Genomic DNA, 56,172 nt, shown 5'->3' with positions numbered 1-56,172 from the left:
GGCCCGGCGACGAACCGGGCCGTCGGATCGGCGAGCACGTCCAGCTCGAGTACGACGAGCTCGTTGCGGTCGGGGCGCAGCAGCGGGCCCGGCACGAACAGGGTGTGCTGCGGGCCGCGCTGCCAGTAGCGCCCCAGGCAGAAGCCGTTGACCCAGGCGATGCCCTTGCCCCAGGCGGAGGTGTCGAGGAAGAGGTCGACATCCGGCTCGGCCGAGAAGAACGCACGCCACGCGGTGGGCCCGGCCCCGGAGCCACGGCCGTCTGGTGGGCCGGTCTCCCACAGGCGCGGCACCCGGTCGAGGTCGATCGCCAGGACCTCCCAGCCCGTGAGCGGCACGCCGTCGAGCAGAGCCGGCCCGACCAAGCCCTTGTGCTCACCGATGCGGGCGCCGTAGTTGACTCGGCCCTGGTCCTCGACGACCAGCTCCAGGCCGCGCCCGCGCGGCAGCGCGATCGCCCGCTCGCTGTGCTCCCGCTCGAGGATGCCGACCGGAGCGCCGTCGAGGAAGACGGCGGCCCGGTCACGGACCTCGCCGAGGGTGAGGACGCCCGGGCGGTCGCCCGGCAGCTCGGTCCGGTAGACGGCCAGACGAGTCTCTGTCTCCATCTCGTCCAGCATCGGCAGCGACTCCCAGCTGCTCCAGGAGCCCCAGCGCGCCGGGTCGCCGAGCAGCCGGACCGGCTCGCCCAGCGCCACCGTCAGCTCGGGGGCGAGACCGGCGGCCTCGGGGGTCTCGGTCGGCGCCGGCGCGTAGCGAGCGATGACGTCGCGGAACGCGAAGTACTTCGCGGTCGGGTTCCCGGCCTCGTCCAGGGGAGCGTCGTAGTCGTACGAGGTCACCGTCGGCCGGTAGATCCCCTTGTCGTTGGCCCCGCTGGTCAGGCCGAAGTTCGTGCCGCCGTGGAACATGTACACGTTGACCGAGGCTCCTGCGGCGAGGAGGGCATCGAGCTCCTCGGCGGCCTGCTCGACGGGGGTGGTGTGGTGCCGGCCTCCCCAGTGGTCGAACCAGCCGTCCCAGAACTCCATGCACATCAGCGGCCCGGTCGGCTGGTGGTCACGGAGGGTGCGCAACCGGTTCACGCTGTCCGAGCCGAAGGAGCTGGTACGCAGCACCCCCTCGACTCCGCCGGCGGCGAGCATGGCATCGACGGGCTGGTCCACGGTGACCAGCGGTACGCCGATGCCGGCTCCACGGGTCATCTCCACGAGGGCCTGCAGGTAGCTCCGGTCGTCACCGTAGGCGCCATACTCGTTCTCCACCTGGACCAGCAGCACGGGTCCGCCCAGGGCGACCTGGTGCGGGCGCACGAGCGCGAGCACCTGGTGGAGGTACTTCTCGACCTCGTCGAGGAAGCGCGGCTCGTGGCGGCGGATCCCGACGCCCGGCTCCCGGAACAGCCACGGCGGCAGCCCGCCGTTGTCCCACTCCGCACAGATGAACGGCCCCGGACGCACGATCGCGTACAGGCCGGCCTCCCCCACCAGGCGCAGGAACCGCTGCAGGTCGAGGATGCCGTCGGTGTCGAAGACGCCCGGGCGGGGGCTGTGGGCGTTCCACGGCACGTACGTCTCGATGGTGTTGAGGCCCATCAGCCTGGCCTTCTCGATCCGGTCCGCCCAGTGGTCGGGGTGGACCCGGAAGTAGTGCAGCGCGCCGGAGAGGATCCGGAACGGCTCACCGTCGAGGAGGAAGTCGGTCTCGCCGATCGTGAACTCGGGCATGCCTACCTCTCGTGGGAGAACGGACGGCCGCCGCTGCGCGAGGTGCGGCGGCCGTCGGTCCCGTCAGTCGTGGGTCAGTTGACGCTGAAGCCCTGCTCGTTGCCGTACTTCACGAGCGCTTCCTGCCAGGCTCCCAGGCCGTCCTCGAGGGCGGAGTGGGTCTGGTAGGACTTGCCGACGGTGTCGCCGTAGATCGTGTCGGCGTACAGCTGGTACGGCAGGTACTGCCAGCCCTCGGCCACCTGCGTGGCTGCTTCGGTGAGCACCTGGTTGACCTGCTGGCCACCGAAGTAGTCGAGCTTCTTGTCGACGAACGCCGGGTCCTGCAGGTCCGCGACCGTGGCCGGGAAGCCACCGCTCTCCAGGAACGGCTCGACGCCCTCCTCGTGGTTGAGCCAGCGCACGAACGCCGCCGCCAGCGCGGGGTTCTTGCTCTGCTCCAGCACCGACTGGGTGCTGCCGCCGTTCTCGGCGGTCACCGGCTGCCCGTCGTACGTCGGCATCGGTGCGGCCCGCCACTTGCCCGCACCGTCGGGCACGGACTGCTCGAACACGCCGGGTGCCCAGGCACCGAGACCGATGGACGCGATGGTCCCGTCACCCAGCGCCTTGTACCACTCCTCGGTCCAGCCGGGGATGGTGCAGACCAGCTCGTCCTCGATGAGCTGGTTCCACACGCCCGTCCACTTCTGCGTGCCCTCGTCCTGCAGATCGATCGTGACGCTCTCGCCGTCGGACTGGAACGGCGTGCCACCGGCCTGCCAGATCATGCTGGTGGTGAAGCCGGCGTCACCGCTGTCGTTGGTGATGCACTGCGACGGGTTCTCCTTCTTGATGGTCCGGGCGGCCTCGACGTACTCGTCCCAGGTGGTCGGCACCTCGAGCTTGTGCTCGTCGAAGACCTGCTGGTTGTAGAAGAGCGCCATCGGACCGGAGTCCTGCGGCAGCCCGTAGAGGCCCTCGCCGGCCTGCACCGAGGCCCAGGTCGACGGCGTGTAGTCCGACTCGAACTCGTCGAAGCCGTACTGGCCCAGGTCGACCAGGTCGCCGGGCAGCGCGAACTGCGGCAGGGCCTTGTACTCGACCTGCGCCACGTCGGGGCCGCCGGAGCCGGCCTTGATCGCATTCTGCAGCTTCGTGTAGTGGTCGTTGCCGGTGCCGGCGTTGACCAGCTTCACGTCGACATTCGGGTACTGGTCCTCGAACGCCGCAACCTGGGCCTCGGCGGACGGGGTCCACGTCCAGTAGGTGATGGTGCCACCTTCCTCGAGGGCGGCGTCGAGGTCTGCGGCCGTACCTTCGCCTCCGCCTCCGCCGCCGTCGCCCGAGCCGCAGCCGGCGAGCACGGAGGCGGCTGTGAGGGCTGCCGCGACGAGGGCGATCCGGCGGGATCTGCGCCCATTGGTGATCAACATGGCGTTCCTTTCATTTCACTGTTTGACGCTTCCCGCGCTCAAGCCGGACTGCCAGAACCGCTGGAGGAGGAGGAAGGCGATGACGAGCGGGGCGATGGTCAGCAGGGAGCCGGTGACCACCAGGTTGTAGACGGGCTGCGCGTTCGCGCCCGTCGCCTGAGCGCTCCACTGGGTGAGGCCCACGGTGAGCGGATAGAGCTTCGGCTCGCTCAGCATGATCAGTGGCAGGAAGTAGTTGTTCCACGTCGAGACGACGGCGAACAGCAGCACCGTGACGATGCCGGGAGCGAGCAGGCGCAAAGAGACCGTGAAGAAGATCCGGATCTCGCCGGCGCCGTCGATGCGCGCCGCCTCGAGCAGCTCGTCCGGTACGGCGTCCGCGGCGTAGACCCACATCAGGTACAGGCCGAACGGGCTGATCAGCGAGGGGATGATGATCGCCCAGACCGTGTTGGTGAGCCCCATGTTCGAGAACATCAGGAACGTCGGCACCGCCAGCGCGGTGCCGGGCACGGCCACCGCGCCGATGATGACGGCGAAGACCGCCCGCCGTCCGGGGAAGCGGTACTTGGCCAGGCCGTAGCCGGCCGCGGTGGCCAGGAGGGTCGCGCCGCCGGCACCCACCACGACATAGAGAAGGGTGTTCGCCAGCCAGCGCAGGAAGATGCCGTCGCGGTAGGTCAGCGTGTCCCGGACGTTGCTGAAGAACGCGAACTCGTCGCCGACCCACAGCCCCGGGCTCGAGAACAGATCCGCCTGTGTCTTGGTGGCGCTCAGGATCAGCCACGCCAGCGGCACCAGCGTGTAGACGAGGAACAGCGCCATCAGCACGGTCAGCAGCGGCGACCGTCGCGGCGCCAGCGGCGACGTGCTCACCCGGCTCGTCATTTCATCGCCTCTCGTGAGCCGCGGAGCTGGACGGCGTACGCGATCACCGCGGTCAGCAGGCCCATCACGATCGCGACCGTCGCCGAGTAGTTGTACTGCTGCCCGCCGAAGGACAGGTTGTAGGCATAGAGGTTCGGCGTGTAGTAGGTCGTGATGATGTTGGGTTCCAGCGTGCGCAGGATGTTCGGCTCGTTGAAGAGCTGGAAGGTCCCGATGATCGAGAAGATCGTGGCGATCAGGATGGCCCCGCGCAGTGCCGGGATCTTGATCGAGAGCACGGTGCGCAGCTCCCCGGCGCCGTCGAGCGCGGCGGCCTCGTAGATCTCGCCGGGCACGGTGCGCAACGCGGAGTAGAAGATCAGCATGTTGTAGCCCACGAACTCCCAGGTCACGATGTTGGCGATCGAGGCGAGCATCCAGTTGCTGCTCAGCGGCGCGATCGAGGTGCCGAACAGCTCGTTGAAGTCGGCGGCCAGCCCGAAGTTGGTGCCGTACATGAAGCCCCACATCAGGACTGCCACGACGCCGGGAACGGCGTAGGGCAGGAAGATGAAGAGCCGGAAGAAGCTCGTGCCGTAGAGCCGGGCGCTGTCGATGGCCAGTGCGGCCACCAGGGCCAGACCGAGCATGATCGGCACCTGTACGACGAGGAACAGCAGGACTCGCAACGAGCCGTCCCAGAACTTGTCGTCGGTGAACACGTCGACGTAGTTGTCCAGACCGACGAACTCCGTGGTGCCGAAGAACGCCTGCGCACGGAAGAGGCTGAGGTAGGCGGCGTAGGCGATCGGCGACAGGAAGGTCAGCGCGAAGACCGCCAGGAACGGGCCGACGAAGATCCACCCCTTCCTGTCGCTGCGTGACCACCGGCGACCGGGCACGGGCGGTCGCCCACCACCGCTGGTCTCCCGGCTTCTCTCCAGCTGGGTCACGGTCCCACCTCCCTTCACCGCCATTCCCTGGCGGCCTGTTAACGTCAACAGGTACAGTGACGTACGACACATGTTGACGTCAACAGGTTGGCGGAAGGATTATTCGGTCCATGGCGACAGACAGCACGGCCGGGGCACCAGTTCCACGGCGGGGAGCCTCACAGGCCGACGTTGCCCGGATCGCCGGGGTCTCGGGACAGACGGTCTCGCGGGTCGCGAACGGCGCCCGCTACGTTGACGCGGCCACTCGGGAGCGGGTCCTGTCCGCGATGCGCGAGGTCGGCTACCGGCCCAACCGGGCGGCCCGGGCGCTGCGCAGCGGACGGTTCCAGAGCATCGGCGTGATCGCGTTCGAGCTCTCCAGCGTCGGCACCACCCACACGCTCGACGCGATCGCGGCCGCCGCCACCCAGACCGGGTACGCCATCAACCTGCTGCCGGTGCTCGACGCCACCCAGGACGCCGTTCGAGCGGCATTCGACCAGCTCGGCGAGCAGGCGGTGGACGGCATCATCATCCTGGTCGAGACGCACCGGCTCGACGGCGTCGCGGTGCCGGAGGGACTGCCGGTGGTCGTGGTCGACTCCAGCGCGGAGTACGACTACCCGATCGTCGACAACGACCAGGCCCTCGGAGCACGGTTGGCCACCGAGCACCTGCTCGACCTCGGTCACGAGACCGTCTGGCACGTCGCCGGGCCCGAGCTGTCCTATTCCGCGCGGCGTCGCCGGACGTCGTGGCAGGAGACGCTCGAGGCCCACGGCCGAACGGTGCCGCCAGTGCTGCCGGGCGACTGGTCGACCGGAGCCGGCTACGAGGCCGGCCTCCGGCTGGCCGACAACGAGGAGGTGACCGCGGTGTTCACCGCGAACGACCAGATGGCCCTGGGCCTCCTGAGGGCCCTGCACGAGCGCGGTCGCCGGGTCCCCGACGACGTCAGTGTCGTCGGCTTCGACGACATGGAGGAGGCGGCGTACTTCTGGCCGCCACTGACCACCGTCCACCAGTCGTTCGACGAGGTCGGCCGGGGCGCAGTCGATGCCCTGATCCGGGAGATCCAGTCCGGCGAGCACGAGCACCAGGAGGCCCTGGTGCGGCCCCGGCTGGTGGTCCGGGCCAGCACCGCCCCGCCCCGCGGGACGACCGCATGAGCCGGCGACCGCACCGCTGGGTGCGATGGCCCGAGTCGCTCGCGATCGAGAACGCTCGCGGACCGCTCGGCTTCGGAGCCGACTACAACCCCGACCAGTGGAGCCGGGAGGTGTGGGACGAGGACGTCCGGCTGATGCATCAGGCCGGGGTGAACATCGTCTCCCTCGGGATCTTCTCCTGGGCCCGCCTGCAGCCGGCCGCGGACACCTGGGACTTCGCATGGCTCGACGAGGTGATGGACCTGCTGCACACCCACGGCATCGCCGTCGACCTCGCCACCGCGACCGCCTCGCCGCCGCCCTGGTTGAGCGCCCGGCACCCGGAGATCCTTCCTGTCACGCGCACCGGCGAGACCATGTGGCCGGGCTCCCGGCAGCACTGGCGGCCGACGTCACCAGTCTTCCGACAGCACGCCCTGGCGGTCGTCGAGATGATGGCGAGCCGGTACGCCCACCACCCGGCGCTCGCCGCCTGGCACGTCTCCAACGAGCTCGGTTGCCACAACCTCTACGACTACTCCGACGACGCCGCGACGGCGTTCCGCGCCTGGCTGTCGCAGAGGTACGGCGACCTCGACGGCCTCAACCACGCCTGGGGCACCGCGTTCTGGTCGCAGCGCTACAGCGACTGGAGCGAGGTGCTGCCGCCGCGGCTGACGCCCACCATTCCCAACCCGACACACCAGCTCGACTTCAAGAGATTCTCCTCCGACGCCCTCAAGGTCTACCTGCGCGCCGAGCGGGAGATCCTCGACCGGCTGACCCCCGACGTACCGGTGACCACGAACTTCATGGTGATGGACCACTTCGACGGCATCGACTACGCCGACTGGGCGGCCGAGGTCGACTTCGTCTCCAACGACCACTACACGCTCGTCGACGACCGCGCCCGCGACGAGCTGTCGTTCTCGGCCAACCTGACCAGTGGCATCGCCGGCGGTGAGCCGTGGTTCCTGATGGAGCACTCGACCAGCGCGGTCAACTGGCGCGCGATCAACCCGCCCAAGGCGGACGGCGCGCTGGTGCGGGACTCGCTCACCCACGTGGCGCACGGTGCGGACGCCGTCTGCTTCTTCCAGTGGCGGCAGTCCGTGTCCGGCGCGGAGAAATACCACTCGGCGATGGTGCCCCATGCCGGCGAGGACAGCGAGGGCTATCGGACGGTGGTCCGGCTGGGCGGGCACCTCGAGCGGCTCGCCTCCGTCGTCGGGTCGCGGCGACAGCAGGCCCGGGCCGCGATCCTCTTCGACATCGAGTCGTCGTGGACCCTCGGCCTGGAGGCCAACCCGAGCTCCTCGGTGAGCCATCGGGCGGAGGCGCTCGACTGGTACGTCGCGTTCCTCGCGCTCGGCGTCCGAGTTGACGTTCTGCCCGTCGGCGCGCCGCTCGACGGGTACGACGTGGTGGTGGCGCCGGTGCTGCACGTGATGCCGGCCGCGACGGCCGACCTGCTGGCGGAGTTCGTCGACCGCGGTGGCCACCTGGTCACGACGTACTTCTCCGGCGTCGTGGACGAGAACAACCACGTGTGGCCGGGTGGTTACCCGGGTGCGCTGCGCGACCTGCTCGGCATCCGCATCGAGGAGTTCGGGCCGCTCCTGGACGGGTGCGAGGTCGTTCTCGACGACGGCAGTACCGGGACGCGGTGGACCGACCGGATCACCGCGACGACTCCCGACACACAGGTCCTCGCGTCGTACAAGACCGGTCTGCAGGAGGGCCGCCCCGCAGTGACCCGACGGGCCCTGGCTCACGGCTCGGCCACCTACGTCTCCACCCGTTTGGGTGCGGATGGTCTCGAGCCGCTGCTGGCCCGACTGCTCGAGGCCGCCGGGGTGGACAGCGAGCTGCCCGCGGGGCTTCGCGGCCGGGTGGAGCTCGCGATCCGCGCAGACGGCGAGAGGGAGCACTGGTTCCTGGTCAACCGGACCGACCATGTGGTCGACCTCGGCGAGCTGGGCGACCTCGGCGAGCCGATGTTCTCCTCGGGTGCCGATCTCGGCGTCGCCGAGCTGGCGGGCTCCGAGGTGGCCGTGTTCACCCGCACCGCCCGATGACCAGCGAGACCCGCCCAGCCCGCGGCGTGCACCTCCGGCGAGGCGACACCAGCCTGGTGGTCCGGCTCGACTCCACCGAGCTCCCGTGCATCCTCCACTGGGGACCGGATCTCGGCGAGACCGCGGCCGAGCACCTTCCCGACCTTCTCCGCTCGCTGGAGATGCCGAGCCTCGACGGGGCGATCTACCAGCACTCGTGGGCATCCGTGCTGCCGCAGCAGACCAGTGGCTGGGTGGGTCGTCCAGGTCTGCTGGGCAGCCGCGCCGGCCAGGCCTGGGCGCTCACCTTCGACTCGGTGGAGCACACGGTCACCGAGTCGACCGACTGCACCCGGCTCACCAGCGTCGCGCTGGACGGGCCGGCCGGTGTGGAGGTGACCACCGAGATCGAGCTGTTCGGGAACGGTCTGCTGCGCCTGCGTGCCTGCGTGCGGAACCTGGCGGCGACGCCGTACGAGGTGACGCTGCTCGAGCCGGCTCTGCCGGTGCCGGCCGAGGCCGACGAGCTCCTCGACATGGCAGGGCGGCACGCCCACGAGCGCACCCCGCAGCGCCACGCGTACACCCAGGGACAGCACGTCCGCGAGGCCTGGGGCGGTCGTCCCGGCCACGACTCGGCCACCGTGCTGTGTGCCGGCCGGTCCGGGTTCGGCTTCCGTGCCGGTCGGGTCTGGGGTGTTCACCTCGGCTGGAGCGGCAACCAGGTGCTCTGCGCCGAGAACTCCTTCACCGGCTGGAAGCTGCTGCGCGGCGGCGAGCTGCTCATGCCCGGCGAGATGGTGCTGGGCCAGGACGAGACCTATGCCTCGCCTTGGCTGTACGCCTCCTGGGGCGAGGGGCTCGATGCCTTCTCCGGCCGCTTCCACGAGCACCTGAGGGCGCGGGACGTGCACCCACGGCGCGCGCGACCCGTACTCCTCAACACCTGGGAGGCGGTCTACTTCGACATGGACCTGCAGAAGCTCGTCGAGCTCGCCGAGCGTGCAGCCGAGCTGGGCGTCGAGCGGTACGTCCTCGATGACGGCTGGTTCAAGGGGCGGCGCGACGCCACGAGGTCCCTGGGTGACTGGGTCGTGGACGCGGACGTGTTCCCGGACGGCCTCACTCCACTGGTGAAGACCGTGCAGGGCCTGGGCATGGAGTTCGGGCTGTGGTTCGAGCCCGAGATGGTCAGCCTCGACTCCGACGTGGCCCGGGAGCATCCCGAGTGGATCCTCGGCACCCACGCCGGTCCCGGCATCAGTTCGCGAAACCAGCACGTCCTCGACCTCTCCAACCCGAACGCCTGGGACCACGTGCTCGGCCAGATCTCGGCGCTGGTGGAGCGCTACGACATCGCCTACATCAAGTGGGACCACAACCGTGCGCTGACCGGCGCGGGCCGCGGGCGAGACCACAGGCCCGCGGTCCACCTGCAGACGCTCGCGGCCTATCGCCTGATGGACGCACTCCGTGCCCAGCATCCCGCGCTCGAGATCGAGTCTTGCTGCGGGGGCGGCGGGCGCCTCGACCTGGGAGTCCTCGAGCGGACCGACCGGGCCTGGGTCTCCGACTGCATCGACGCGCACGAAGGGCACCGTCTGGTCCGGTGGACCGGGCTGACCCTCCCGCCCGAGCTGATGGGCACCCACGTGGGATCGAGCACCGACCACACCACCGGACGCCAGCACACCCTGCGCTTCCGCGCCGGCACCGCCGTGTGGGGACACCTCGGCATCGAGTGGGACCTCACCACCATGGCGGACGAGGAGCGCGAGGAGCTCCGGGCCTGGATCGCGCTGCACAAGCGGTTCCGTGGCCTGCTCCACGCCGGCCGCGTCGTGCGGGCGGACACAGTGCACGACGGCCTGCAGCTGGACGGCGTGGTCGCCCCGGACGGGCGCGAGGCGCTGTTCCGTCTGTCGGCGCTCGACCACACCCTGGGCCAGCCGGCCGGCCGCATCCGGTTCCCCGGCCTGACCCCGGAGACGGCGTACCGGGTGACGCCGGTGCCGCTTGCGGTGTCACCCAAGGACCGCCCACGACCCGCGTGGTACGACGGCGGCGCGGTGATGAGCGGCCGACTCCTCGACGAGGTCGGCGTGGTCGCGCCTCTGCTGGAGGCCGACGACCTGGTCATCGTGCACCTGGTCGCGGAGGTGGCGTCGTGACCGTCACCGTCGGGGCCGGGCGCGACACCCAGGATTCGTGGCTCGTTCGTGCCTTGTTGGTCTGGCCACGTTCCACCTGACGTACGGATCCTGTTGCCTGGCTCACGCCTTGCCGCTCGGGCTCGCATGCCAGCCATCGCCAGCAACAGGACCCCCACATGAACCAGATCAAGTTGGTCGTCGCCGGCGCAGTGGCCCTTCTGGGTGCGATCGCCTTCAGCGGACACTTCTCGGACCCCGCACCATCCGCCAGCGGAGAGGCGAGCGCCGCGGTCGAGAGCAGCAACACCCTTCGGATCGGTGTCGACAGCACCGAACCCGTCTACTACGAGAGCGGCGGCGCGACGAAGGGCTTCGACTACGAGATGGCGCACAGCGTCGCCGAAGGCATGGGCGTCGAGCCTGAGTTCGTGGCGATGGACTTCAACGAGCTCTTCCCGGCCCTGCGAGCGGGAAAGATCGACATGATCGGGGCCCAGGTCACGAGCACCTCAGAGCTCGAGCGGGAGTTCGACTTCAGCGCGCCGTACTTCTCGACGTACGTCGCCTTCCTCACCCCCGAGGGATCGGCCATTCACACGCGCCGTGACGTCAACGGGAAGAAGATCGCGGTCGTCGACGGCGCCGTCCAAGGGTCCTACCTCGAAGAGAAGTACCAGGACGTCCAGATCGTCAGGGCCATCAACGTGGGCGCTGCCATCGAGCTGATCGAGCGAGGCGAAGCGGACGCGTTGTTCCACGGAGCTCCGTACGCTCAGTCGATCATCAAGGACGCACCCATAGCCCTGGAAGAGCCGATCGTCTACCCGGTCAAGGACGCCCCGATCGGATTCGTGATGCGCTCCGGCGACCAGCGCAAAGAGCAGATCGACGAGGTCCTGAAGGACATGGTCCTCGACGGTGAGTGGCTGAGGATCAAGACCGCCTACTTCGAGGCAGACCCGCTCTCCGACGTGTTCCGCGACAAGGGATCCTGAACCGTTTCCGCCACATATCCCCACCGGTCCGTGATACACGGGAGTGACACCCGAAGAACATCCTGGTAGGCCGGGAGGTCCGTCACATGGAAACCTCGGCGCTCGTAGCGGTCCTCGCGACGATCGTCGCGTGGTGCGTCCTCGCAGGCCGCCTCCAACAGCTGGGGCTCACCGCCCCCATCGTGTTCGTGGCAGGCGGCTGGGTGTTCGCGGACGTACTCGGTCTTCTCGAGCTCGGGGCCGAACCCGAGCTGGTCAAGGTCATCGCCGAGGTCACCCTCGTCTGGGTCCTCTTCGCGGATGCATCGCGGGTCCGGCTCGGGCAGTTCCAACGCGATCTGGGCACCTACGTTCGGCTGCTCGGCGTCGGTCTGCCGCTGACGATCGCCATCGGCACCGGAGCCGCGATGATCGTGCTCGGCTTCGACCCGTGGGCAGCGCTTCTGGTCGGCGCCGCGCTCGCGCCGACGGATGCCGCCCTCGGTGCACCCGTCATGTCGAACCCGCACGTGCCCGCGAAGGTGCGAAGCGTTTTGAACGTGGAGAGCGGGCTCAACGATGGCATCGCCACCCCGATCGTGCTGGTGGCCATCGCCGGTGTCGCGGTCGAGGAGGGGGTGCACGGTGTCGAGAGCCCCGGCGGCGCGGTCGTCTCCCTGCTGGTCGGCCTCCTCGCGGGCATCGTCGTCGGCAGCGTGGGCGGCCTGGTCACCAGGCGCGCACGCGAGCGCGGCTGGCTGTCCGAGGAGCTCGGCGGCCCGGCCGTTCTCGCACTCGCCCTGCTGGCGTACACCGCGGCACTGTTCACGGACGGGAACGGGTTCGTCGCCGCCTTCGTGGGCGGTCTGGTCTTCGGGAACGTTGCCGGGCGAAGCGGCGAGAAGGAGGTCTACTTCGTCGACCAGTCCAGTGACATGGCCTCGATGATCAGCTGGCTGATCTTCGGCGCGCTGGCGATTCCGGTCATCCAGGGGTCGTGGAGCTGGGCGATGCTGGGCTACGCCGTGCTCAGCCTGACCGTCGTTCGCATGCTGCCGGTCGTCCTGGCACTGCTCGGTGCGGGGCTCGATCGCTACAGCGTGGTGTTCGTCGGCTGGTTCGGCCCGCGCGGCCTGGCCTCGGTCATCTTCGCGTTGATCGCGCTGGAGGATCTCCACGCCGCGGGTGCGGACGTGGTCGCAGTCATCTCGCTCACGGTTCTGCTCAGCGTGATGGCGCACGGCTTCAGCGCCGTACCGGCGGCGAACCGGTTCGCCGCGAAAGGACCCCGTGCAGATGAGCCTGGCTAGGAGCCGAGGAGCCCGATCGAGATCACCTGCCGGACCGCATCGCTCCGCGAGGTGACGCCCAGCTTCCGGTAGATCGAGGCGACCTGCGAGCTGACGGTGTTGCGGGAGACGAACAGTCGCTCGCCGATCTCCCCGATCGTGAGGTGGGTCTGGAGGTAGGGCAGCAGGCGCAGCTCGGCCGGGCTCAGGGGCGGCCTGCCAGCGGTGACGCGTTCTGAGGAGTTGATCCTGGCGCGCAGCCTCGCGACCTGGTCGACCAGCACCCCGAGGTCCGGTCGGCGCTGCAGCACGTCGTCGATCTCGCGCAGCAGGTGCCGGGCGGACGTCTGGTCGCCGCGTGCCCAGAACACCCTGGCCAGCTGGAGGCGACTACGCACGGCCAGGTGCGGCAGTACGTACGTGCAGGACGGACGCGCACGCATAGCCCGCGTCAGCTGCCGGTCCACCTCACCGAGATTCCCGTCGTGCAGCCCGAGCCGGGCAGCGGCCGCGAACGCGAGGACGCTCATCGCGTAGTCGTACATCCGGTGCTTCTCGACGACGGCGAGGGCGAGAGCCACCCGCTCCGCCGCCTCGTCCCATCGTCCGCGTTCCATCGCCAACAGCGCGAGCTCGGCCTGAGCGTCGACGATGCTGTCGGTGTTGCCGAGCTCGGCTCCGGCGGTGGAGCTCTCGGCGAACAGGGCAGCGGCCCGCTCGACGTCCCCGATGAGCAGATGCGCCTCGGCCGCGCCGGCCAGGGCGGTGTCGCGCCAGGGGCTCCACGGCGGTTCCTGTGCCATGGCGAGGTCGGCATCACGCATCATCGCCGCGGGTCCCGCCGGGCACATGGCGGCCCGCAACATGGCGCGCGCTGACTCGAACGATGCAGTGCCGTCCATCGGCACCCAGTCGTACTCCGCAGCCTCTGCCACGGCAGCCCAGCGCTGCGCCCCGAGGGGGTCGCCACCCAGGACGTCCATCCAGGCGGCCAGTACGGCCAACGGAGGGTGTTCCTCGATGGCCGAGTCACCGAGCGCGGACAGCCACCGCCCCACGGTCGACATCTGCCCGGCGCTGTAGGTCGGCAGCACCAGCTGCGTCGTGATCTGGACGCACCGATCACGCTCTGGCGTGTTCAGCAGGTGCTCGAGGGCCATCGCCGAGGACTCGTTGGCCTCGAACCAGTCGGCGGCCCGCAGGTGCAGCTTCGCGACGACATCGGGTTCGACCCGGCGCAGCTCTCCGAGCAGAAACTCTCGATACAGCGGGTGATAGCGGTACCACTCCCGCCGCCGGTCGAGCGGGAGCAGGAACGAGTTGGATCCCTCGAGCGCGAGAAGGCGATCCTGACCGTCGGTATCCCCCGAGAGCGCATCGCACAGGGAGCCACAGAGGCGGTCGAGCACAGCGGTACGCCGCAGGAACCGTTGCGTCGCCTCGTCCTGCTGGCTCAGGGACTCCCGGTACAGATAGTCGGCCACGTACCGGTCGTCGCCGGAGATGGTCGACACGTCCTGTCTCGTGTCCCGGGCGATCATCGCCGCCAGGTGCAGGCCGGCCGCCCAGCCCTCCGTCCGTTCGGTCACCCTCAGCGCCTGTTCGCGCGTGAGCGGCACCTGTGCCGCGGTGAAGATCTGCTCGGCACCCGTCACATCCAGCGCCAGGTCGGGCCCCAGCACCTCGAGGACCGTGCTGGAGGCGCGCAGCCGAGCCAGGTGCGGCTGCTCGACCCGGCTCGCCGACACCAGCTGGGAGCCGACCGGAACACCGGAGATGACCACGCTCAGCACATCGTGGCAGGCCGAGGAGTGCAGCTCGTGCAGGTCATCCACCATCAGCACGAAAGGTTCCGGGCTTCGGCTGAGGGCTGCGGCGAGGCGAGGTGCGGCGCGACCCAGCGGCGAGACGCCCAGACCGCTCACGTCGGCGACCACGCCCTGTTGATCCGGCACGGCCCGCGCGTACGCCGAGGCGAGCAGCACGAGGAGGGCGCTGGAGTCGTCGTCCAGGCGGTCGAGCGACACCCAGCCGACCGGGCGGTCCTCGGCCTGTGCCCACTGCGCCAGGAGGGTGGACTTGCCGTAGCCGGCGGGCGCGGTGATTCCGACCGACGGCGCGCCGCTGCTCCGGGCCGCCTCGATCAGAGGGGCCCTGCTCACCAGTCTGAGCGGCAGCTCGGGAACCGAAAGCTTGACGTCCAGCAGAACGTCGTCGAGCCCGGCAGCCGTTCGCGCGGCTTCGCCAGCGTCTTCCACTCTTTGCACGCTAGAGATCCGGGCAGCCCGACGTCTCATCCCTGACGGATGACTTGTGGGTTGACCCGGCGGAGTCTCGGCCACCTTCTCAGTCCTGGCGGCCTCACGTTTCACACAATGAGGATGATTCGCCAACGGGTCCCGGCGACCAGATTGAGATCGTCCGTTCACTTCACGACCCGACACCGAGTCCGTCGTGGTCGGCGGCAATCCAAGGAGCGTCCCGTCATGACCGAACAGACCCCATTGAACGAAGAGACCACCTGGCGGGCGCAGGAGCCGCCGCCCAGTGGCTTGGCGACCGGCTTCATCATGTTCGCCGGCGTGATGATGATCATGGCCGGCAGCTTCCAGGCCTTCTCCGGCCTGGTCGCCATCTTCGAGAACGAGTTCTACGTCACGACCCCCAACTACCTGCTCCAGCTCGACGCCACCAGCTGGGGCTGGATCCACCTGCTGCTGGGACTGCTCGTCGTGTTCGCGGGCTTCGCTGTGCTCAACGGCATGGTCTGGGGTCGCATCATCGGAGTCGTCCTGGCCGTACTGAGTGCCTTCGCCAACTTCGCGTTCCTCCCGTACTCGCCGTTCTGGTCGATGCTGATCATCGCTGTCGACATCTTCGTCATCTGGGCGCTGACTGTGCACGGGCGCGACATCACCCGCTGACCTGGCCGGTTCGTCCACTTCGGGTGATGTCGCGGGCGGACCCTCCAGACAGCCTGAGGAGTGGCCTCGTTCGAGGCCAGTCCCACGACCACCGAAGGGTTGCCATGTCAGACATGACCGCATCCGACACCCCCGTCCTCGACCTGCTCGCCACCATGACGGCCGAGTCCGTGCAGGTATCGAGCCTCGACGTACAGTCCATCGCTCTCGTCCGACTCGCTGCCCTCGTCGCGAGCGACGCTCCGGCCGTCTCCTACGCGTTGAACCTCGCGATCGCCGACGAGGTCGGCCTCGACGTCGAGGCCGTCCGCGGTGTGCTCGCGGCGATCGCACCCATCGTCGGGACGTCGCGGGTCGCAGCGGCGACCAGCCGCATCGTCCTGGCGATCGGAGTCGGCATCGAGCAGGCATCCGCGCAGATGGCCGACGACGAACCGAACTGACGCGCCATGTCGAACGACTCGCCCATCACACGCGAACTCCGAGAACCCACCGACGACCCCGTCGTCACCACCGCAGACCGACCCTCACGAGGCCGCTCGATCGCGGCGGTGATCTGTTTGGTGCTGGCCGGGTTGTTGACCACGCCTGCTGCGGTGGCCTACTGGGGGCAGCGCACTTTGAACGACGCCGAGCGATACGTCGAGACCGTCGGCCCTCTGATCGAATCTCCCGAGGTGCAGGACGTGATCGCGACCCGGGTCACCGGGGCGATCCAACAACAGGTCGACGTCGAGGCGATCCTCAACACCGCGTTCGCCGGCGTGATCGACGACAGACCGCGCCTGGAGCAGCTCGTGGCGCCACTCGCCGCGGCCATCAACGGTCTGGTGGAGCGCGAGGTCCGCGCGTTCATCGCCTCCGACGAGTTCGCCGACATCTGGGTCCTGGCCAACACCAGAGCCCAGCAGACCCTCCAGCGAATCCTGAACGGCGACGACTCCGGTGCCGTGTCGCTCCAGGGCGAAGAGGTCGTGCTCGACGTCGACGAGGTCATCGAACGAGTCAAGGAGCGACTTGTCGCCCGGGGTCTGACCATCGTCGAGAACGTGCCCATCCCCGAGACCGACCGTCAGATCGTACTGATGGAAGCACCCCAGCTCAGGCAGGTGCGCACGATCTACGCCTTCTCGAACCCGGTCGCCCAGTGGCTCCTTCCCGTGGTCGGGGTCCTGTTCCTGGCCGCCTTGGTGCTGGCCCGCCGCCGCCCACGGATGGCGGTGTGGATCGGGGCGGTCGTGGCTGCCAACGCCCTGCTGCTGGCGTGGGTGCTGTCCATCGGGCAGCAGATGTTCATCAACGCGCTCTCCGGCACCGACTTCGGCCCGGCGAGCAGGGTCTTCTTCGACACCCTGCTCGCCTACCTGGAACGCGGCCAGCAGGTGGTCCTGTGGCTCGGTCTGGTGATCGTGGTCGCCGGCTGGTTCGCCGGTTCCAACAGGTCCGGCACCACCGCACGTACAACCATCGGCGGGGGTCTCGAGAACCTCGGCGCTCGCTTGGGAGACGGCCCCGTCGGCGGAGCGGGCCGCTGGGTCGCCGCCAACGTGGCCTGGCTGCGAGTCGCCGTGGTGGCGTTGGGCGGCGTGGTCCTGCTCTGGGGCAACAACGTCACGATGGACCGACTCTGGTGGTCCCTGGCTCTGGTCCTCGGTCTGCTGGTCGTTCTCCAGGTTCTGGTCGGAGCCGGCCGGCCCAGGGAGCCAACCGCCTCCCTGGGCTCCAGCCCGGCGACCTAGAGCATGTGGTGACCTCGATCGGTCACCCGTCGCCCAACGCCCGCTCGATGACCTCGACCACCTTGGGCCGCAGGTCGCTGGCTGCGATCACCTCGTCCACCGAGCCGACCTCCACGGCACGGTGGATGTCGTGCACGTCGTCGAACTCGGCCGCGACCTCGGCGATCTTGTCCGCCCGCAGCTGAGCGCGGAGCTCGGCCAGCTCGACGACGAGCTCGCCGCGCTCCCCGTCCTCGGCGTGGTCGATGCGCTCCTCGAGCGCGGCGACCCGTGGGTCCGCCGCCGCCCGCTTGGAGACCTCCGCAGCGAACACGACGGCCGCCGCAGGAGCGCCACCGAGGACCGAGGCGTACGAACCCTCGATGGCGAGCACCGTCATCGACGGGTTCAGGTGCTTGGAGAACACCACGAACGCACCGCCGTGGTAGCGGGAGATGACGCAGAAGACGATCGGGCCCTCGAAGTTGACGACCGCGCGGCCGATCTCGGCGCCGTACTCGAGCTGCAGGTTGCGCATCGACTCCGGGGAGCCGTCGAAGCCGGACAGGTTGGCGAGCACCACCAGCGGCCGGTTGCCCGATGCCGCGTTGATCGCGCGCGCGACCTTCTTCGACGACCGCGGGAACAGGGTGCCCGCGGTGTAGGTGTCCGGACCGTCGGTGGGAGGGAAGCCGGCGCGCGGCACCGGCTTGGACTCGATGCCGACCAGGCTGACCGGGTAGCCGCCGATCCGGGTGTCGACGACCACGGCGGTGTCGGCATCGGCCATGCCGGCCCACCGCTCGAGCATCTCGTGGTCGGCGTCGGCCAGCGCCCGCATCACCGTGCGGATGTCGAAGGGTCGCTTGCGGTCGGGGTTGTGCTCGGCCGAGAAGATCTCGCCGACGCATGCGAAGTCACCCTCGTGCGGGAAGGACGACACGTCGCGGTCGATCGGGTCTGAAGTCGGCGCGCGGCGCGGCCCGGTCTCGCCGGGGACCACGTAGCTGTGCTCGTAGTGCGCCATGAGCACCCGGAAGGCACCGGCCAGGTCGGGCACCCAGTACTGCGCCTGACCGTTCGGGCCCATCACCCGGTCGTAGCCGCCGATGCCGTGGTTGTCCTCGGCGGACACACCGCCGGAGAAGTCGAGCGACTGCTTGCCGGTCAGCACCATCGCGCTGTCCGGGGTCATCACCAGGATGCCCTTGGTGTGCATCAGCATCGTCGCTTCTGCGTTCCAGTAGGGCTGGGCGCCGACGTTGATCCCGGCGACGACGATGTTGATCTCGCCGCCGTCCTGGGTGAAGTGGACGATCCGGCGCAGCGCGGCGGCGACCCAGTCCATATTCTCGGTGCCGCTCTCCATCGAGATCCGGGCACCGGCCGACACCGCGAACCACTCGACCGGGATCTGCATCCGCTCGGCGAGGTCGATGGCCGCGATCACCCGGGCGCACTCGGGCTCCGAGAGCGCGCCGAGCGACTTGAGCGGGTCACCGCAGAGCACGACTCGGCTGATGCCGTCGGGGTAGAGAGAGCTCGGCGTGGTCACGACGGCGACGATGATGCCGGCGCTGTTGAGTCCGGGAGCACGATCGACGGGTACGAGTACGCCGTCGGCGTCGAGGTCGTGCTCGACGACCGTGCCGCTGCCGGCCAGGGCGCGCTGGAGCTCGTAGGGGTAGACGAGGCCGCGGCGTCGGGCGCGCAGCACCTTGGCGGCGTACTCGTCCATCGGGGCGAGCGGCTCGGTGGGCGGCTCGATGACGTCGGCCACGACACCCGCGCCTGGCTTGGCGTGGAAGCGGATGGCCAGCGGGGTCGGGGCGTCGCCGTCCTGCCCGGCCACGCGGCCCTGCGCGAGCACCTCCTCGATCCCGGCGCCCTCGCTGAGCGGGGTGATCTTGCTCTGCAGCGCGGTGATCTGGTCGAGATCCGCCTCGACGACCGGCCACACCGTCACCCACACGTGGTTGATGTCGAGCTTGGTGCCCTCGCGGCCCCGGGCGGAGCGTACGCGGCGGATCGCCTCGAGGCAGTTCTCCACGGCCCGCTCGACGTGCGGCAGCGCGATCACGCGGCCCTCGTCGTCGCGGACCACGGCGAGCTGTCGGGCCTGGGCCGCCGCGACGAGGCGGCGGTCGGCCGGGTTGGCCCGGGCGACGCACTCGTAGAGCAGGACGTCGTCGGGCGCGGCGAGCCTGGTGACGTCGAACTCGCTGAGCCGCCACAGGTTGAGCCTGCGACCGACCATCGGGTGCATGCCCCGGACCAGGCTGTCCTCGACCAGCTCGGCGGTCGGGGTGTGAGGGGCGCCGTCTGCGTGGTGGCGGTAGGTGAAGTAGTCGATGGGCTGCGGCGCGGCATGGCAGACCGCGATCGAGACACGGCGGGCGCGGCGGGCGAACTCGTGGCCGGCGAGCATCTTGGCGAGCTCGGACGAGGCGAGGTCCGGATCGGCGGGCGCGTCGGTCCAGCGCAGGTAGATCTCGACGACGTCGTCGTGGTCGGAGCTCAACGCCGAGGTGATGGCAGCACCGAGTGGGCCGTCGGGACGGGCGAGCTCCGTCACGTCGCCGATGGTGGACACGACTCGGGTCGCACCCTTCTCGTCAGTGGCGTACTCGGCGTGCGCGAGCGGGCGTCCGCCGTCGTCTATGCCGGTGACGGTCAGGTCGTGCAGGTGGTAGTCGCGGTAATGGCGCCGGATCAGCACCTCCAGCAGCGGCTCGCGCTCGGGAATACCCTCGACCAGCCGGTCCCGGAGGAATCCGACCAATGGCTCGGGGACAGCCGCTAGTGCATCGATGCGGGCGGCCCGGTCAGGGGCGTCTGGGTCGGTGAGGGCGGCGACCTCGGCCGACACTCCCTCCAGCACCGCGCGGCGCTCGTCATCGACCAGCGCCTGGTCGAACCAGCCGAACCGGACCGAGCGAGCCAGGTCGCCGACCACGGCGAACCGGCGCTGCGTGGCGCGCACCATCCGCTCCAGCAGCGCGCGGACCGCAGCGGCGTCCTCCGACGCCGGCGGCGGGTCGCCGAGCCAGCGCTGCAGCACCCCGATGGCGACGTCGACGTCGGAGGGATGCTGCTGGGCGAGGAAGATGCGGAACACCGCACGCTCGAGCTCCGGCGTACGTTCGAGGTCGGAGACCCCGTAGTGCGCGAGGACCCGCAGCAACTTGTCGCGGAAGTGGTCCGGGAGCGCGCCTCGGTCGGGGTCGAGACTGCGCAGGTAGGTGTGGAAGTACTCCCGCGAGCTGTGCACGCGCAGCTCGGTGGACGGCTCGTCACCGGCCGGACGGTTGCGGCTGAGCTCGGCGAAGTCGGTGAACAGGGCCAGCAGGTCCATCTCGGTGCGGAGGGTGTCCGCGGGCGCACCGGTGGAGCGAGAGGCCAGATGAGCGGCGAGCAACGCCGGACGCTGATCCTCCTCGACGTCGTAGCCGAGCAGCAGGCTGCTCAGGTCGTCCAGCGCCCCGTTGCTGCGGCCCCGCTCGGTGGTCGGCTCGGGCAGATCGAGGTCGGCCAGGGTGGCAGTGGTCGCCTCGCCCTCGGCCTCGCCGGTCGGCTCGAGGCGCAGCAGCGGCGCCGCGGTCTCGACCTGGCTCCCGACCCGGACCAGGAGCTCCTTGACCCGGCCGGTGAACGGCGCGGTCAGTGCGGTCTCCATCTTCATCGACTCGAGCACCAGCACGGGGTGCCCGGCTGCCACCTCGTCGCCGACGGCGAGCGGAGTGGAGACGACGAGCGCCGGCGCGGGGGCGCGGACCATGCCGCCCTCGTCGCGGCTGACCCGGTGCATCACGTTGTCGACCTCGACCAGATGGACGGGGCCGTGGGTGGCGGTCACCAGCCGGTAGCGGTGGCCGTCGACGGTGAGCCGGCCGTGCACCTCGTCGATCCGTTCGAGGGTGGCGGTGAGGGTGCGCCGCTCGCCGCCGGCCGTGATGGTGACCTGGTAGCGGGCGGGTCCGGACTGCCGCACGGTCAGGGCGTACGTCGCCCCGCGCAGCTTGAGCTCGATGGTGCGGGCAGGGTCGTGCTGGATCTGGGGCCGGCCCCCCTGGGCGGTCTGGAGCATGCGGGCGATCTCGCCGCGCTCGGCCTCGTCGTACCCCTCGATCGCGGCGGCGACGAGCGCGACGCCGGCGTGCCGGGCCGCCTGGAGCCGTCCCTCGCCGCGCACCCGGTCGATCCACCCGGTGTCGGCCCAGGCCGGGCTGCCGGTGGTGACCTCGGGCTGGTCGAGGAGGTCGAGGATGAAGCTCTTGTTGGTCGCGCCACCGTCGATGATGACAGTGGTCTCCCCCATCGCCCGGCGCAGCCGCGCCAGCGCCTGCTCGCGGTCGGCGCCCCAGGCGATCACCTTGGCGATCATCGAGTCGAAGTCGGCCGGGATGGTGTCGCCCTCGGCCACGCCGGTGTCGACCCGGATGCCGGGGCCGGCGGGGAACTCGAGGCGGCTGATCCGGCCCGGAGCGGGCGCGAAGTCGCGGTCCGGGTCCTCGGCGTTGAGCCGGGCCTCGACCGCGTGGCCGCGCTCGACCGGACGGTCGCCGGTGAGCGGTACGCCGGAAGCGACCTGGATCTGCAGCGCGACCAGGTCGGTGCCGGTCACGGCCTCGGTGATGGGGTGCTCGACCTGGAGGCGGGTGTTGACCTCGAGGAAGGCGAACGTCTTCTCGCCCGGGTGGTAGAGGAACTCGACGGTGCCGGCTCCGGCGTAGCCCACCGCTGTGGCGAGCCGCTCGGCAGACGCCTTGAGCTCGGCGGCCTGCTCCTCGGACAGCAGCGGGGAGGACGACTCCTCGATGACCTTCTGGTTGCGCCGCTGCACGGAGCAGTCGCGTACGCCGATCGCCCAGGCGGTGCCCTGACCGTCGGCGATCACCTGGACCTCGACATGGCGGGCGTCGGTGACCAGCTTCTCGAGGAATACGACGCCGCTGCCGAACGCCCGCTCCGCCTCGTCCCGGGTTCGCTGGTACGCCTCGGCGAGCTCGGCACCGGAGGTGACCTTCCGGATGCCGCGACCACCGCCACCGGCGGTGGCCTTGAGCATGAGCGGGTAGCCGATCTCCTCGGCGCTGGCGAGTGCCGACTCGAGGTCGTCCACGCCGCCGCGGCTCCAGGGAGCCACCGGGACGCCGACCTCCTCGGCGATCAGCTTCGAGCCGATCTTGTCGCCCAGCTTCCGCATGGCCTCGGCGCTGGGACCGATGAAGGTGACACCCAGCCGGTCGCACAGCTCGGCGAAAGCTGGGTCTTCGGCGACGAAGCCCCAGCCGACCCAAGCGGCGTCGGCCCCGGAGGCGACCAGCGCCTGCTCGAGGACGGCGAGATCGAGGTAGGGGCGATCCGCGGCCGCGCCGAGCAAGTAGGCCTCGTCGGCCTCGCGTACGAACGCCGACCCGGCGTCGACGTCGGTGTGCAGCGCGATGGTGCGGATCATCCCAACGGATGTATCCCGCGCGCTGAGGTCGCGGACGGCATGGATCAGACGCATCGCGGCTTCACCGCGGTTGACGATGGCAATTCGAGAGACCTGTGGCACGGTGCAGACCCTTTCATCAGGCGCCGCCCCTGTGACCGCTTAACTCCGACAGGCTTCTGATGGATTCCTTGTCGATTTCCTAGTGGACATCGTCCGGCGACGCCCCAGGATCGCGCCGGTGTGATGCGTCCAGGATGGCCGTTTCCTACAACGTCCGGCGGGCTCCGTTGACCTTCTGCCGGAGCCAGTCCGGGACCCGGTCGTCGGCACGAGGGAACGTCTCGAGGTCGAGCGCGTACAGCCCCGGGTGGGCCGGCCAGCGCCAGACCGGTTCGTCGTCGTAGTTGAAGACGACGTTCGTCGAGTGCTTCTCCCCCTCGCCCTCCCCGCTCGCGATGGTCCAGCGCGCGGAGAACCAGGCGCCGCGGCCGGGCTCGTACATCACCCGCCTGAGCTCGTCGGTCAGCGCGAGGATCGTGTCGGGCGGCCGGGCGTGGGCGAGGCTGCCGTCCGAGCGGTGCACATCGACGCGCCCGGTGAAGAACATCGACAGGTTGCGGTGGTTGAAGACCAACGTGGACCAGTCGCCCTCTACCTCGTCAGCGAGGTGGAGGGCGATCTCATCGATGAGCTGTTCCTGTCTGACCACAGGAGGAACGGTCATGGCCATCAACCTACTACCGCTGTCGACAGCATTTCGAAACTCCGTTTCGCGGAGCAGGAACGGATGTGTTGTTTCCGACATACGACGGCTCCGTGAGTTCCTCGTGACGCGGTGAACGCGGAGCGCCGTCGACGGCTAGGTTGAGCAGGTGACTCGGAACCCGCGACAGTCCCTGGATCGCTCGGTGCTGCGGCTCGGCGCCCGCGTGCGGGAACTGCGCAAGGCGCGGGGGCTGACGCTGGTGCAGCTCGCCGAGGCGACCGACCTGTCGCACCCGTTCCTCAGCCAGATCGAGCGTGGGATGGCGCGTCCCTCGATGTCCTCGCTGTTCCGGATCGCCCAGACGCTGGGCACGACCCAGCAGGCGCTGCTCGCCGACAGCGTCGAGAGCGCCTCCGCCGGCCCCGTTTCGGTCGTACGCCGCTCCGACCCCGGCACCGCGGAGGCGGCCAACGGCGCCGTGCAGGCTCTGGTCGCCGGGGCCGATCACGCCTTCATCCCGATGGAGTTCACCGGGGACAGGTCAGCCTGGGACCACTACTGGCAGCACGAGGAGGACGAGTTCGTCTACGTGGTCGGCGGGACCCTTCGGATCGACCTCGACGGCGAGGAGCAGGTCATGGAGACCGCCGACTCGGTCTACATCCCCGGCGGCGTACGGCACCGATGGGCCAGCGCCGACGGCGAGCTCTTCCGGCTGCTGGTGGTCAAGGAGCAGCGCAGGCGCTGAGCCGCTTCAGATCTGCAACGATCTCGCGCTCGTCGGCGGTGGTCAGCACGCCGTCGCGTACGACGACCCGGCCGGCCACGACCACGTGCCGCGGACGCCGCCCGGGCGAGGCCCACAGCAGCCCGGCGACCGGGTCGTGGACGCCGGCGTCGGCGACCCCGGAGACGTCCCAGACACACAGATCCGTCCCCGAACCCAGCCCCGGTCGGCCGAGGCCGGCCGCTGAGCCGGTGGTCGCCATCGCGAGCACGTCGTCGGCCGCCAGCGGAGGACCGACCAGCGGCGCCACCTGCATGGCGAGACGGGCATCGGCGAGCAGGTTGCCGGCGTCGTTGCTGCCGCCGCCGCTGGTGCCGAGCCCGACCGCGACCCCGGCCTCACGGAGCGCGGCGACCGGCGCGATCCCCCATCCCATCGGCAGGTCGCAGCCGGGCGCATGGGTGGCACTCACCCCGGCCGCGCTCAGCCTCCGGATCTCGTCCGGCGTCACGTCGCACAGATGGGCCAGGGTCACGTCGGGTGTGAGCCAGCCCCACTCCTCCAGCAGGTCGATCGGACGGCGGCCGTAGCGCTCGGCCGCGATCGCGACGTCGACCTGCTCGTTGGCCTGGGTACGCCGCCGCAGCCCGCGCCGGGCAGCCACCTCCCCCATCAGCCGGAAGGTCGGCTCCGGATCGGAGTGCACCCCGGCCGGCCCGACCGCGACCTGCAGCATGCCGTCGGCGCTCACCCCGCCGGGCGCATCCCCCACCAGCGCCTCCGCGATCAGGTCGGCGCTGTGTGCCGCGGTCTCGGGGTCGTCCCGGGCGGCACCGCGTACGAAGACCAGGCGGGCGCCCAGCTCGGCCGCCGCTCGCGCGGTCTCCTGCGCCAACGGCACCGTCTCCTCCGGTGTCAGGGAGCCCGGCCAGGTCAGGTGATGGTCGGCTACCGTCGTCACCCCACAGAGCAGCGACTCGGCGAGCCCCGCCCGTGCGGCGGCGTAGGTGAGCTCGGCGTCGACCCCGACGCGGTCGTAGGCCGCCGCCATCGTGGGCAGCCAGGTCGCCATCGGGACGCCGCGCGTCCCGGGCAGGGTGCGGAACGCGGTCTGCAGCAGGTGATGGTGGGCGTTGACCAGACCCGGCGTGACCAGGCAGCCCGAGGCGTCGAGGGTGTCCTCGGGCCCCTCGATCGAGAGGTCGCCCGAGGCTGCCCCGGTGATCCGCAGTGTCACGCCGACGGCGTGAAGCGGGAGGCCTCCACGATGACCTCGGCCAGCGTGGCGACCCCGGCCTCGAAGCGGGCCTTGCCGTCCTCGGCGGTGGCGGTGGTCGGGTCCCCGAGGTAGCCGTCGGTGCCGAAGTCGTCGGAGAGCCAGCCGAACGAGACCGGCTTGCCGAAGCCGATGTGCCGGTAGCCGGCCAGTTGCTCGGGCACCTTCCGCTCCCCTCGCTCCTGGTGCACCAGCTCGGGACGCAGGTGGAGCATCATCGAGGTCTCGCCGTGGCCGCCGTGGATGCCGAGGCCGAGCTCGTCCTCCCGCGAGGACCGTCCTCCTTGGTCGGGTGGCACCGAGAGATGCGCGAAGAACGTCGCCAGCCCGAACTGCTTGCGCAGCTCGCGGCTGGCGACCTGCCCGAGCGCGGAGTTCCCACCGTGCCCGTTGACGAAGAGCAGCCGGGTGATCCCGGAGGTGCTCAGCGAGCGGCCGATGTCGACGAGGACCCGCATCAGGGTGTCCCAGGAGAGCCAGATCGTGCCGGGCGACCAGGAGTGCTCGTCGGACTTCGTGTAAGCCAGCGGCTCGAGCAGCACCACGGACGCGCTGCCTGCCGCGGCGACCGTCGCCACCGCGGCCTCTGCGGCCTCGGCGGCGATGACGTAGTCCGTCGAGACGGGCAGGTGGGGACCGTGCTGCTCGATCGCGCCGAGACCGAGCACCGCGACGGTGTCCTCGGGCAGAGCGGCGATCTCGGGAGCGGTGAGGTCGGCGAAACGGGGCATCAGCGGACTCCGATGTTGATGCGGGTGTCGACCAGCGCGTGGTCGGTGAGCTTGCCCTGGTTGAGCAACCCCTTGGGGTCACGCTCGCGCGCGACCGCGGTGACGAGCTCGACGTTGCGGTCGACGTACCACTGGTGGGGCGAGTGCACACCGACCCCGATCTCGTCGAAGCGCGGGATGCCGGCGAGGACCTGCTCCTCGGAGACATACTCGGCGACCACCATCGCCAGCGGGGCGTTCCCCATCAGCTCCAGGTGCAGCCAGACGGGGCCGTCGTAGACCTTCCGCACCCGGTCGGCGTCGCTCCAGTAGAGCTCGCCCCCGGTCTCCATGTGGAACCAGCTCCGGTCCCGGTGCGCGCGCTGGAGGAAGTAGACCGGATGGTTGTAGGACATCCCGGAGAGCAGATCGGTCGCGGCGTAGTCCTCCAGACGAGCCCGTACGCTGCCTCCGGCCGACACGACGAGCGACTCGATCTCGGCGACCGTGGACGCCTCCGCGATCACCCGCAGGCTGTGCTGGGCCGGGTCGAGCTCGACATTGGTGGTCAGGGTCGGGACCAGCGCCGGCTCGTCGCCCGAGGCCAGCCTCGGCAGCACCGGCAGGTCGAGCAAGCGGCGATGCACGGACACCATCGCGTCCCAGCTATCGAAGGCGGCATAGACCGCCACCCAGTCCCGCGCCGGGTCGGTGCGGACGACCACCGAGGTCACCACCCCGGTCACGCCGTAGGCGTGGATGTAGGGCAGCGTCTCCTCGCCCGTCACCGTGAGCAGGCGTCCGCTGCCGTCCATCGGGGCCACCGTCAGCTCGGTGACGAAGCCGTCGGAGGTGGTGCCGTGCTCAATGGTCCCGGTGCCGGCGCTGCCGCCGCCGATGAAGCCGCCGATCGTGGAGCCCTTGGTGGAGGGGAAGATCCACAGGTCGCGCCCGGCCCCCCGGGCCACCTTGTCGATCCGGGTCATCCGGGCACCGGCCCCGGCGCGGAGATGGCCGTCGGCCTGCACCTCGATCGCGTCCAGGCCGCGCAGGTCGAGGATGATCCCGCCGGTGAACGGGGTCGCCTGGCCGTAGTTGCCGGTCCCGGCGCCACGCGGGACGACCGGTACGTCGTGCTCGTAGGCCACGGCCAGCACGTCGGCGACCTCCTGCTCGGTGCGCGGCCGGACGATGGCGTCGGCGACGTACCTGCCGCTCGGCACCTTCTCCTGGAGCACCGGCGACATCCGGGACCAGTCCGAGGAGAGCTTGACCAGCGCGGCCGGGTCGGTCTCGACCCGGTCCGCGCCGAGGCGGTCGGCGACCACGGCGGTCACCTGGGACGTACGCTGCGAGATGGTCATCGACATCACTTCATCGAGATCGAGTCGTCGATGAACCGGTTGTCGTAGAGCGACTCCGGGTCGATGTCCTCGGAGGTGATCGTGCCGGCCTGCTTCATGATCGGCGCGAACGTCTCGACGATCCCCTTCATCCGCTCGCCGTCGATCTGGCCGAAGACTCCGGACTTCGGGTCGTCGTGGACCAGGTCGAGGTCGGTCATCGTCTTGGCGGCGTACGTGGCGACGCCCTCGCTGTAGGTCCAGCCGGTCTGATAGCGCTCGACGATGTCGACGATGATCCCGTTGGCCCAGTCCGGGTCGGCCAGGTAGTCGATCTCGGCCTGCTGCATCACCGGGACGAGCTTCTCGAGGCAGTCGGCCTCCTTCTCGACGTCCTCGGCACGTACCGCGACCGGCTCGGGGTAGATGGTGTAGCCGACCTCGGCGAGCAACTGGTAGCCGATCGGCTTGGCCCAGCTGCCGATCTCGTTCTCGTAGATGTAGGGCTCGGCGGTGGCGAAGCCCTGCTGGAGGATCGTGGGCTCGGTGACGAAGCGCTGCGGGGTGCCCTCGTAGGAGAGGTCGGACTGCTTCTTCTGGATCATCCCCTGCGACTCGAGGAGCGCCGGGATCACGTCGCCGGCGGTGACGACCGGGTCGCCGTCCCCGGCGGCCTCGGCGATGGTCTTCGCGTCGTCCTGGCTCTTCGGGTCCCACATCAGGATCTGTGGCGAGACGGTCAGCTGCGAGGCCAGCGCGACGGTCGGCTGCTTCTCCGCGGCCGCGATCGCGGCGTCGGTGTTGACCGCTCCGATGAGGATGTCCTTGTCGAGGTACATGGTCGCGGGGACGGGCTGGAACCCGGTCGCCGGACCACCCGAGCGGACCTCGACCTTCACGCCCGTGTCGACACCGCCGGAGACGAGCGGCCCGGTGACGGTCTTCTTGTCGGTGTCGACGGTGTAGCCCTCGCCGATCAGGCTGTACATGCCGCCGTGCTCGGCCTCGGGCTGCCAGTCCTGCTGCATCACCACGGTCGCGGGACAGACGTCGGAGAGGTCCTTCGCGCTGCCCTTCTCCGCCTTCGTCACCTCGCCTGCGGTGGCGGTGTTGGCGGCGCCGGAGTCGCTCCCGCAGCCGCTCAGGGCGAACGGGACGATCGTCGAGAGTGCCACGAGGGTGGCGGCGCGCAGGGGTATGTGTCGGTTCATGCTGTGTCCGTTTCTTGGGGGGAGGGAGTGAGGTCAGCGCTCGCCGTACCACTTGCCGATCACGGCACGGTCGAGAGCGGCGAAGGCCGAGAAGACGACGACACCGAAGAGGGCGGTCAGGATGATCGCCAGGAAGAGCGGCTCCATGCTGAGCCGGAGCGTGTAGACGCGGAGCAGGCCGCCGATGCCGGGGCTGCCCTGCTGGAAGTAGAAGTCGCCGACGATCACGCCGATGACCGACAGCCCGGCGGCGTTGCGCAGGCCGGTGAAGATCGCCGGCATCGCGGCGGGCAACTGCAGCTTGAGCAGCCGCTGCAGCCGCGTCGCCCGGTTGAGGGTGAAGAGGTCGTGCGCCGGCGCCGTCGCCGACTGCAGGCCGAAGAGGGTGTTGGCGATCATCGGGAAGACCGCGATGATCACGCAGACCACGATCCGGGCCGCGATGCCGTAGCCCATCCAGATCCCGATCAACGGGGTCAGCGCCAGGATCGGGACCGTCTGCAGGATGACCGCGTAGGGGTAGAGCACCTTCTCCAGCAGCCGGGTCTGCGCCATCACCATCGCCCAGGCCATCCCGATGACCACCGAGATCACCAGGCCGGCCAGCGCGACCATCACCGACTGCCACAGCGCCGCGAGCATCGGCTGCATGATCTCCGGCCGGCCGAGCGTCTCCGCGAAGACCTGGTGCGGTGGCGGTAGCAGGAACCGCTTGTCCTCGCCGAGGACGAGGTACGTCACGGCGTACCACACGGCCGCCAGGCCGGCGAGCGCCGCGATCATCGGCAGGACCTTGGCGAGGAGTCGACCTAGCACCGGCGACGTACGTCTGGGGTGTGGCTCGGCGGACGCGGCCTCGGTCGCGGGCTCGACGTCCGGCTCGACGATCAGCTCGGTACTCAGCTCGGTGCTCATGCGTGCTCCTCCAGTGCCTCGGAGACCTGGCCGACCAGGTGGGCGAAGTCGGACTCGAAGCGCAGCTCGGGTGGGCGCGGGAACTCCCACGGCACCGGGATCTCCGCGACGATCCGGCCGGGCCGGCCGCTCATCACGACGACGCGCGTCGAGAGGTAGACGGCCTCGGCCACGGAGTGGGTGATGAAGAGGCCGGCGAAGCCCAGCAGCTTGAAGAGCCGCTGCAGCTCGGTCTGCATCGCCAGCCGGGTGATCTCGTCGAGCGCGCCGAACGGCTCGTCGAAGAGGGCGAGATCGGGCTCGGCGACCAGGGCTCGGGCGATCGAGACCCGCATCCGCATGCCTCCGGAGAGCTGGCGCGGGTGCTGCTTCTCGAAGCCGGTGAGGCCGACCAGGTCGAGGGCCTCCTGGGCCGCGCGGCGGCGCTGCTCCTTGGGGAGCCCGCTCAGCTCGCCGATCAGCTCGACGTTCTTCCGGGCGCTGCGCCACTCCAGCAGGGTGGGGTCCTGGAAGACGTAGCTGGTGGTGTCCGCGTCGACGTCGACCCGGCCGACGGTGGCGTCCTCGAGTCCGGAGGCCAGCCGGAGCAGGGTGGACTTGCCGCAGCCGGACGGGCCGACGACGGAGACGAACTCCCCGGCGTCGACGCTGAGGTCGACCCCGGTCAGCGCGGTCGTACCGGTCGGGAATCGCTTCGTCACCCCGGAGAGGGCGAGCGTGGCGGTGGTGGTCGTCGTGTTCATGTCACCTCGGCATGGGATCGAGATCGAGGACGGTGCTGACGCGGGTGTCGGCGAGCACGCGGCCGCCATGGACGACTACACGGGCGGTCTGGGAACCGGCGACGACCTCGTCGAGAGGTACGTCGGGGACGAGCATGAAGTCGGCCCGGCTGCCCGGCACGGTGCCCGCGTCGGGCAGCCCGAGCACGGTGCGGGTGGTCGTCGTGACTGCGGCGAGGGCCTCGGCCGGCCGGAGATGACCGGCGGCGACCAGGAGCGAGGTGGTCTCGAACGGGTCGGCCCGGCCGACGGGGTTGAAGGGGTCGCGCAGGTTGTCGGCACCAGCGGCGACCGGTACCCCCGCCTCGAGGAGCGCCCGGACCGCGGTGAGACCACGCGGCACCGCACCGTCCGCGTCGCGGCCCTGCAGGTAGAGGTTGGTGATCGGGAGCGTCACGATGCCGATCCCCGCCTTCGCCACCAGGTCCACGACGGGACCTCGGCGGTCGTGGCCGAGCATGCCGAGGCGTACGCAGTGGGAGGCGGTCACGCGCTGCTGCATCCCCCGGGCGATGACCTGCTCGGCGAGGTCGGCCAGGTCGAGGTGGCCGGTGGTGGTCTGCTCGTCGGTGTGCAGGTCGACGGGGAGGCCGGACCGCTCGGCGTGGTCCAGGATGCGGCTGGTCTCCTTGGCGGGCTCGTCGGCCAGGTGCGGACACCCGCCGATGACGTCGATCCCGCGCCCGATCGCGTCCTCGATCACTGCGTCGGGAACGTCCTGGCCGGCGAGCAGGCAGACCTGGAGCGTGACCGTTCCGCTGAGCTCCTCGCGCAGGCCGAGCAGGGCATCGACCCCGCGCAGCGGGTCGCCCGCGAGGAGTGCGTCGGCATGCGTACGGATCGTGGTGATGCCGTTCGCCACGTAGCGGCGCACCGCCCGCCGGGCGCGGTCGGCGAAGTCGTCGGAGGTCAGCGCGGGAACGAGCGAGCGCCACTGCTCGATGGCGGTGACCAGGTCGTTCCCGGCCTGCGGGCCCGGCTCGATCTGCTCGGCGCTCAGCGCCTTGTCGAGATGCGCGTGCGGCTCACCTGCGGCGGGAATCAGCCGCCAGCCCCCGGCATCGGTCCCGGCGTCGGTCTTCTCGTCGGCCGCCCGGACGGCGGTGATCTCACCGGCCGCGAGATCGAGATCGGCGAGGCTGCCGTCGAGGAGGCGTACGTTGCGCAGCGCGGTCAGCTCCACGCCGGCCAGCCGCGCCGGGCCGTCCACGGGCCCGACCCGTTCCGCATCTGGTGCCACGGCCATCGACTACCCCTTCCGGCTCAAATGTTGATGAGATGAACATTTTCGAGCGTAAGGAGCGGTTATTTCGGCGGCGTAACCGTTTCGGTCCTCCTCGATGAAACCAGCGATGGCGGCCATCCGGTCAAGCACGGGCGACGGGCGATCAACGCGGGCGCTCGGATCGCGGCGACGATCGAAGGGTGACAACGACTTCGCCTGAAACGACCCCGTCCCCGACCACCTCCCAGGGCCGAGCGGCGCCGGTGGTCGCGCTCGCCGCCGGGATCGCGATCCTGGTCTCGAGCGAGTTCCTGCCGGCGGGCGTGCTGCCCACGATGGCGCGCGACCTCGGGATCAGCGAGGGGACGGCCGGGCTCGCCGTGGCGGCGACGGCGATCGCCGGGGCCGCGACCGCACCGACCATCGCCATGATCCTTCCCCGGATGGACCGGCGCACGTTGCTGGTCGGCCTGCTGGTCGCCGCGGCCGTCGCCAACCTGGCGGTCGCGGTATCCCCTGGGTTCGTCGTCCTGCTCCTCGGCAGGCTCGTGCTCGGCGCGGCGATCGCCGGCTACTGGTCCTTCGCGTTCGCCGTCGGGACGTACGCCTCGCCGGGCCGCGACCACGTCATCTCGACCTCGATCGCGCTGGGCGTCACGGTGGCCACGATCGTCGGCCTGCCGCTGGGCTCGCTGCTCGCCGACGGCCCCGGCTGGCGCTGGGGGTTTGCGGCCGCCGCGGTGCTGAGCCTGGTCTCCGCCGCCGCGCTGGCTCGGGCGCTGCCGCCGGTGCCGGCCCACCCGTCGGCCGGGCTGACCATGATGCGTCAGGCGCTCCGCAACCCGCGGCTGGTCGCCGGGGTGGTCCTGGTGGTCGTGGTGGTGCTCGGCAACTTCGTGGCGTACCCGTTCATCCGGATCGCGATCTCGGCGACCTCGCCGGGCGACGAGATGTGGATGCTGGCGCTGTGGGGTCTCGGCGGGCTCTTCGGCAACCTCGCGGCCGGCCGGTTCGCCGGCCGACTGCGGGTCGTCGTCACCGTCGCGCCGCTCCTCCTCGCGGGCGGGCTGGTGCTGACGTTCCTCGCCGAGAGCACGCCGGTCATGGCGCTGGCCATGACCGTGTGGGGCTTCGGGTTCAACCTGGTGCCGGTCGGCACGCAGCTGTGGGTCACCCGCGTCGAGCCCGAGCGCACCGAGTCGGCGCTGGCGCTGCAGGTCACCGCGTTCCAGATCGCGATCACCCTCGGGGCGGCGCTAGGAGGCGCGGTGCTCGATGAGTACGGCGTCGGGCGGGTGCTCCTCATCGGAGCGGTCGGTGCGGTGATCGCCGCGGCGGGCTTCGGCGCGGTCCGCGTCCCGCGTGGTTGAGGCGTCCCGCCACGCCTGCGGCCCGGTCCCGTGGACGGTGGTGAAGGCGCGGCTGAACGCCGCGCCCGACCCGTAGCCCACGGCGTACGCCACCTGCTCGACCGGACGGTCACCGCCGGCCAGCAGGTGGCGGGCCGCGCGCATCCGCACGTCCCGCAGCGCCTCGCTGGGGCTCTGCCCCAGACCGCGCCGGAACCGCTCCCCCAGCGCCGACCTCGACAGGTGCACGGACTCCGCCATCGCCTCGACGGACCAGGCGCGTGCCGGATCCGCGATCAACGCGGAGAGCACCTGCGCCACCGTCGGGTCGAGGACGGGCGCGGGACCATCGGTCCCGCGCCCGGTGTCTTCGAGCCAGGAGGCGGTCATCGCCGCGCCGAGCAAGGACGCGTAGCCCGACGCGAACAGCGCCGTCGGCCGGCACGGCCCTGCCAGCGGGCAGCGCCGCACCAGCTCGGCCACCCCGCCGTGCCTGCCGACGAAGTCACGCACGACCAGCGGGTTGGCGAGCGGGTACGCCACCGCGACCGCCCGCAGATCAGCCCTGGTCACCGCGGCCCCGTCGTGGGTCGCCAGCCGGTGCCTGACCTGGCCTCCGACCAGAGCCGCATCCCCCGCGCGGAGCAGGTGCGACTGCCCGGCGGCGGTCAGCACGACCGTGCCGTCGTCGACGAGCAACCAGGTGGCGGAGCGTACGTCCTCACCGGCGGAGCCGGCAGCCAGCTCCTCCTGGTAGGCGAGCGTCATCTCCCACGACGGACGGTCCTCGTTCACATCAGCCCCAGCATGCGACTGCCCTCAGGCTATTCCCGAAGGCTGGTCGACGGCACGTCAACCGTGCAGAGCGCGATACGCCGACAAGGCGCCAGGATGCAGGGGGATCCGCCCCGTCTGGATCATCGTGGCGGGCTCGAGATACTGAAGCCCTCGGACGAAGTCCGGGATGAGCAGGTCCGCACGGCTGACCATGATGTCGACGATCTCCCGCGCCACTTCATGCGGTAGGTCGCGGCGCGCCAACAGCAGGTTGGGAACGCCGATCGTCGTGCCGCCCGAGGGAGGACCGTAGTCGACCGGTGGCACCTTCCGGGTCGAGTAGCGGTAGCCGGACTGTCGTGACATCGGGGCGGCGAGCGCGCCGAGATCGATCATCCGGAGCGGCCGCTCTTGCCCCGCCTTGCTGATCGTGGGCGTCGGGATCCCGCCGGACCAGAACACGGCGTCGACGTCGTCCTCGACCAGCCGGTCCAGACCGGCAGCCAGCCCCATGTACCTCACCGTGAGATCACGGGTCCGCAGACCAGCTGCCCCCAGGAGCACGACAGCGGTCACGGCGGCGCCGGACCCGGCGGCTCCGAGGACGACGCGTCGCCCACGAAGGTCGTCCACCTCGCGGATCGGGCTGTCCTCGGTCACGAGGAGCTGCAGATAGTTCTCATAGATACGCGCCAACGCCATCGGACGCGCTGCTTCGGGCATATCGGCGACGATCCGATCCAGGCCGTCCTCGAGCGCGAGCCCGAGCGCGGCCTCGCCGTCTCTGAGGAGACGTACGTTGTCGAGGCTTCCCTCCGTCGACAGGACCGTCGGTTCCAGCCCAGGGCTCACGGCACGCAGCTGATCGGCGAGCAGGCCCGCGAAGACCGCATAGGTCCCGTACTCCGTGCCTGCAGCGATCGTGACGGGTGACGTCTCGGTGCGGCATCCCGCCAAGGACGCCACCGTCGGCGCCACGGCGGCGGCGGTGACCGTTCGCACCAGCGTCCGCCTCGTCAGCTGCCCACCCAGCCAGGTCACGACGCCACCCGCAGCGAGAACTCGGCAATCGTCCCGACCGGGTCGGCGGGCCGCAGGCGTACGCGGCCACCGTTGGCGCCGGCGAGCTCCTCGGCGATCGCCAGCCCGAGGCCGGATCCCGTCCGCTGGTCACCGGATCGCCAGAACCGCTCGGTGGCCTGGTGCCACTCGTCGTGCTCGAGCCCCGGACCGTCGTCACGGACGCAGCCGACGACACCGTCGGCGGTCTCGGTCGCCGAGAGCTCGACGTGGGCGCCCGGGCCCGCATAGCGGATGGCGTTGTCGATGAGGACGTCGAGGATCTGGTCGAGCACACCGGCGACCTCGACCTCCGGCAGGTCTCTCGAGACCACCAAGGACTGCCCCGCCGCTTCCGCGGCCGGCCGCCAGGCCTCGACGCGCTCGCGGATGACGGTGCCCACCACCTGGTTCGGGACCGTCACGCGTCCACCGGCACGGGCCACCCCGGCCTCCTGGGCACGTGCCAGCGACATCAGCTGGTCGAGGAGCGTCTCCAGGCGCTCCAGCTCCTTGGTCAGTCCCGCATAGGACCGCTCACCGGTGCTGTTCACATGTGACTCCAGTCCGTCGGCTCGCAGGCGCAGCGCCGCCAGCGGGTTGCGCAGCTGATGCGAGGCATCCGCGACCAGCTGACGCTGCTGCTCCAGGGACCTGTCGACGGCGGCACCCATGCGGTTGAACTCTGCGACCAGACCGCGGAGCTCCGCCGGGCCGGTCGCGAGCACATCCGCGCTGCGGTCCCCGTGCGTGATCGTGCGCGCCGCTGCCTCGAGCGAGTGCACCGGACGCATGGTCCATCGCGACAGCCGCCTGGTCAGCGCCGCGGCCAGCAGCAGGAGCGCCAACGCCCCGACCGCGATGAGCGCCCAGTCCCGTCTGACCTGTGCGGCGGCAGCCGAGGTGTCGACGCGAGTCAGTGCGTACGACCTGACCTCGCCGTCCTCGCGGCCCGGCGCTCCGCGCAGCGGGTCCGCGGTGGTCCAGGGCAGGATCCGACGCATCGCGACGGGAGGCACGCCCACCAGTCCGATACGCAGCGCTCCCCTGACGGAGGCGGCGCCGGCGTCGAGGTCGCCTGCGAGCGAGAGCTCATGGCCGTCGGCATCGACGACGAGGACCGGCTCGTCGTAGACGTCGTGGTAGCGATCGACCAGCCCTGCGACCGGCTGGCCGGAGGCGGCCGCCTCCGCGATCACCGCCATCTGCCGGTCCCGCTCGGACGCGAGCCGGGCGGTCCGCCGGTCAGCGAGCGTGGTCGCCAGCGGAAACGCCAGTGCCAGGAGCGTCCCGAGCAGGAGCAGGCCGACAACGAGCTGTACCCGACGCTCCATCACCGACTTCTCCCCCTTCTCGATCAGCCGAGCCGGAACCCGTAGCCGCGCACCGTGTGCAGCGGCAGGTCCCCACCCAGCTTGCTGCGAAGCGCGGTCACGAAGAAGTCCAGCGACCGCGACTTGCCGACCGCCGGCGTACCCCACACCTGGAGCAGCAGCTCGTCGCGACTCACCGCCTCGCCGGTGCGAGCGATCAGCGCAGCCAGCAGGTCGAACTCCGTCGCGGTCACCGAGACCGGGGACCCACCACGGTGAACGGTGCGCGCGGCGACGTCGACGCTCAGCTCGCCCAAGGTGATCACACGCTCGGCCGGCCGCGGTTCGGCGGAGGCCATCCGGCTCCGCCGAACCAGCGCGTGCACACGCGCGAGCAGCACCGCCCTGCCGACCGGCTTCACCAGGTAGTCGTCGGCGCCGGCACGCAGGCCGAGGACGACAGACCCGTCACTGTCACGGGCCGTGAGCACGAGCACCGGAACCGTCGAGACCCGCCGCACCGTACGCAGGAAGTCGAGTCCGTCCATGTCCGGCAGACCGAGATCGAGCACCACCAGATCGGCTCCGGCGATCTGGTGCAGCCCGTCGTCGCCGCGGCTGCAGTGGGTCGGGGTCCACCCCACGTCCTGGAAGGCGTCCACCAACGCCTCCGCAACGCTCGGGTCGTCCTCGACCACCAGAATCCGCACGGAGCCAACCTAACCTGGTGCGGTGATCAGAGCGCGCCGGTGATGACGACGCGGACCTGATGCACTGCCAGTGCCAAGAAGGCGAGTGCGCACAGACCCATCACGACGTTCGAGGAGATCCGGTTGCGCCATTCGCGCGGCACCCGGTCGGTGTTGAGGATCCACAGGAGAGTGATGGCGAGGAACGGCATGAAGAGCGCCCCGAGCACACCGTAGGCGAGGATCAGATAGACCGGCTGGTCCAGGAACAGGGCGATGATCGGCGGGAACGTCAACCACAGGATGTACGTGCGGTACCAGATGCCGCCGGCCATCCGCTCGGGCGCGTCTTCGGGCGCCTTCCGCACGTGCCCGGCGAAGTCGGCGAACATGAGGCTGACCCCGTGCCACACCCCCACCAGCGAGCTCAGCGCGGCGGAGAGGAAGCCGATCAGGAAGATCGTTCCGGCGGCCGGGCCGTACCGGTCCTCGAGCACGTTCCCGATATCGAGCATCCCCTTGTCGCCGGTGTCGACCGCGATGCCGGCCGAGTACAGCAGCTCGGCCCCGACGATCAGGGTGGAGACGACGAAGATTCCGGTCACGATGTACGCGACCGAGTTGTCGATGCGCATCACCCGCATGTACGCCGGTGTCGCCCAGCCCTTCTCACGCAGCCAGTAGCCGTAGGCGGCGAGCGTGATCGTCCCGCCGACACCGCCGGCGACGCTCAGGATGTTGAGCAGCGACCCGTCCGGAATCCGAGGCACCAGGCCGGTGGCGAGCTCGGGCAGGTTCGGCACCGTGAGCGCGGCAGCGGCGACCATCGAGATGAACATCAACAGCACCATGATGCTGAGCGCCTTCTCGAACAGTCCGTAGCGGCCGGTCCAGACCAGCGCGAGGCCGAAGATCCCGGCGATGATGCCCCAGGCCTTCACCGACAGCACCGGCACCAGGGCGTGGGCGGCGAGCCCGGTGCCGGACATGGCGGCAGCGCCGTACACGAAGCCCCAGATGATGAGGTACGGCCCGAAGTAGGCGTGGGTCCAGCGGCCGAGGCTGCTCCAGCCCTCGTAGATCGTGCGTCCGGTCGCCAGGCTGTAGCGGCCGGCTCCCTCCACGAGCACGACCTTCATCAGGCAGCCGAGCACGACGGCCCAGAGCAGCGCATAGCCGTACTTGCTGCCCGCGATCATGGTGGCGACCAGGTCGGCGGCGCCGACACCGGTCGCGGCGACGACCAGGCCGGGTCCGATCAAGCGCCAGCGAGGGACGGCCCCTGCGGACTTGTCATCGATGACAGTCATCAGTTGTAACTCCTCGGTCTTCTCCGGGTGGGGTCACCCGGACGCCCGACTATGTGACGGTCGACACAGTCACGTCCACGAGGAGAGGCCCTGAGCGGGCTTTCCTTACACAACCCAATGAAATCGGGCGTTCGACCCGACCCAGGGGCCAGGTCAGGCGTCGAGCAGCGGCAGCACGTCGGCGATGGAGGAGACCACGCGGGTCGGCCGGAACGGGAAGGTCTCGACCTGCTCGGGCCTGGTCGACCCGGTCTCGACGAGGATGGTGCGCATCCCGGCCTCGAGGCCGCTGATGATGTCGGTGTCCATCCGGTCGCCGATCATCACGGTCGTCTCGGAGTGGGCCTCGAGCTGGTTGAGGGCGCTGCGCATCATCAGCGGGTTGGGCTTGCCGATGAAGTAGGGCGCCCGGTTGGTCGCGGCACTGATCAGCGCGGCGACAGAGCCGGTCGCGGGCAGCGTGCCCTGCGGGCTCGGCCCGCTCGGGTCGGGGTTGGTCGCGATGAACCGCGCGCCGCCCTCGATCAGCCGGATCGCCCGGGTGATCGCCTCGAACGAGTAGGTGCGGGTCTCGCCGAGCACGACGTAGTCGGGGTCGTTCTCCGTCATCACGTAGCCGACCGCGTGCAGCGCGGTCGTCAGACCGGCCTCCCCCACGACGTACGCAGAACCGTCCGGCCGCTGGTCGGCGAGGAACTGCGCGGTCGCGAGCGCCGAGGTCCAGATCGACTTCTCCGGGACGTCGAGACCGGACCGGAGCAGCCTGACCCTGAGGTCCCGCGGGGTGTAGATCGAGTTGTTGGTCAGCACCATGAACGGCACCGACGCCTCGGTGAGCTTCGCCAAGAACTCGGCGGCGCCGGGGATCGGCTCCTCCTCACGCACGAGGACACCGTCCATGTCGGTCAGCCAGGTTTTGATGGGGCGCTCGTCGATCACGGTGACATCCTCGCCGATCGCAGCCCAACCGCCAACCGTCGTCGCCGACTACTACTTTTCCCACCGGTCAATAGTGCTTTCGGCCACCCGGGAATGGTCTTCGGCCGGATGTTCCCGTCCTCCGATCAGCGAAGACTGACACCGTCACAGAACCATCCTCGGGAGGAACGAATGAAACGCATCTCAGTACCGCTCGCGGTCGCCGTCGTCTCGCTGGCGGCCACACTGGCCCCAGGGGTCTCGCTGGCAGGTCCGGCCGCGGCACAGGCCGCGCCACCGGACACCATCAAGTGGGACAAGTGCCCCGCCGAGATCTCTCCAGTACCGATCCCGAAAGGGATGCAGTGCGGGACGCTGAAGGTCCCCCTGGACTACAGCGACCCCGACGGCAAGACGATCGACATCGCGGTCTCGCGGCTGGCGAGCACGAAGCCCGACAAGCGGCGCGGCATCCTGGTGACCAACCCCGGCGGTCCCTCCGCGGGCGAGGGCTATCCGGCGATGCTCGTCGCCACCGGGCTCCCGCAGAGCGTCCTGGACAGCTACGACGTCATCGGCTTCGACCCGCGCGGGATCGGCCGCAGCACACCGGTGACGTGCGACCTCACCGCGGACCAACAGCTGACCGGGAGCATCCCGCCGTACGCGCTGGACGCCGCAGACGTGACCGAGCGGGCGGTCATGAGCAAGCAGATCGCCCAGCAGTGCGAGGCGTCCAAGACATCCTGGATGCTGCCGCACGTCAGCCCGGCCAACACCGCACGTGACATGGACCGGATCCGGGCGGCGTTGGGCGAGTCGAAGCTGTCGTACGCCGGCGCCTCCTGGGGGACCCATCTGGGCGCCGTCTACACCACCCTGTTCCCGCAGCGCAGCGACCGGATCGTGCTCGACAGCAACATGGGCCCGGGTGGCTGGGACTACGCGAGCGACCGACTGTGGTCGCAGGGCGTCGAGGACACCTTCCCGGCCTTCGCGAAGTTCGCGGCGGCCAACCACCGCGAGTACGGCCTGGGCAAGACGCCGGCACAGGTACGAGCGAAGTTCTTCGACCTCGCCGAGCAACTGGAGAAGAAGCCGATCCCGACCCCGGACGGCCCCTTCGACCAGGTCGCGTTCCGGCTGATGAACTTCGGTCTGCTGTACGCCCCGACCCAGCTGCCGCTGCTGGCGGACATCTGGCAGGCGGTCGACGCGAATCAGCCGCCGCCACCCCTGCCCGGAGGCGACGCCGTGGGCGACGTGGACAACCTCATCTCCGGTCGCTACTACCTGGTCTGCAACGACGCACGCTGGCCGTCGTCGGTGGCGACCTACCAGCGCAACGTCGCCGTCGACCGGATCAGGTACCCGCTGTTCGGTGCCGCCGGAGCCAACATCACGCCGTGCGCGTACTGGCCGGATCCCGCCGAACCGCAGGTCCAGATCACCGATCAGGGCCCGTCCAACGTACTGATGGTGCAGAACCTTCGCGACCCGGCGACACCGCTCGCCGGTGCGCGGAAGATGCGGGCGGCATTGGGCAAGCGGGCCACCATGGTGACCGCCGATCAGAGCGGCCACGGCGTCTACCCGGGCGGGAAGAACCGCTGCGCGAACCACGTGGTGACGACCTATCTGACCACGGGTGAGCGGCCGTCGCGCGACTACCACTGCTCGGCCGACGCCGCACCCCGCGCCGCGACACCCTCCATCGGCTGACCGGCCCGGTCTCCACGCGGCCAGCCACTAGGTTGGTCGCGTGGAGACCATCGACGGCGAGCCGGTTCTGGACCGGCCGACCGTGGCCGAGGTCGAGGCGTACTTCGAGGCGGCCGCTCCCGAGACACGCGCCGTGTGGCTGCGGCTGACCCGCAAGGGTGTGGAGCCGACGTCCCTCACCTCCGACGAGCTGGTCGATGTCGGCCTCTGCTTCGGCTGGATCTCTGCCGTACGCCGCCGAGGCGATGAGGCGACCTACCTGCAGCGCTACACCCGCCGGCGCCCGGGCTCGAAGTGGTCCCAGCTCAACATCTCCAAGGTCGAGCGCCTCACCGCCGAGGGCCGGATGCGGCCCGCTGGCCTGGCCGAGGTCGAGGCGGCGCAGGCCCACGGCCGCTGGGACAACCCCTGGACCTGACGGCGCCAGGTCACCGGCTCAGTCGGCCAGGCGCAGGTCGCCCTCGGCCCGGGGCGGCAGGTTGGAGAGGGCGGCCTGGACGAGCGCGACGCGTGCCTTGACCGTGACCGCACGGCGGAGCCGGCCGACGTCGTCACCGATGTTGCGCTCGACGGACTCGCGGATCTGCTCTTCCGGGAAGCTCGGGCGACCACCGACGGGGACGTCGATGTCGGGGAGGTCGGTGAGCACCGGGAAGATCTGGGTGCCGATGCTGTCCAGGAGCTTGAAGCGCTGGAAGCGGTCGGTCTCGTCCCAGACCTTGTCGATGTCGGCGCCGCCCTTGCGGAACCTCCGGCCGGAGGCCAGGACGGTCTTGGCCGTCCCGGTCAGGGCCACGGTGAGCTCATGCTCGGTCAATCGCATGGGCCAAGCATGCCCGCAACCGGCCCGGGCATCTCCCCCGGGCCGATTACCCTTCGATAACACCTGCTCCCCAAATATCAAGCGCAGATATCAGGCGGCGTTGAAGGTCGCCGGGTCCGGGCCGGTGCGGCCCTCGCTCTCCAGGGCGTCGATCGCGACCAGGTCGGCGTCGGTGAGATCGAAGCCGAACACGTCGAGGTTCTGCGCGATCCGCGCCGGGGTCACCGACTTGGGGATGACGATCCGGCCCTGCTGGAGATGCCAGCGCAGGATCACCTGGGCGGGAGTGCGGACGAGACGGTCGGCGATCGCGGTGATCGCCGGGTTCTGGAGCATCGCGCCCTGGGCGAGCGGGCTCCATGCCTCGGTGGCGATCCCGAGCCCGTCGTTCGCCGCGACAGTGGCGCGCTGCTGCAGCGCCGGGTGCAGCTCGATCTGGTTGACCGCCGGCACCGTGCCGCCGAGCCCGACGATCCGGTCCAGGTGCTCGGGCAGGAAGTTGGAGACGCCGATCGCGCGGGTCCGCCCCGCGGCGTACAGCTCCTCGAGGCCCTGCCAGGCGCCGACGTACAGGTCGCGGGCGGGGGTGGGCCAGTGGATCAGGTAGAGGTCGACCTGGTCGAGGCGGAGGAGCTCGAGGCTCTTCTCGTACGCCTCGACCGGCCGCTCGTGGTCGGAGTTCCAGAGCTTGGTGGTGATGAAGAGCTCCTCGCGGGCGATGCCCGACTTCGCGAGCGCGCGTCCGACGCCGGCCTCGTTGCCGTAGACCGCCGCGGTGTCGATGCTGCGGTAGCCGGCCTCGAGCGCCGCGGTCACGGCCGCCTCGGTCTCGTCGTCGGGCACCTGGAAGACGCCGTAGCCGAGCTGCGGCATCGCGACGCCGTTGTTCAGGGTGATGTTCGGGATGGTCATGAGACTTCCTTCTTTGAGATGGGTGAGGTTCAGGCAGGGACGGGAACGGACGTACGCCGCTCGCCCCCGGGCGCACGGACGGCGACCAGCAGCACGAGCAGACCGAGCGCGGTGACCCCGGCGCCCGCCCACAGCGGCGAGGTGTAGCCGAACCCGGCCGCGAGGGTCACGCCGCCGATCCAGGCGCCCAGCGCGTTGCCGAGGTTGAAGGCGCCGATGTTCGCGCCGGAGGCGAGGGTGGGGGCCTGGTCGGCGTACCCCATCACCCGCATCTGCAGGGCCGGCACCGTGCCGAAGCCGACCGCGCCCATCAGGACCAGGGCGACGACGGTCAGCACCTGACTGCTGGCGACGAGGGCGAAGGCGGCGAGGATGACGGTCAGCGCACTCAGGAGCACACCGAGGGTCTTGACCACGTTTCGGTCGGCCGCCCGGGCGCCCACGATGTTGCCGAAGAAGAGGCCGACACCGAAGAGGACGAGCAGCCACGGGACCGCGCCCGCGGAGAAGCCGCTGACCTCGGTCAGGGTGAAGGCGATGTAGGTGAACCCGCCGAACATGCCGCCGAAGCCGAGGACGGTCAGGGCGATCGAGAACCAGACCTGCGGGCTGGCGAAGGCGGCCAGCTCGGTGCGTACGGCCGGGGCGGCCTGCTCGCTGCGACCGGTGTGGGCGGGGACCAGGAGGGCGATGCCGATGAAGGCGATGATGCCGATGACCGTGATCGCCCAGAAGGTCGAGCGCCAGCCGGCGGCCTGGCCGAGCAGGGTGCCGAGAGGTACGCCGAGGACGTTGGCGAGGGTGAGGCCGCCGAACATGAAGGCGATCGCGCTGGCCCTACGCTCCGGAGCGACCAACTGGGCGGCGACGACGGCGCCGATGCCGAAGAAGGCGCCGTGGCACAGGGCGGCGACGATCCGGCCGGCCATCATCGTGGCGTAGTCGGGCGACATTGCGGAGATCAGGTTGCCGAGGATGAACAGCACCATCAGGCCGAGCAGGGCGATCTTGCGGGGCACCCGGGTGAGCAGGAGGGTCAGGCCGACGGCGCCGATCGCGACGCTGAGGGCGTAGCCGGAGATGAGGTAGCCGGCGGTGGTCTCGCTGACCCCGAAATCGGTGGAGACCTCGGGCAGCAGGCCCATGATGACGAACTCGGTGAGGCCGATGCCGAACCCTCCGATCGCGAGGGCTAGCAGTGCGACGGGCATGGATGACTCCTGAACGTGGACGGGTTGCGTCTGTCGATAGTCCGCGTGCGCAGTAGTTGCACACGCTTCGTATTTATAGTTGCACGCGCGCACTATCCGCGCAACTCGGGTATGCTGGAGGCTTCCACGAAGGAGGACCCATGGGAATCGCTGATGACGCCGTCGAGATCCGCGCGCAGGGCTGGCGCACGCTGGCCGCCGTGCACGGACTGATCGAGGCCGCCCTCGAGAAGGCGCTGCAGCGCGAGCACGGGCTGTCGGTCGTCGAGTTCACCGTGCTCGACGCGCTCAGCCGCCAGGACGGGTGGCACATGCGCATGCAGCAGCTGGCGCGCGCGGCCGCCCTCTCCTCCTCGGCCACGACCCGCCTGGTCACCCGCCTGGAGAACCGCGACCTCCTCACCCGGATCCTGTGCGCCGACGACCGCCGCGGGATCTACACCGAGCTCACGCCCGCCGGACGCGCCCTGTTGAAGACCGCCCGCCCGCTGCACGACGAGGTGCTGCGTACGGCACTGGACGAGGCCGCAGAGATCCCCGAGCTCGCGCCGCTCGTGCACGCGCTCGGGTCGTTGTCGCCGGCGCCTGCCTGATCGCGCGGTCTCAGGCGAGCCAGCCGTTGCGCCGCGCGGTGAGGGCCGCCTCGGTCTTGTTGCGGGTGCCGGTCTTGCCGATGGCCGCCGAGAGATAGTTGCGCACGGTGCTCGGCGAGAGGAAGAGCCGGCCGGCGATGTCGGCGATACTCGCCCCGTCCTCGGAGGCCGCGAGCACGTCTCGCTCGCGCGCGGTCAGCGGGTTCGGGGCGGCGCGGAGCGTGGCGGCGGCCAGGCCGGGGTCGAGGACCGTCTCGCCGCGCAGCACCCGGCGGATCGCGTCGGCCAGCTCCTCGACCGGCCCGTCCTTGACGAGGAAGCCGACGGCTCCCGCGGCCATCGCCTGGCGCACGTAGCCGGGCCGGGAGAACGTCGTCAGGATCATCACCCGGCACTCCGGGATTGACGCGCGCAGCTCGCGCGCGGCCTCGAGCCCGCTGATCCCGGGCAGCTCGATGTCGAGCAGAGCCACATCGGGGCGCACCTCGAGCGCCGTCGGCACGATCTCGGTGCCGGTCCCGACCTGGGCGACCACCTCGAGGTCGTCCTCGAGCCCGAGCAGCACGGCGAGCGCGCCGCGCATCATCGCCTGGTCCTCGGCGAGCAGGATGCGGATCACGATGCCGGCACCCTCGCCTCGAGGCGGAAACCGTCGGCGCCAGGACGTACGTCGAGGCGCCCGTCGACCGCACGCAACCGCTGCCGCAGGCCCTCGAGCCCACCCGACCTCTCGCTCGTGTCCACCGGACCACCGACCCCGTCGTCGACCACGGCGAGCCGGAACTGGCCGCCGTCCTCGGTGACCTCGAAGTGGCAGCTGGTCGCGCCGGAGTGCCGGAGTACGTTCGTGGCGCCCTCCCGCACGACCCAGGCGAGCGCCTGTCCGGCGATGTCGGGCACCTCGGCCAGGGCAGCGGTGACCGACGTACGGATCCCGGCGGCGTCGAGCGCGCGCCGTGCGCCGTCGAGCTCGTCGGCCAGGGAGAGCGTCTTCATCTGGTCGACGGCGACGCGGACGTCGGCCAGGGCGGCACGCCCGACCTCCTCGATATCGGCCGCGTGTGCGGCGGCTGCCTCGGGATCACGAGCCGCCAGGCGGCGTACGGCCTCGGCCTTGACGACCATCACGCTCAACGTGTGGCCGAGCAGGTCGTGGAGGTCACGCGACATCCGGGCACGCTCCTCGGCGACCGCAGCCTGGGCGAGCTCCTCCCGGGTGCGGCGGAGCTGCTCGACCGCCTCGACGAGGCGGAGGAACGAGGTGGTCGTCACGCCGCTGAGCAACACGCCGCCGACGCTGAGGAGGTAGGCGTCGCCGATGCCCTCGATCACCGCGATCGAGACCGCGACGCCGACGGTGGCCGCGACGATGGCGACCAGCAGGCGCCAGCCTCGCAGGACCGCCGGGGAGACGATGGCCAGCACGCCCCAGACCGTCTGCCAGCCCTCGCCCTGCATCGCCGCAAGCACGATCAGGGCGACGAGGACGGGCAGCAGAACCGCGACCCGCCCGGTGACCACGAGAGCGACCGCGGCCGTGGCGAGAGCCAGCACCAGGACCACCTGGCCGGCGGCCGCCAACGCCTCACCGGAGAGGTTGAGCAGCGGGAAGAGCAGCAACACCGGCAGCCACACCAGCACCACGCCGTGGCGCGCCGCGCTTCGCGCGGTCACTCCCTCGCTCGGCGCGCCCGGACGAGCAAGCTCGCCGGGCGACCTCGCTCCGGTCGTCTGAAGGTGACACCTCAGGCCGGACACGCCCGTCACTTTACCGTCGCCGCAGGCCGGCGATGACCACAACGGCCACGACGACGTGCAGGCTCGCGAGCGCCAGTCCGGCGGCCACGGTGAGCGCGCTGGTCGGTGTGATCAGGGAGAGCACGGCGATCCCGACGGCGAGCATCGTCCATCGCCGCGTCCCGCGCTCGGAACGGCCCTCCCACCAGCGCAGCAGCGCCCCGCCGACCAGCGCGATCAGCAGGCTGCTGACGATCACCGACCCGACCCCGATCTGCTGGCTGCCGGCGCCCGACTTCACCTCGAGCTCCACTCCCCCGGCCTGGGTCCACAGCAGCCACACGGCCGTCGCGGCCACGGCCGCCGTGGCCGCCACACCGCCGATCCGCGGCCATCCGACCCGGGTGCGCTGCGCGGTCTCGTTCGTCACGGTTGTCATGCCTGTCCTCCGTCTCCACCACCCACCGTGGGCGGTGTCTCCAGACTCGCGCTCCGAGGCACCCGGACGTCAGATCTGATTGTCCGGACCCGGCGGTGACATTTGTCAGTGGTTGATGTGCCTATCGTGGAGGCATGCGCATCGCCATCGTCGGCGGCCACGGCAAGGTCGCCCTGCATCTCCATCCGATCCTCGCGGCCGCGGGCCACACCCCGGTCGCGCTCGTACGCAGCGAGAGCTACCGAGCCGAGCTCGAAGCGCTCGGCGCCGAGGTCGGCCTGCTCGACATCGAGAACCAGGACGCCGACGGGTTCGCCGCCGCCTTCGCCGGCTGCGACGCGGTGGTCTTCGCCGCCGGTGGCGGCCCCGACGGCAACATCGAGCGCAAGCGCACCGTCGACCTGGAGGGCTCGACCAAGTCGATCGCGGGCGCGAAGGCCGCCGGCATCCGGCGCTTCGTGCAGGTCTCGGCGATCGGCGTCGACGAGCCGGTCCCGGCCGACGCGGGCGAGGTGTGGAAGGCCTACGTCGAGGCCAAGCGCGACGCCGACATCGCCCTGCGCGACAGCGACCTCGCCTGGACCATCCTGCGTCCCGGCGGCCTCACCGACGAGCCCGCCACCGGGCGGGTGAAGCTGGCCGAGAAGCTCGACCGCCACACCATCCCGCGTGCCGACGTGGCCGCGGTCATCGCCGCCTTGATCGACGACGACGCCACCGTCGGCAAGCAGTGGGAGCTGGTCTCCGGCGACGCCTCGATCGACGAGGCCATCGCCGCCGTCCTCTGACCTGGGCGCTGAATCAGCGGAGACCCAGCAAGCCCTTGACGTACGCCGCCTGGCCGATGTGCTGGGCGGCGTCGTCGACGACGCTGACCAGCCGCACCGCGAGAGTGACCGGCGGGTCCCAGCGCTCGTCGATGACGCGGGCGAGGTCGTCCTCGCTCAACGAGTCGACCAGCTCGATCGTGACCTCGTGGACGGCCTGGTAATAGCCGGTCAGCAGCTTCGGGTCCTCGAGCCGGAACGCCGCGACGTCCTCGGCGCTCTGCCCGTAGCCCATCGCGCCGGGTGCGTACGGCAGCGCGAACCGCTCCACCCAGCCCTCGCGCGCCCACACCTCCTCGGCGCCGGCGAGCGGTGCGATCTGGGCGTCCTCCATCCGGGCGATGTGCCACAGGATCCAGGCGATCGAGTTCGCCCGGTCGTAGGGCCGCCACAGCAGGTCGTCGACCGACAGGCCGTCGACGATCGAAGGAAGGGTCTCCGCGATCCGGCCGAAGCCGTCCGCGAGCAGTCGCTGGGGCCAGGTTTCGCTCATGCCTTCCGTTCTACACCGTCGCTCTAGACCATGTCCGGCAGGTGGCTCCGTGCCTCGCTCCACATCCGGGTCACGATGTCGGCGGCCGGCTCGGCCACCGCGCGCGCCGCGGCCTGGCCGGCCCAGTGGTTGGCCCGGTCCAAGGCCACCTCGGCAGCGGGGTCGGGCGTCCCCTTGCGCCACCTGGCGACCAGGCGTCGCTGGTGCGGGTACGGCGCGGGCGAAGGCGCACCCGGCGCCTCCCAGGAGCGCACATACGGGGTCGGGGCGGCGCGGCCGAGGCGGCCGGAGTAGGCGCGGGTGGCGACGGTGTCCTCCGGCGCGAGGCCGTCGAGCGAGGCCGCCCAGGCGTCGGCGATCGCCGTCTCCGGCGACCGCAGCAGCGCGCTGCCGACCTGCACGGCACTCGCGCCGAGAGTCAGGGCAGCGGCGACGGCACGTCCGTCGGCGATCGCGCCGGTGGCGATGACCGGCAGGTCGACCCCGTCGACGATGTGCGGCAGCAGCGCGAAGAGCCCGACGGCCGTACGCTCCGCCGTCTCCGGCTCGAAGACCCCTCGATGCCCGCCGGCCTCGAGACCCTGCGCCACGATGGCGTCGGCGCCGGCCTCCTGCGCGGCCTGCGCCTCGGCCAGGGTCGTGGCGCACGCGAACCAGGCGATCCCGGCCTCATGCAGGCGGTCGACGTACTCCGGCGAGAAGAGCCCCATGATCGAGGAGACGGCCCTCGGCCGGGCGGCGAGCATCGCCTCGCACTGCTCCTCGAAGGACGGCGCGGGCGGCTGCTCGGGGCCCGGCGTACCGAACCGGGTCAGGAACTCCTCCGCCGCCGAGATCCTGGCAGGGTCGTCATCGGCCGGGTCGCGGATCCAGATGTTCAGCTGGAACGGCCCCGCGGACAGCGACCGGAACTCGGCGGCCCACTCCGCGATCCGATCCGGCGAGTCGAGCACCACCCCCGCCGCGCCCATCCCGCCGGCATCGGCGACCGCGGCCGCCGCCGCGGGCGGACACGCACCCGCCATCGGCGCCTGAAGGATCGGCATCGAGAGGCCGTACGCCTCACAGAACTCCTGAGCACGTCGTCGAGCGGTCACCCGGCCAGGCTAGTCCTTCACCAGTCCGTCGCGGCCCCAACGGGGCGTCGGCCCCGGGTCGCCGAGGTCGGTCCCCGGCGGCTCCTGGGAGACGTCCTTGGCGATCGCGGTGCCCCAGTCGAAGTAGGCCATCAGCGTCTTGTGCAGGTCCGGCCGGTCGGCCAGGACCTCCTCGATCGCGGCCTGCATGAGCTCGAGCCAGCGCTGCCGGTGCTCCTCGCGGATCCCGAGGCCGAGGTGGACGTTCAGCAGGGCCTGATGGCCGCCGAGCCTGGCGGTGAAGTCGGCCGGGCCACCGAAGATCTCACCCAGCCAGATCGCCACCCGCTCGACATGGGTGGGCGTGAAGTTCGCGAACACCGGCGCGAGGAGCTCGTCGGCCAGCACCCTTTCGTAGAACGCGTCGCTCAGCCGGCGCAGCGCGGGCTCGCCGCCGAGGTCCTCGTACAAGGTCATGCCTCACCATCACGTGCGGCACCGAGTTGTGCAACGAAATACTTGTGGCGGTATGGGGACCCGCGGGGGCAGGATCGAGTCATGCGCACACTCATCTACTCCGCGTTCGTGTCCATCGACGGCGTCGTCGACTCCCCCGGCGGCGGCTCCGAATACGAGCAGCACCGCAGCGGCGGCTGGACCTACAAGGACATCGAGTTCCTGCCGGAGGCCTACGCGATCAAGGGCAGCGAGATGGAGGAGGCCGGCGCGATGATGTTCGGCCGGCGCAGCTATGAGGCCTTCGCACCGATCTGGCCCGACATCGAGGACTTCACGGTGGTCAAGGAGATCCCCAAGTACGTCGTCTCGACCTCCCTCGGCGACGACGCCCTGGTCGAGGGTTGGGGTCCGCAGACCATCCTGAGGTCGCTCGACGAGGTGGAGAAGCTCAAGCAGGGCGACGGCGGCCCGATCCTGATCGCCGGCAGCGCCGAGCTCGCCCGCAACCTCTCCGACGCCGGCCTGATCGACCGCTACCACCTGCTCGTCTTCCCCGTCGTCCTCGGCGCCGGCAAGTCGATGTGGAGCGAGACCGACAAGGACAAGCAGCGGCTCGCGCTGGTCGAGTCGGAGACCTACGCCAACGGCATCATCAAGCTCGTCTACGACGTCGTCCGCTGACCCCGGTCAGGGACACCGTGCGTAGAGGCGACGCGACCCGGTCCCGTACGCCGTGGGATCGGTGAACGCGCAGCCGTAGTCGGGTGCGGCGACGGCTGCCCGGTCGAGCACGTCGTCGCCGGCCGGACGGTCGCCGTGCTCGACCCAGTCGACGAGATCGCCCCAGGCGGCCGAGGCCTCGGCGGGGCTGAACTCGCAGTGCCCGGCCGAGCGGATCGCCCGCTGCACGACCAGACCGCCGCGGTGGTGGCGCTTCACCTCGCGCAGATAGATCTGCTCCAGCGAGAACGGCACGAACATGTCGCCGAGGTTGTGCAGGCTCACCACCGGGGCGGTGGGACGGCCGGAGATCCGGGACGGGGCGTTGAGCCGGTGGCTGTAGCGCCCGGCCGGATCGGTGGGATCCGCCCGCTCGATCTCGGTGTTCAGGTCGACCGGTGAGCTCGGCGTGTAGACGGTGTCCTGGTTGGTCGCCACCCGGCCGATGTTGAAGCCGAGCGTGCCACCGTCGTCGACCGACGGCAGCGTGAAGAGGAAGTCCTTCCACTGCCCGAAGGCCGCCACCGCGCCCGGCCGCGGACCGCCGCTGCGCTCGATGGTCATCGCCCGCAGCTGCTCGCCCTCCGGGGTCAGGGTGCCGCCGAGCCCGAGCCGCTCCTTGATCACCGGGACGTCGACGCTCTGATAGTCCTTGGTGTAGGGGTAGGCGTCGTGCCCCGCGAGCGCCTGCGCGCCGAGGTTGTAGTCGACGAAGAAGTCGAAGAGCTCCACGTCCCCGAGCTGCCCGCACATCGGCATCGCACCGTCGTAGAAGCCCGGATACTGCTCCAGCGAGCGCCCGATCACGTGCCCGCCCATCGACACCCCGGTCACATAGGTGCGGGTCGCCTTGCGCGGCAGCAGCTTGGAGGCGTACGTCGCCAGGTCCCGCGTCGAGCGCACCCCTGCCCCCACGTCGTAGCCGTTGGTCGAGTAGCTCGATGCCGCCCAGGCGTAGCCCTGCTCGAGGAACGTACGCCGCAGCCCGAACCCCGGCGTCTCGGGCGTCAGCGTGTAGCTGAGCCCGCGGTAGCCGTGGGCCCACATCACCAGCTCGCCGTTCCAGTCGGCCGGGACCTCGAGGATGTACGCGGCGTGCTCGTGCACGCCCTGACGCACCGTCGTCTCCTGGCCACCTACGACGATCGGCGCTACCGGCGGGTTGCTGATCGTGTAGCCGGGAAGCGGCTGGTCACCGGGTGGTTCGGGGTCTGCGATCGCCGGGCCGGTCGAGGCGACCAGAGCGGAAGCGGTCAGGAGCAGGGCGAGGAGAGCGGCTGACGCACGAGGCATGTCTCCGAGATTAGGGCTCGTTGTGACTGGCGTCACAAGAACAGTGCACGATGTGCCTCGTGCACTGCGCACAACGACTCAGCGGCCGACGGCCTTCCGGATCGCGCCGAACGCCGCCCGGCCGACGCCCTTGACGCCTGCCGCGATGAAGGTGGTCCAGTCGAAGTAGTCGCGCCAGAGCACGATCTTGCCGTCGCGCACCTCGAAGGTGCCGCACACCCAGAACTCGGCGGAGACCGAGCCGCGGCTGAGCACGTCGATGCGTTCGGTGAGCACCACCGGGCCGTTGGCCGCGATGTTGATCATCCGGACCTCGAAGCCGGTCGTGTACTTCCCCATGATGCGGAGCTGGCGTCCGACCTCCGAGAGGCCACGAGCGGGCGGAAGAGGAACGTTCTGGTAGGTGACGTCGTCCGCGCACAGCAGCAGCGCAGCGTCGACCTCACCGGTCTCGAGCGCGGCCAGGAACTGCTCGACGATCTGGATCTCGGTCATGCCGCCACGTTATCGCTGTTCAGCGGCCAGTGCCGGGCTCAGGACAAGACAGTCCTGGCGATGCAGCGCCGGATCGTCGAGAAGCTCCTCCACGGCGACCCGTGCGCCCGGCAACCGCCGCAGCGAGTCGGTCTCCTTCTCCCTCAGGAACACGTCGCGCGTCCGGCCCAGCTCGGCGAGGTAGCCACGGTCCATGTGCTCGATCTCGAGCATCAGCGCCCAGTGGGCAGTGCCGGCCAGCGACTGCGCCGCGCCGTCGACGACCTCGCGCTCGAAACCCTCGACATCCACCTTCACGCAGAACGAGCGCCCCGACCCGCCGAGCACCTCGTCGAGCGTGGTGACCTCGACGTCGCGGAGCTGCCAGCGCGCCGAGCCGTCGTGGCGCTGGTCGTACAGCGACGACGTCCCCGACCAGGTCCGGTCGACCGCGAACCGCGCTGTGCCGGGCTTGTCGGCGACGGCCTGCGCCCGCAGGTCGATCGCGATCCCTCGGGCGTGAAGGGTCTTGCGCAGGACCTTGTGCAGCGAGGTGTTCGGCTCGAACCCGATCAGCTCCACCCCCGCGGGGAGATCCACGCCGACGAGCATCTCGCCGTAGTTCACGCCGATGTCGATCACGGTCCGCCACTCGTGCAGCCCGAGCGCCAACCGCCACAGCTCCAGCGAGCCACGGATGATCCGCCCCTTGTTGGCGATCAGGCCGAGAGCCCGCGGATCGGTCGGCTTCACATAGATCCGATGGCCTTGTTCGGTCGTCGCGTACGCCATCTCGAGCACCTTCGCGTAGGGGTCTTCGGCCCAGCCGCCCTTGGCTGTCGCCGAACCGTAAGCCCGCTACCGAAACGGCAGCCGAACCCTGGGCAACGCGGATCGGACCACGAGCGAGAGGTACGCCACCCAGCCCGGGACCGGGTCAGGAGATCTGCTCGACCAGGTTCGCGGCGACCTCCTCCATGGTGTTGCCCTCCAGGAACTGCTCCCCGTCGAGCAGGATGGTCGGAGTCCCTTGGACACCGTCCGCGGTGGCAGCCGCAGTGGCGGCGTCGGCCCAGGCCTTGCCGTCGAGGCTCTCGATGCGGTCCTTGACCGCGGACTCCTCAGCACCGGCCTCGACAGCCAGGTCGACGAGATCGGCAGCGTCGGGGAACGGGCCGGACTCGCTGGGCTGGTTCTCGAAGAGCAGGTCGTGGAACTTCTTGGCGACCTGGTTGCCGGCCTCCTCCTGGACGACCGCGAAGCTCGAGGTGGCCAGCTCGGAGTAGGGACCGAACCGGTCGAGGAGGACGAACGGGCGGTAGTCGACCTGAACCTTGCCCTCAGCGGCCAGCTCGGCGAGATCCTCACCGGACGCTGCCTCGAAGTCACCGCACACGGGGCACAGGAAGTCCTCGTAGATGACGACCTTGCGGGGCGCGTCGTCGGGACCGATGACCAGGCCGTGCTCGCTGCTGCCGGCCTCGGGCGCGGTGATCTCGTCACCACCGGACCGGTTCAGGCTGAACCAGACGAGGCCACCGATGATCACCGCGATGGCGACGACGACCGCCGCGACGGTGAGGATCGACTTGCGGGCCTGCTTCTTGCGCAGAGCCTCCAGCTCCGCGGCGGCCTTGGCAGCGCGTGCCTCACGCTTCTCCTTGCGCGAGGGGCTGCTGGCTGAATCCGTGCTCATGGAGCCAACATAGGCCGGTCTCCTGAGCGCAGGCTGAAACCACGCCATGGGAACCGTTATCACATCGTCGCCTATCCCTCCGCGAAGCCGTCGACCAGCGGCGTTATGGTGCTCCGGTGGCTTCACTGAACGAACGTCTGGTCTGGATCGACTGCGAGATGACCGGGCTGTCCCTCGAGCACGATGCGCTCATCGAGGTGGCAGCCCTCGTCACCGACTTCGATCTCAACGTGCTCGGCGACGGGGTCGACATCATCATCAAGCCCCCGGCCGAGGCGCTGGAGCAGATGGACGACTTCGTACGCGACATGCACACCAAGTCCGGCCTGCTGGTCGAGCTCGAGAACGGTGTGCCGATGCGGGAGGCGGAGGAGCAGGTCCTGGCGTACGTCTGGGAGCACTGCGGCAAGGACTCTCGGCCGCCGCTGGGCGGCAACACGGTGGCCACCGACCGCAACTTCCTGGCCCGCGACATGCCCGAGCTGGAGGGCTTCCTCCACTACCGCAACGTCGACGTCTCCTCGATCAAGGAGCTGTCGCGCCGCTGGTTCCCGCGGGCCTACTTCTCGGCTCCTCCCAAGCGCGGCAACCACCGTGCGCTGGCGGACATCCAGGAGTCGATCGAGGAGCTTCGCTACTACCGCGAGGCGGTCTTCGTGCCGATGCCCGGCCCGGACTCCGAGGTGGCGAAAGAGATCGCCGGCCGGCACGGAGCCTCGATCACCGGCCTCGGCGACCCGGTGGCCACCCCCGATTCCACAGATCCGGCCTGATTCCCCTATGATTCTTGCTGGCTCGAACATGCGCTGTTCGAGCCGATGGTGGGCGTAGCTCAGCTGGTAGAGCATCGCGTTGTGGTCGCGAGGGTCGCGGGTTCAAGCCCCGTCGCTCACCCCATATGGCGAGGTTCAAACCTCCACCAGAGGGACAACCTCTGGAGGTTTGAACCTCGCCCTTTCATCTATGTGAGCGTGACGCGAGCCAGCGCACCGTGCTCGAGGGCGACCCAGAGCGCGCCGTCCGACCCGATGGTGAGCCCATGAGGCTCGGAGTTCGGGGTCGGCAGCGCGACGGACTCGATGACCCCGGCCGTGGTGATCGACCCGACTCGGTTGCCACCCCATTCGGAGAACCAGAGCTCGTCGGCCCCAGCGACGATCGCATGCGGGCGCGCGCCGCGGTCGGGCAAGGGATGCTCGGTGATCTTTCCATCGACGGTGATGCGGCCGATCTGGCCAGCCGCGATCTCGACGAACCAGAGCGCGCCGTCGCGGCCGAGCGTGATGCCGACCGGTGCCGCGTCGGGAGTGGGGAGCTCGTGCACGGTCACCTCGCCGTGCAGGTCGATCCGGCCTATCGCGTTGGCCTGGTTCATTGTGAACCACAGCGCCTCGTCCGGGCCGGCCACGATCGCCGATGGGAACGCCTCGGTGATCGGGAGCGGAAGCTCGGTGACCGTGCCGTCGGCGGTGATGCGTCCGATGGAGTCCGTCGTGGTCGCGGTGAACCACATCGCGCCGTCCGGACCAGCCGCGATCCCGTACGGCCCACACTCCGGCAACGCGTACTCGCTCACCTCGCCGTCGACCGTGATCCGGCCGATCCGGTGGGCGCGATACTCGGTGAACCACAGCGCGCCATCCGGCCCTGGCGCGATGATCGTCGGGCCGCAGTCGGACGCCAGCTGGAACGTGGCGGCAGACTCTCCCGGAACGAGGCGGCCGATCTCACCACTGCCCTCCAGGGTGAACCAGAGCGCATCGTCCGGACCTGCGGCGATGGCGTACGGGCCACGGCCCGGCACTGGATGCTCGGTGATGCGGCCAGGCTGTTCGGGTGTCATAGAGGCCCTTCTCCGTTCGGCTTCGGCGCACCCACTCTCGCCCGGCGACGAGGCCGGAACAACTACTTTTCGGGCCATTCTTGGAATCCGAGATTTATCTGACTAAAGTCAGGTATATGACAGTGGACACCTCGGTGATGCGCAAGTTCAACATGAGCTACGTCCGTCGGGTGGGAGCGCTCGAAGACTCCTTCCTCGGCAGTGGTCTCCCCTATGGCACGGCCCGGATCCTCTACGAGATCGGACTCGCCGCCTCGGACTCCGATTCCGCCACTACCGTGCAGGACCTCAGGACCCGCCTCGGCAACCTCGACTCCGGCTACGTCAGCCGGATGCTGCGGACGCTGGAGAGCAAGGGGTACGTCGCGATGGACCGCGACCCCTCCGACGGCCGGCGCCGGTTGGTGGCGCTCACCGAGGACGGCCTCAAGCAGTGGGACGACCTCGAGCGCCGCTCCGAGGAGCGCGCCCACCTGCTGCTCGATCCGCTCACCCAGCGGCAGCGCGACCGTCTCAACGAGGCGCTGGCGACGGCCGACCTGCTGGTGCGGGCCGCCACGATCACCATCGAGCAGGTGGACCCGCGCGACCCGATGGCCCAGGAGGCGATGGGCCACTACTTCGCCGAGATCGGCGACCGCTTCGGATTCACCGTCGGCGACGAGGGCTTCGGCGACGACCCCTCCCTGCGTGCGCCCCACGGCGCCTTCTTCGTGGCCGCCAGCGACGGCGCCCCGGTCGCCTCCGGCGCGGTCCGCGAGTTCGACGGCACCGGCGAGATCAAGCGGATGTGGGTCGATCCCGCGTGGCGCGGCGCGGGCCTCGGCTCACGCCTGCTGCGCCACTTGGAGGCCGAGGCGCTGCGACTGGGCCACCGGGTCGTACGCCTCGACACCC

51 protein-coding genes and 1 tRNA gene (2 of these 52 running past the window's edge) are annotated in these 56,172 nt (G+C 70.2%); 18 read left to right on the top strand and 34 right to left on the bottom strand.

All coding sequences use genetic code 11. From position 1 onward, the window contains the following. The 4 genes from ABZY89_RS15235 to ABZY89_RS15220 all read right to left on the bottom strand — a co-directional run. Positions 1–1,727, bottom strand: partial view of a beta-galactosidase family protein gene (locus ABZY89_RS15235; protein WP_355228420.1) — the 5' portion only. Its footprint begins 25 nt before the window's first position; only the first 1,727 of its 1,752 coding nucleotides appear in the window; its start codon is at positions 1,725–1,727; the stop codon falls past the left edge of the window. 74 nt (positions 1,728–1,801) lie between these two features. After that, entirely contained in the window at positions 1,802–3,142 is a 1,341-nt protein-coding gene (locus ABZY89_RS15230) for an extracellular solute-binding protein (protein WP_355228418.1), read from the bottom strand. A gap of 15 nt (positions 3,143–3,157) precedes the next feature. After that, complete coding sequence (locus ABZY89_RS15225; protein ID WP_350662303.1) at positions 3,158–4,030, bottom strand: carbohydrate ABC transporter permease; 873 nt, start codon at positions 4,028–4,030, stop codon at positions 3,158–3,160. After that, a complete protein-coding gene (locus ABZY89_RS15220; RefSeq protein WP_355228416.1) occupies positions 4,027–4,962 on the bottom strand; it encodes a sugar ABC transporter permease in 936 nt (311 codons plus the stop codon). The genes ABZY89_RS15225 and ABZY89_RS15220 overlap by 4 nt, the downstream gene beginning before the upstream one ends. Positions 4,963–5,072: 110 nt before the next feature. Here ABZY89_RS15220 and ABZY89_RS15215 point away from each other — a divergent pair, with 110 nt between their 5' ends. The 5 genes from ABZY89_RS15215 (at position 5,073) to ABZY89_RS15195 (ending at position 12,586) form a co-directional block, all read left to right on the top strand. Beyond that, positions 5,073–6,113, top strand: coding sequence for a LacI family DNA-binding transcriptional regulator (locus tag ABZY89_RS15215; protein WP_355228413.1), 1,041 nt, complete (start codon positions 5,073–5,075; stop codon positions 6,111–6,113). Then, positions 6,110–8,170, top strand: a complete 2,061-nt coding sequence (locus ABZY89_RS15210) for a beta-galactosidase (protein ID WP_355228411.1) — start codon at positions 6,110–6,112, stop codon at positions 8,168–8,170. Before ABZY89_RS15215 ends, ABZY89_RS15210 begins: the two co-directional genes overlap by 4 nt. Beyond that, positions 8,167–10,320: an alpha-galactosidase gene (locus ABZY89_RS15205; RefSeq protein ID WP_355228409.1), complete on the top strand. Its 2,154-nt coding sequence runs from the start codon at positions 8,167–8,169 to the stop codon at positions 10,318–10,320. The genes ABZY89_RS15210 and ABZY89_RS15205 overlap by 4 nt, the downstream gene beginning before the upstream one ends. Positions 10,321–10,478: 158 nt before the next feature. Further along, positions 10,479–11,297: an ABC transporter substrate-binding protein gene (locus ABZY89_RS15200; RefSeq protein ID WP_355228407.1), complete on the top strand. Its 819-nt coding sequence runs from the start codon at positions 10,479–10,481 to the stop codon at positions 11,295–11,297. 86 nt (positions 11,298–11,383) lie between these two features. Then, on the top strand, positions 11,384–12,586 hold the full coding sequence (locus tag ABZY89_RS15195; RefSeq protein WP_355228405.1) for a cation:proton antiporter: 1,203 nt from the start codon (positions 11,384–11,386) through the stop codon (positions 12,584–12,586). Here the strand turns inward: ABZY89_RS15195 and ABZY89_RS15190 are convergent. Further along, complete coding sequence (locus ABZY89_RS15190; protein ID WP_355228403.1) at positions 12,583–14,823, bottom strand: LuxR C-terminal-related transcriptional regulator; 2,241 nt, start codon at positions 14,821–14,823, stop codon at positions 12,583–12,585. The two genes, ABZY89_RS15195 and ABZY89_RS15190, sit on opposite strands and share 4 nt — an antisense overlap. A 228-nt stretch (positions 14,824–15,051) precedes the next feature. On the opposite strand from ABZY89_RS15190, the gene ABZY89_RS15185 reads away from it, so the two are divergent. The 3 genes from ABZY89_RS15185 (at position 15,052) to ABZY89_RS15175 (ending at position 17,228) form a co-directional block, all read left to right on the top strand. After that, positions 15,052–15,489, top strand: coding sequence for a hypothetical protein (locus tag ABZY89_RS15185; protein WP_355228401.1), 438 nt, complete (start codon positions 15,052–15,054; stop codon positions 15,487–15,489). A gap of 113 nt (positions 15,490–15,602) precedes the next feature. Next, entirely contained in the window at positions 15,603–15,932 is a 330-nt protein-coding gene (locus ABZY89_RS15180) for a carboxymuconolactone decarboxylase family protein (protein WP_355228400.1), read from the top strand. Positions 15,933–16,067: 135 nt separating this feature from the next. Beyond that, the gene (locus ABZY89_RS15175; protein WP_355228398.1) at positions 16,068–17,228 is read left to right on the top strand and encodes a hypothetical protein; all 1,161 of its coding nucleotides are present in this window, start codon (positions 16,068–16,070) and stop codon (positions 17,226–17,228) included. A gap of 22 nt (positions 17,229–17,250) precedes the next feature. Here the strand turns inward: ABZY89_RS15175 and ABZY89_RS15170 are convergent, their stop codons facing one another. Together ABZY89_RS15170 and ABZY89_RS15165 are read right to left on the bottom strand one after the other, a co-directional pair. After that, positions 17,251–22,767 (bottom strand): carboxyl transferase domain-containing protein, encoded by a 5,517-nt coding sequence (locus ABZY89_RS15170; protein ID WP_355228397.1) that lies wholly within the window; start codon positions 22,765–22,767, stop codon positions 17,251–17,253. Between the two features lie 145 nt (positions 22,768–22,912). Then, positions 22,913–23,371 (bottom strand): agglutinin cell wall attachment protein, encoded by a 459-nt coding sequence (locus tag ABZY89_RS15165; protein ID WP_355228395.1) that lies wholly within the window; start codon positions 23,369–23,371, stop codon positions 22,913–22,915. Positions 23,372–23,519: 148 nt separating this feature from the next. Between ABZY89_RS15165 and ABZY89_RS15160 the strand changes: the two genes are divergently transcribed. Next, on the top strand, positions 23,520–24,101 hold the full coding sequence (locus tag ABZY89_RS15160) for a helix-turn-helix domain-containing protein (RefSeq protein ID WP_355228393.1): 582 nt from the start codon (positions 23,520–23,522) through the stop codon (positions 24,099–24,101). On the opposite strand, the gene ABZY89_RS15155 is transcribed toward ABZY89_RS15160, so the two are convergent. The 7 genes from ABZY89_RS15155 to ABZY89_RS15125 are packed head-to-tail and all read right to left on the bottom strand — an operon-like array spanning position 24,079 to position 31,563. Beyond that, entirely contained in the window at positions 24,079–25,317 is a 1,239-nt protein-coding gene (locus tag ABZY89_RS15155; protein WP_355228391.1) for an amidohydrolase family protein, read from the bottom strand. The genes ABZY89_RS15160 and ABZY89_RS15155 overlap by 23 nt on opposite strands. Then, positions 25,314–26,087, bottom strand: coding sequence for a creatininase family protein (locus ABZY89_RS15150; protein ID WP_355228389.1), 774 nt, complete (start codon positions 26,085–26,087; stop codon positions 25,314–25,316). The genes ABZY89_RS15155 and ABZY89_RS15150 overlap by 4 nt, the downstream gene beginning before the upstream one ends. Beyond that, entirely contained in the window at positions 26,087–27,430 is a 1,344-nt protein-coding gene (locus ABZY89_RS15145; protein WP_355228388.1) for an FAD-binding oxidoreductase, read from the bottom strand. Before ABZY89_RS15145 ends, ABZY89_RS15150 begins: the two co-directional genes overlap by 1 nt. A gap of 5 nt (positions 27,431–27,435) precedes the next feature. Next, on the bottom strand, positions 27,436–28,620 hold the full coding sequence (locus tag ABZY89_RS15140) for a hypothetical protein (RefSeq protein WP_355228386.1): 1,185 nt from the start codon (positions 28,618–28,620) through the stop codon (positions 27,436–27,438). Positions 28,621–28,653: 33 nt separating this feature from the next. After that, positions 28,654–29,535 carry an ABC transporter permease subunit gene (locus tag ABZY89_RS15135; protein ID WP_355228385.1) on the bottom strand — a complete coding sequence of 294 codons (882 nt, stop codon included), beginning with the start codon at positions 29,533–29,535 and terminating at the stop codon, positions 28,654–28,656. After that, complete coding sequence (locus ABZY89_RS15130) at positions 29,532–30,278, bottom strand: ABC transporter ATP-binding protein (RefSeq protein WP_350714400.1); 747 nt, start codon at positions 30,276–30,278, stop codon at positions 29,532–29,534. Before ABZY89_RS15130 ends, ABZY89_RS15135 begins: the two co-directional genes overlap by 4 nt. Before the next feature lies 1 nt (position 30,279). Then, positions 30,280–31,563, bottom strand: coding sequence for an amidohydrolase family protein (locus ABZY89_RS15125; RefSeq protein WP_355228383.1), 1,284 nt, complete (start codon positions 31,561–31,563; stop codon positions 30,280–30,282). Between the two features lie 179 nt (positions 31,564–31,742). Here ABZY89_RS15125 and ABZY89_RS15120 point away from each other — a divergent pair, with 179 nt between their 5' ends. Continuing rightward, a complete protein-coding gene (locus tag ABZY89_RS15120; RefSeq protein WP_355228381.1) occupies positions 31,743–32,912 on the top strand; it encodes an MFS transporter in 1,170 nt (389 codons plus the stop codon). Here the strand turns inward: ABZY89_RS15120 and ABZY89_RS15115 are convergent. From ABZY89_RS15115 to ABZY89_RS15090, 6 genes are all read right to left on the bottom strand, one after another. Then, positions 32,799–33,686, bottom strand: a complete 888-nt coding sequence (locus ABZY89_RS15115; protein WP_355228379.1) for an AraC family transcriptional regulator — start codon at positions 33,684–33,686, stop codon at positions 32,799–32,801. The genes ABZY89_RS15120 and ABZY89_RS15115 overlap by 114 nt on opposite strands. A gap of 57 nt (positions 33,687–33,743) precedes the next feature. After that, positions 33,744–34,670, bottom strand: a complete 927-nt coding sequence (locus ABZY89_RS15110; protein ID WP_355228378.1) for a TAXI family TRAP transporter solute-binding subunit — start codon at positions 34,668–34,670, stop codon at positions 33,744–33,746. Positions 34,671–34,705: 35 nt separating this feature from the next. Next, a complete protein-coding gene (locus ABZY89_RS15105; RefSeq protein WP_355228376.1) occupies positions 34,706–36,061 on the bottom strand; it encodes a HAMP domain-containing sensor histidine kinase in 1,356 nt (451 codons plus the stop codon). A gap of 23 nt (positions 36,062–36,084) precedes the next feature. Further along, the gene (locus ABZY89_RS15100; RefSeq protein WP_355228374.1) at positions 36,085–36,750 is read right to left on the bottom strand and encodes a response regulator transcription factor; all 666 of its coding nucleotides are present in this window, start codon (positions 36,748–36,750) and stop codon (positions 36,085–36,087) included. Positions 36,751–36,776: 26 nt separating this feature from the next. Next, on the bottom strand, positions 36,777–38,039 hold the full coding sequence (locus ABZY89_RS15095) for an Nramp family divalent metal transporter (RefSeq protein ID WP_355228373.1): 1,263 nt from the start codon (positions 38,037–38,039) through the stop codon (positions 36,777–36,779). 153 nt (positions 38,040–38,192) lie between these two features. Then, positions 38,193–38,978 carry an HAD-IIA family hydrolase gene (locus ABZY89_RS15090; RefSeq protein WP_355228371.1) on the bottom strand — a complete coding sequence of 262 codons (786 nt, stop codon included), beginning with the start codon at positions 38,976–38,978 and terminating at the stop codon, positions 38,193–38,195. A 171-nt stretch (positions 38,979–39,149) separates the two neighbouring features. On the opposite strand from ABZY89_RS15090, the gene ABZY89_RS15085 reads away from it, so the two are divergent. After that, entirely contained in the window at positions 39,150–40,679 is a 1,530-nt protein-coding gene (locus tag ABZY89_RS15085) for an alpha/beta hydrolase (protein ID WP_355228370.1), read from the top strand. Between the two features lie 40 nt (positions 40,680–40,719). Then, positions 40,720–41,097: a hypothetical protein gene (locus tag ABZY89_RS15080; RefSeq protein WP_355228368.1), complete on the top strand. Its 378-nt coding sequence runs from the start codon at positions 40,720–40,722 to the stop codon at positions 41,095–41,097. An 18-nt stretch (positions 41,098–41,115) separates the two neighbouring features. Here the strand turns inward: ABZY89_RS15080 and ABZY89_RS15075 are convergent, their stop codons facing one another. The 3 genes from ABZY89_RS15075 to ABZY89_RS15065 all read right to left on the bottom strand — a co-directional run bounded on the left by ABZY89_RS15075 (position 41,116) and on the right by ABZY89_RS15065 (position 43,625). Further along, positions 41,116–41,502 carry a hypothetical protein gene (locus ABZY89_RS15075; RefSeq protein ID WP_350714376.1) on the bottom strand — a complete coding sequence of 129 codons (387 nt, stop codon included), beginning with the start codon at positions 41,500–41,502 and terminating at the stop codon, positions 41,116–41,118. Positions 41,503–41,592: 90 nt separating this feature from the next. Next, positions 41,593–42,414 (bottom strand): aldo/keto reductase, encoded by an 822-nt coding sequence (locus ABZY89_RS15070; protein ID WP_355228366.1) that lies wholly within the window; start codon positions 42,412–42,414, stop codon positions 41,593–41,595. A 29-nt stretch (positions 42,415–42,443) separates the two neighbouring features. Further along, the gene (locus tag ABZY89_RS15065) at positions 42,444–43,625 is read right to left on the bottom strand and encodes an MFS transporter (RefSeq protein WP_355228364.1); all 1,182 of its coding nucleotides are present in this window, start codon (positions 43,623–43,625) and stop codon (positions 42,444–42,446) included. A gap of 140 nt (positions 43,626–43,765) precedes the next feature. Here ABZY89_RS15065 and ABZY89_RS15060 point away from each other — a divergent pair, with 140 nt between their 5' ends. After that, complete coding sequence (locus tag ABZY89_RS15060) at positions 43,766–44,218, top strand: MarR family transcriptional regulator (RefSeq protein ID WP_355228362.1); 453 nt, start codon at positions 43,766–43,768, stop codon at positions 44,216–44,218. Positions 44,219–44,228: 10 nt separating this feature from the next. On the opposite strand, the gene ABZY89_RS15055 is transcribed toward ABZY89_RS15060, so the two are convergent. From ABZY89_RS15055 to ABZY89_RS15045, 3 genes are all read right to left on the bottom strand, one after another. Then, entirely contained in the window at positions 44,229–44,837 is a 609-nt protein-coding gene (locus tag ABZY89_RS15055; RefSeq protein ID WP_355228360.1) for a response regulator transcription factor, read from the bottom strand. Continuing rightward, the gene (locus ABZY89_RS15050; RefSeq protein WP_355228358.1) at positions 44,834–45,892 is read right to left on the bottom strand and encodes a histidine kinase; all 1,059 of its coding nucleotides are present in this window, start codon (positions 45,890–45,892) and stop codon (positions 44,834–44,836) included. The genes ABZY89_RS15055 and ABZY89_RS15050 overlap by 4 nt, the downstream gene beginning before the upstream one ends. A gap of 94 nt (positions 45,893–45,986) precedes the next feature. Beyond that, positions 45,987–46,394, bottom strand: coding sequence for a DUF6069 family protein (locus tag ABZY89_RS15045; protein WP_355228356.1), 408 nt, complete (start codon positions 46,392–46,394; stop codon positions 45,987–45,989). A 134-nt stretch (positions 46,395–46,528) separates the two neighbouring features. Here ABZY89_RS15045 and ABZY89_RS15040 point away from each other — a divergent pair, with 134 nt between their 5' ends. Further along, positions 46,529–47,182 carry an SDR family oxidoreductase gene (locus tag ABZY89_RS15040; RefSeq protein WP_355228354.1) on the top strand — a complete coding sequence of 218 codons (654 nt, stop codon included), beginning with the start codon at positions 46,529–46,531 and terminating at the stop codon, positions 47,180–47,182. A 13-nt stretch (positions 47,183–47,195) separates the two neighbouring features. Here the strand turns inward: ABZY89_RS15040 and ABZY89_RS15035 are convergent, their stop codons facing one another. Genes ABZY89_RS15035 through ABZY89_RS15025 form a run of 3 tightly spaced genes read right to left on the bottom strand, consistent with a single transcriptional unit; the run spans position 47,196 to position 49,267 of the window. Continuing rightward, the gene (locus ABZY89_RS15035) at positions 47,196–47,714 is read right to left on the bottom strand and encodes a DUF664 domain-containing protein (protein ID WP_355228352.1); all 519 of its coding nucleotides are present in this window, start codon (positions 47,712–47,714) and stop codon (positions 47,196–47,198) included. Positions 47,715–47,737: 23 nt separating this feature from the next. Next, positions 47,738–48,811 carry a nitronate monooxygenase gene (locus tag ABZY89_RS15030; protein WP_355228351.1) on the bottom strand — a complete coding sequence of 358 codons (1,074 nt, stop codon included), beginning with the start codon at positions 48,809–48,811 and terminating at the stop codon, positions 47,738–47,740. A 9-nt stretch (positions 48,812–48,820) separates the two neighbouring features. Then, complete coding sequence (locus tag ABZY89_RS15025; RefSeq protein ID WP_355228349.1) at positions 48,821–49,267, bottom strand: group II truncated hemoglobin; 447 nt, start codon at positions 49,265–49,267, stop codon at positions 48,821–48,823. A gap of 81 nt (positions 49,268–49,348) precedes the next feature. On the opposite strand from ABZY89_RS15025, the gene ABZY89_RS15020 reads away from it, so the two are divergent. Further along, positions 49,349–49,930, top strand: coding sequence for a dihydrofolate reductase family protein (locus ABZY89_RS15020; protein WP_355228347.1), 582 nt, complete (start codon positions 49,349–49,351; stop codon positions 49,928–49,930). Between the two features lie 6 nt (positions 49,931–49,936). On the opposite strand, the gene ABZY89_RS15015 is transcribed toward ABZY89_RS15020, so the two are convergent. From ABZY89_RS15015 to ABZY89_RS15000, 4 genes are all read right to left on the bottom strand, one after another. Beyond that, positions 49,937–51,262: a hypothetical protein gene (locus ABZY89_RS15015; protein WP_355228346.1), complete on the bottom strand. Its 1,326-nt coding sequence runs from the start codon at positions 51,260–51,262 to the stop codon at positions 49,937–49,939. A 78-nt stretch (positions 51,263–51,340) separates the two neighbouring features. Further along, positions 51,341–51,757 (bottom strand): limonene-1,2-epoxide hydrolase family protein, encoded by a 417-nt coding sequence (locus ABZY89_RS15010; RefSeq protein ID WP_355228344.1) that lies wholly within the window; start codon positions 51,755–51,757, stop codon positions 51,341–51,343. A gap of 9 nt (positions 51,758–51,766) precedes the next feature. Then, positions 51,767–52,528, bottom strand: a complete 762-nt coding sequence (locus ABZY89_RS15005) for an FkbM family methyltransferase (protein WP_355228342.1) — start codon at positions 52,526–52,528, stop codon at positions 51,767–51,769. A gap of 145 nt (positions 52,529–52,673) precedes the next feature. Beyond that, positions 52,674–53,432 (bottom strand): thioredoxin domain-containing protein, encoded by a 759-nt coding sequence (locus ABZY89_RS15000; RefSeq protein WP_355228340.1) that lies wholly within the window; start codon positions 53,430–53,432, stop codon positions 52,674–52,676. 125 nt (positions 53,433–53,557) lie between these two features. Here ABZY89_RS15000 and orn point away from each other — a divergent pair, with 125 nt between their 5' ends. After that, positions 53,558–54,205 (top strand): oligoribonuclease, encoded by a 648-nt coding sequence (gene orn / locus ABZY89_RS14995; RefSeq protein ID WP_355228441.1) that lies wholly within the window; start codon positions 53,558–53,560, stop codon positions 54,203–54,205. A 48-nt stretch (positions 54,206–54,253) separates the two neighbouring features. Further along, positions 54,254–54,329 (top strand) — tRNA-His (locus ABZY89_RS14990). A gap of 64 nt (positions 54,330–54,393) precedes the next feature. On the opposite strand, the gene ABZY89_RS14985 is transcribed toward ABZY89_RS14990, so the two are convergent. Then, positions 54,394–55,275 carry a virginiamycin B lyase gene (locus tag ABZY89_RS14985; RefSeq protein WP_355228339.1) on the bottom strand — a complete coding sequence of 294 codons (882 nt, stop codon included), beginning with the start codon at positions 55,273–55,275 and terminating at the stop codon, positions 54,394–54,396. A gap of 116 nt (positions 55,276–55,391) precedes the next feature. Between ABZY89_RS14985 and ABZY89_RS14980 the strand changes: the two genes are divergently transcribed. Then, positions 55,392–56,172: the 5' portion of a bifunctional helix-turn-helix transcriptional regulator/GNAT family N-acetyltransferase gene (locus ABZY89_RS14980; RefSeq protein ID WP_355228337.1), read on the top strand. It continues 113 nt past the right edge of the window; the window shows 781 of its 894 coding nt (coding positions 1–781); its start codon is at positions 55,392–55,394; its stop codon lies off the right edge, out of view.

Origin of the sequence: Nocardioides sp. NPDC006303, from assembly GCF_040613175.1 — a bacterium.
Taxonomy (GTDB): domain Bacteria; phylum Actinomycetota; class Actinomycetes; order Propionibacteriales; family Nocardioidaceae; genus Nocardioides.
Note: the sequence above shows the minus strand (reverse complement) of the source record. Positions and strands in the feature narration are given on the sequence as shown.

Excerpts from the sequence above, each read along its gene's own strand:
- ABZY89_RS15075 (WP_350714376.1), bottom strand. The coding sequence starts at position 41,502 with ATGCGATTGACCGAGCATGAGCTCACCGTGGCCCTGACCGGGACGGCC.
- ABZY89_RS15145 (WP_355228388.1), bottom strand. The coding sequence starts at position 27,430 with ATGACCATCTCGCAGCGTACGTCCCAGGTGACCGCCGTGGTCGCCGAC.
- ABZY89_RS15095 (WP_355228373.1), bottom strand. The coding sequence starts at position 38,039 with ATGACTGTCATCGATGACAAGTCCGCAGGGGCCGTCCCTCGCTGGCGC.
- ABZY89_RS15195 (WP_355228405.1), top strand. The coding sequence starts at position 11,384 with ATGGAAACCTCGGCGCTCGTAGCGGTCCTCGCGACGATCGTCGCGTGG.
- ABZY89_RS15215 (WP_355228413.1), top strand. The coding sequence starts at position 5,073 with ATGGCGACAGACAGCACGGCCGGGGCACCAGTTCCACGGCGGGGAGCC.
- ABZY89_RS15040 (WP_355228354.1), top strand. The coding sequence starts at position 46,529 with ATGCGCATCGCCATCGTCGGCGGCCACGGCAAGGTCGCCCTGCATCTC.
- ABZY89_RS15205 (WP_355228409.1), top strand. The coding sequence starts at position 8,167 with ATGACCAGCGAGACCCGCCCAGCCCGCGGCGTGCACCTCCGGCGAGGC.
- ABZY89_RS15210 (WP_355228411.1), top strand. The coding sequence starts at position 6,110 with ATGAGCCGGCGACCGCACCGCTGGGTGCGATGGCCCGAGTCGCTCGCG.
- ABZY89_RS15005 (WP_355228342.1), bottom strand. The coding sequence starts at position 52,528 with ATGGCGTACGCGACGACCGAACAAGGCCATCGGATCTATGTGAAGCCG.
- ABZY89_RS15130 (WP_350714400.1), bottom strand. The coding sequence starts at position 30,278 with ATGAACACGACGACCACCACCGCCACGCTCGCCCTCTCCGGGGTGACG.
- ABZY89_RS15185 (WP_355228401.1), top strand. The coding sequence starts at position 15,052 with ATGACCGAACAGACCCCATTGAACGAAGAGACCACCTGGCGGGCGCAG.
- ABZY89_RS15060 (WP_355228362.1), top strand. The coding sequence starts at position 43,766 with ATGGGAATCGCTGATGACGCCGTCGAGATCCGCGCGCAGGGCTGGCGC.
- ABZY89_RS15225 (WP_350662303.1), bottom strand. The coding sequence starts at position 4,030 with ATGACGAGCCGGGTGAGCACGTCGCCGCTGGCGCCGCGACGGTCGCCG.
- ABZY89_RS15015 (WP_355228346.1), bottom strand. The coding sequence starts at position 51,262 with ATGCCTCGTGCGTCAGCCGCTCTCCTCGCCCTGCTCCTGACCGCTTCC.
- ABZY89_RS15035 (WP_355228352.1), bottom strand. The coding sequence starts at position 47,714 with ATGAGCGAAACCTGGCCCCAGCGACTGCTCGCGGACGGCTTCGGCCGG.
- ABZY89_RS15070 (WP_355228366.1), bottom strand. The coding sequence starts at position 42,414 with ATGACCATCCCGAACATCACCCTGAACAACGGCGTCGCGATGCCGCAG.
- ABZY89_RS15165 (WP_355228395.1), bottom strand. The coding sequence starts at position 23,371 with ATGACCGTTCCTCCTGTGGTCAGACAGGAACAGCTCATCGATGAGATC.
- ABZY89_RS15065 (WP_355228364.1), bottom strand. The coding sequence starts at position 43,625 with ATGCCCGTCGCACTGCTAGCCCTCGCGATCGGAGGGTTCGGCATCGGC.
- ABZY89_RS15105 (WP_355228376.1), bottom strand. The coding sequence starts at position 36,061 with ATGGAGCGTCGGGTACAGCTCGTTGTCGGCCTGCTCCTGCTCGGGACG.
- ABZY89_RS15020 (WP_355228347.1), top strand. The coding sequence starts at position 49,349 with ATGCGCACACTCATCTACTCCGCGTTCGTGTCCATCGACGGCGTCGTC.
- ABZY89_RS15180 (WP_355228400.1), top strand. The coding sequence starts at position 15,603 with ATGACCGCATCCGACACCCCCGTCCTCGACCTGCTCGCCACCATGACG.
- ABZY89_RS15200 (WP_355228407.1), top strand. The coding sequence starts at position 10,479 with ATGAACCAGATCAAGTTGGTCGTCGCCGGCGCAGTGGCCCTTCTGGGT.
- ABZY89_RS15125 (WP_355228383.1), bottom strand. The coding sequence starts at position 31,563 with ATGGCCGTGGCACCAGATGCGGAACGGGTCGGGCCCGTGGACGGCCCG.
- ABZY89_RS15010 (WP_355228344.1), bottom strand. The coding sequence starts at position 51,757 with ATGACCGAGATCCAGATCGTCGAGCAGTTCCTGGCCGCGCTCGAGACC.
- ABZY89_RS14985 (WP_355228339.1), bottom strand. The coding sequence starts at position 55,275 with ATGACACCCGAACAGCCTGGCCGCATCACCGAGCATCCAGTGCCGGGC.
- ABZY89_RS15140 (WP_355228386.1), bottom strand. The coding sequence starts at position 28,620 with ATGAACCGACACATACCCCTGCGCGCCGCCACCCTCGTGGCACTCTCG.
- ABZY89_RS15150 (WP_355228389.1), bottom strand. The coding sequence starts at position 26,087 with ATGCCCCGTTTCGCCGACCTCACCGCTCCCGAGATCGCCGCTCTGCCC.
- ABZY89_RS15045 (WP_355228356.1), bottom strand. The coding sequence starts at position 46,394 with ATGACAACCGTGACGAACGAGACCGCGCAGCGCACCCGGGTCGGATGG.
- ABZY89_RS15135 (WP_355228385.1), bottom strand. The coding sequence starts at position 29,535 with ATGAGCACCGAGCTGAGTACCGAGCTGATCGTCGAGCCGGACGTCGAG.
- ABZY89_RS15230 (WP_355228418.1), bottom strand. The coding sequence starts at position 3,142 with ATGTTGATCACCAATGGGCGCAGATCCCGCCGGATCGCCCTCGTCGCG.
- ABZY89_RS15025 (WP_355228349.1), bottom strand. The coding sequence starts at position 49,267 with ATGACCTTGTACGAGGACCTCGGCGGCGAGCCCGCGCTGCGCCGGCTG.
- ABZY89_RS15085 (WP_355228370.1), top strand. The coding sequence starts at position 39,150 with ATGAAACGCATCTCAGTACCGCTCGCGGTCGCCGTCGTCTCGCTGGCG.
- ABZY89_RS15000 (WP_355228340.1), bottom strand. The coding sequence starts at position 53,432 with ATGAGCACGGATTCAGCCAGCAGCCCCTCGCGCAAGGAGAAGCGTGAG.